This is a genomic window from Bacillus horti (assembly GCF_030813115.1).
GTDB classification, from domain to species: domain Bacteria; phylum Bacillota; class Bacilli; order Caldalkalibacillales; family JCM-10596; genus Bacillus_CH; species Bacillus_CH horti.
The window spans coordinates 1-57,671 of sequence record NZ_JAUSTY010000017.1; the positions used below are offsets into that span (position 1 = coordinate 1).

Here is a 57,671-nt window from a genome sequence, read left to right on the forward strand (position 1 = left end):
ACACGCGTTCCCATACCGAACACGACCGTTAAGCCTTCCAGCGCCGATGGTACTTGGGGTTTTACCCCTGGGAGAGTAGGACGTTGCCGGGCAAGAAGCGTCTCTAGGAGTTTACCCTAGGGGCTTTTTTTATGGGGAAAAACGTCCACTCTCGACTTCCACTGGGAGAGTATGCGGAACCTGAATCGCAGCCAACTCGGAGAAGGGCATCCACGATTAGAGGAATCCTCTCGTTGGATCTAAACCTCTAGAAAATGCTTCTAGAGGCTTTTTTCATTGAAGAAAACATTCACTTTGGTCATTTGCTCGGAAAAGTATGCAGTACTATATAAAAATGGAGCTTATTCAGCTTTCAGAGTGCCTACACTTGCTGGCGGGTTATGGCTTCCCATAGATTTTCCAAGAAAGTGTAGCCCAACTATAGACAGTAAAGCAACAAATCCTGTACACCACCACAACAAGCTTGGAAAATTATTCTGTACTCCTATTTGCAAAATTCCTCCTCCAAGGCCTTGACTAAGACCTCCACCTAAAGCCATACCAAGACTAGCAAAGCCATAATAGCTGGCCATGAGTGCTGGCTTGGCAAAACGGGAGATAAGGTCGAAAGTGGTCGGTTCTGAAATCATGACCCCGAAAGAAAAAAGCAGCATTCCACAAATGAATAGAGACAAGAAATTTGTTGAGCCTAAGAGAACTAACCCTATGCCCATTAGACCAAACCCTAGCTTTAATGTGAAGATCAATTCAAAACGAGTCATCCATTTACTGATGAAGTATTGGCACAAAATGATAGTGAAAGAAAACAAAAGCAATACCAGAGAAACCGCCTGAGGATGGTTAGTGATTTGAACAGCGTGAATCGGAATAGTTAGAAAGAGCTGCATATACATAAAGTAATAACCTATGGTAATTAGTGTAAAGGTAACAAAATGGCGATCTTTAATTACTGTTCTCCACATGCTTTCAAATGGGATATGCTGGGTCTGAACGTAAATCTCAGGTAATCTTATATACGATAAAATACTAATGAAAATAAATATTGCAGCACTGGCTAAAGAAATATATATAAAGTCAAAATGAATTAATATCGCTCCTAATATAGAAGCCAAGGCGATACCAACGTTAGCTAGTATTTTTCGGATGGCAAACATCCTGCTTCTTTCTTGGATTGGAGTTAGGGTACTGAGTGCAGCGTGACTAGTAGAGTCAAATGCAGCCCCACCTAAACCGGTACGCTAGAAATAAACTAAATACATGGTCTGATAACGCAAACAGACCAAATCCCATTCCTCTGACGAACATACCAGAAACAATCATCATTTTATAGCCAATGCGATCTGCTACTAATCCTGCAAGGAAACCAAAGCCCTGCTGGGTGAACTGGCGCAGCATTAATAAGAGCCCTGCAAGGAATGGTGTCCAAAGTAAGCTGCCAGTAAGATAGTAGGAGAGATAGGGAATAAGGGCAAAAAAGCCTAGAGACATCAATAGTGTATTTAGAAGTAATAAAGGTACTCCTAGTGGAAAGGAATGCTGCCATCGAATCATTTGTACACACTCTCCTAAAACATTCATTCAAAAACGATAAGATTATCATAGCTGTTTCCTCATGATTAATAAAATGAATTATTTAAATAGCTGTAATCAAAAAAATTGATTAGAAACACAACTAAGGTATACTAAGTTTGTGGTTTAAAAGTGGTATAAACGATGAATGTGAGGGATTTTTATGGAGATACAGGAACTGAAGGCCTTTGTAGAGTTAACAAAGTTCAAAAACTTCACTAGAGCAGCTGAAAAGCTACATATTTCTCAATCTACCGTAACGATGAGAATAAAATCATTAGAGCTTAGTTTAGGAAAAAAGCTATTAATTCGAGACAATAGATATGTGGAGCTGACAACGGCAGGGAAAAGATTTCTCTTGTATGCTCAACGGATATTAGAATTAGTGCAGGAAAGTGAAAGGATTGTAGCAGCAGACGAAGAGTTCGAAGATCAATTAGTTTTAGGCAGTCTTAATTCACTTTGGGAATATATGCTTTTCCCTGCTCTTGATCAATTTGCAGAGCGTTATCCTACAATTGCTTTACGAACGATTATAGGACATTCCGATGAAATTATAAATAAAATCATGGATGGAATTATTGATGTAGGTATCGTCTATATTCCGCCAAAAGGACTAGATATGGAGGTAGTTCCTCTTTTTTCTAACACATTAAAGCTGGTAGCCCATCAGAGCTTCGATATAGGGGAGCAACCAATCTCTATTCAGGAATTGTCTACGTATCCCTACGTTCATATGGACTGGGGAGATCCGTTCTCTTCCTGGTATCGGTCTGAGACTGGAAAAGGGAAAGTACACAGCTTACAGGTCGATCATGCTGCTTATTTACTCAAATTCATTCAGTCAGGGAAATACTATGGATTCTTATTAAACTCTGTTTGTGATCCTTTAATTGAAAAAGGTGAGCTCAAACAGATAGAGCTAAAGCTGGACAAACCTGTTCCGAAGCGTACGACTTATCTTATCTACCCAAAAAGAAAAGAACAGCAGCTTGGTGTTTCTACATGGATTGACTATATATTGAGTATAGACTTGGGAGCATCATAAAAGTCTCCCAAGTCAGGGGTGTTAGCTGTTTTAGACTGCCAAGTTAACTTATACTTCTAATAGGTTTATCTGGTCTTAAATTTTTTGAATCTGAATTTGACTAGCTGTTCCAATACGATTAGAAATTTCGTTCAAAATGTTTGGATACTGAGAGTAGGCCCCAACCTGAGTTCCATCAACGATGACGCGATAAATAGGGTTACTTCCTCCACCACCGTAGCCTGAAACCCTAAAGAATGTGTGGTTACCAAGCACTCTTTTTTCTACAACCTCTCTATACGTTAAACCGTTAAAGCTATATTCTTCTCTTCCATTCCTTATTCTTGATCGGTTGTTATATAGGGCATTCGTGTTAAACCATAGACAGCTACCAATAGGATTTGCTCCTCCATTTAATGCAACATCTAAAGAATCTGTCCACGCTTGAGTACTCCTGTTGGGCTCACGAGCAGAAAGAGTCGTCATACCTGTGAACTGATAAGGATGCAGAATTGTTCCGTTAATAGTGTTACCTCCAAACTCTGCTAGGTTGACAGCAATACGGTTTAGCACCACATGATAGCAACCTCTCTTGCCTTCTAGCGTCTCACCACGGGCCTCAGAATAAATCATACGTGCCATGTTATCAGCAGCTGGTAAGCTTCTAAAATGGTTTAAATTCCACGGGTTATTTGGATTGTGGTTTCTTATTGGATCTCCATAAGCCATGTATCAATCTCCCCTTAAAATTAGTTTTAAGGGCGAGGGAATTGAAAGACAGGTCGAGTACAATTCCCGATACTCTCCCATCTTTTCGCTCTTCTCTAATAAAAGGAAAGGAGAGATCGAAAATACAAGATTCATCCATCATTTCTTGCATAGAGATCAAAAATAGTGTAGACTTATTTTTAAGTTCGATCAAAATCGAACTAATTAAAGTCCAATTAATTGAGAACACAGGAACACAGGAACACAGGAACACAGGAACACAGGAACACAGGAACACAAGAACACAAGAACACAAGAACAACAAACATGTTGTAAATCAACCCAGCAATGGAGGTCCTGAATGAGCATAAAGCCAAAAGAAAACCTAGAAATAATCCTAGAATGTTCTCCTGTATATGAGCTTGTACTTAGCTTACGTGCTTATTTAAATAAGAAAGATAGAAAGATATTAGAGCTCGGTAAAGACAGGGTTAAGCAAATCGATGAGCAGTTATCTCCAGAAATTAAAGAAATAATGGAAAGCGAACGTGATTTTCTATTACAGCAGTGTGATATTATATCGCTTGTTTATCTTTGTCCCACTAAGGAAAGTGTTTCAGGATTTTTAGAGTGGTTAAGACAGGACAGTGAATGCTTCAAAAAACTGCATCAATTTATACTGGATGAAAGTGGACACTCTGCAGTACAAACATGTGATCTAAATGGACTAAAGGACCGTATAGTTACGATATGGGAAGGGTGGTATAAGCAATACTTTGCTAACGTTGAAGAGAAGATAACGGCAGAACTTAACCGTAGCTTGTCTGAAAAAAAAGAATGGATGGGGAAGCTTTCGGCGATAGAAATCATTGAAAGATTAACAAATGGTATGTACCTAGAGGATACGAATGCAGATCAAATTATATTGATCCCACAAGTACACTTTAGCCCCTTTAACATCTATACTCAGCTAAACGTCGGTGAGCAACTGAAGCAATTCTATTGCTATCCGATTGATCTTCAAGCTAGCGCCGATGAACCCGCACCTAGGTTGCTAAGGATCGTAAAATGCATATCTGATCCTAATAGACTGAAAACGCTTCGTTTTTTGTACCAAACAGAAAAAAGCTTTACCGAAATTGTACAGCACCTTGGGCTGGCCAAAAGTACCGTCCACCACCATGTTGTCATGCTTCGGGCAGCAGGGCTTGTTCGGTATCATATATCGGATACAAAAGGAACAAGGTATAGTCTTAGAGAGACGAGGATAAGGGAAATTTCCGATGTTATACATGAATATGTTACTAGATAATCTATCGTTTATTTTAATAGATGGAATAAATGAGGGAGAGTGACAGGGTGAGAACGTTAATGCAGAACAGGTCATTTATGTTTATCTGGCTAGGTCAGTCTGCGTCTGCTTTAGGGGGAACGTTTACTACGTTTCTAATGTCATGGTTAGCGTATGAATTTACAGGATCTATGGTAGCTATGGGGAGTGTGTGGGTTTTTTATATGGTGCCTAGTATTATCGTTCAGTTGATTTCGGGACCATATTTGGATCGCTGGGATCGTAGAGCTGTGATGGTTTTTTCTGAGTGGGTTCGTGCGGGAACCTTTTTAATCGCTTTAATTCTCTTTTTTACAGGGCAGCTTGGTCTAGTTTATCTCTATATTATTGCTCTTGTCATGGGGATAGCAGAGCCCCTCTTTCGGCCTTCAAGTATGGCTTATGTAGCCCAGATCCTACCCAAGGATAAGCTGGTCCAAGGAAATTCCTCTTTAGAAGGAACGATGCAGCTTATGATGCTTATTGGACCCGCCTTAGCTGGTCTGCTATTGCAGCTGATAGGAGTACAAATCATAATAGGGATGCTGGTCATTGTATTGGGATTAGCGGGCTTTTTTCTATTCCTTTTACCGAAATCCAATCATACCTATGTTCAAAAGGAAGGCTGGTTCACTCAATTTAAGGAGGGTCTTTCCTTTTATAAAATATACCCAGTACTGCTAGGTGTAGGAATCCTCCTCATGCTCATGAATTTTTGCGTTGGTGCTGTTAGTCCAATGTATCTCCCATATGTAACGGAAGTGTTGAGCGGCTCAACGTTTCAATATGGCTTGTTTATGTCTGCATTCTCTTTAGGTATGGTTTTGGGCTCAGTGCTGATTGGAGCAGCTAAGGAACCTAAGGATAGACGTAAGTTGATGCTAGGGGCAGCCTTCTTAGAAGGAGTAGGATTTTTGGTCTTGGGAGTAAGCTCAGTATACGTTCTTTCTCTTCTTGTAGCGGTGATTCAGGGCATATTCATCATGAGCTTTAACATACATAACACAACCCTGTACCAAAGGCGTGTGCCAGAGCATTTACGAGGACGAGTGTTTTCCATTAGAATTTTACTTGCTCAAGCTGGTGTGCCAGTTGGTGCTTTATTAGGTGGAATTGTTGCTGACGCATGGGGTGTTTCAATCTTATTTTTAGCTATAGGTAGCTTGATTACATTGGTAGCTATCATCGCTTTTCTGACACCTATTTTTAAGCAGTTAAATGATCATGTGCCAGAGGTACAGGGAGAAACATCTGCCTAAGAAGAAAATGCTGCTGTCTGAGATGAAAAACAGCTAGGCAAAAACACATGCTTGTTTTCATAAGCTAGGGGATAAAAATCAGGTTTTGCTGGTAGATCTGATTCAAAACAAGGTTAGGAAATTTCCTTAGTATAAGCTGCAGGATTTCTTCAATTAAGTAGGTGTCGCTTGAACTAAAGGAAAAAACCAATTCACCCCAAAGCTCTGTATCATAACGACAAAGCATACCTAAAAGATAAGATAGCATATTAATCACGACTAGTTCATCGGAAATCCGTAAAGTCCCCTTCGTATAAAAGAAAAATGATCCATCACTATTCCGACAGATCTGGGGATGCTGAAGAGGTGTAAAAAGTGGATTTTTGCTCTCAAAATGAAGAGAAAACGTACGTTGGTCCGAGTGAAGTAAAGACTCATGTTCAGATAACCCCACTACAAAGAGGTCTGTCAAGCTTTCAAATTCCGTTTGAGTTATACCCTCTTTCTTATCAGGTATAAAACGAAGCTCCCACATATTAGCCGTAGCAGCCTGTCTATCCTCCAGTATTAGTGATGCTGTAGTAGTAACAGGCAAAGGTTGTTCTGTAATGTGCACAGGAAGGAGTGTTTGTTCTCCTGTTTTCCTAGTATAGATATCCTGTAGCTCAGGGACCATACTAAGTAGCTCTCTCACCTTAAACTTGCTGTGCACCTTTAAAGATGACGTAAGGGTCATTTCGGCAAATAAGGGCAGTAGCCCGTCACGTTGTACCTTGATCTCATCTAAAAGGAACTGGTAATGTAATTTTTTCTTCTTGCGTGTAGTAATTCCATGCTGCAGGACAGCCGTTGTTCGAGGATAAAAAGGGTCATTGATTAAAATCACCGCCTTCATCAAACTGGTTACGCCATAATAGAGCAGAAGTGGACGGACAATAAACTCACTCTCCTTAGCCGACTTGAAATAGGCTACCCCTTGCTTTAAAAAATAAATTAATTTATGCGTATTTTCATAGGCTAGTCGTAGAGCTTGCTTCTCTTCTTGAATATCGGGGAAGGCCTTATAGCGCTCTAATAATAATGCCTTCACATTTGGCTCATTTTGATAATAGTGAAAAAAGCTCCATATTTTCTGCATAGGATCTTCCGTTTTTATATATGAATCGATCATTAGATATCCCCACCTTTTTTATTCGGCTCACAAGTATAGAATGTGCAAAAGAGTCTGACTTATTTCCCCTATCTTGACGTAAATTTTGGCTTCTGATAAACTTTCAATAATATTTTTTAGTATTATTCGGAAATGACGCAAAAAAAGGAAAGGGTCAGGTGTTATGTGGGAGAATAAATTTGCTAAAGAAGGACTTACATTTGATGATGTATTGCTTGTTCCAGCCAAATCGGAGGTCTTGCCCCGAGATGTTCATTTATCTGTACAGCTTAGTGAAACATTAAAGCTGAATATTCCTGTTATTAGTGCAGGTATGGATACTGTTACAGAGGCAGAAATGGCGATTGCTATGGCTAGGCAGGGAGGCCTAGGCATTATTCACAAGAACATGTCTATTGAAGAACAAGCGGAGCAGGTAGATCGAGTTAAACGCTCTGAAAGTGGTGTCATCACAAACCCTTTTTCTTTAACGGCACAGCACAAGGTCTATGATGCTGAGCATCTGATGAGCAAGTATCGGATTTCTGGTGTTCCGATCGTGGACGAGCAGCAAAAGCTTGTAGGTATTTTAACGAACCGTGATCTACGCTTCATTCACGATTACTCCATTGAAATCAATGATGTCATGACCCGAGATAACCTGATTACAGCACCTGTAGGAACCACATTAGAGCAAGCAGAAGAGATTCTGCAAAAGCACAAAATTGAAAAGCTCCCACTCGTCGATGATCAATATTTGCTACGTGGCTTAATTACCATTAAGGATATTGAAAAAGCGATTGAATTCCCTCATGCAGCAAAGGATCATAAAGGTCGTCTTATCGTTGGTGGAGCGATTGGTGTGTCCAAGGATATCGATGAGCGTGTGTCCGCTTTAGTAGAAGCTGGGGTAGACGTTATTGTTATTGATACGGCCCATGGTCACTCTAAGGGTGTGCTAGACACCATTAAGCGTGTTCGTGAGCAGTATCCTGACCTGAACATTATTGCTGGTAACGTAGCTACTGGTGAAGGAACAAGATCCCTTATAGAAGCTGGAGCGAACATTGTAAAAGTTGGAATTGGACCAGGCTCCATCTGTACGACACGTGTTGTAGCTGGAATCGGGGTTCCACAAATAACAGCGGTATATGACTGTGCTACTGTGGCTCGTGAGTATAACGTACCGATTATTGCTGATGGAGGTATTAAATACTCTGGAGATATTACCAAGGCAATTGCTGCTGGAGCTAGTGTTGTTATGCTAGGAAGTCTCCTAGCAGGAGTATCTGAAAGTCCTGGAGAGTTTGAAATCTTCCAAGGCCGTCGCTTTAAGGTATACCGTGGAATGGGCTCTATTGGAGCAATGAAAACGGGGAGTAAGGATCGCTACTTTCAAGAGGGAGAGCAGAAGCTTGTTCCTGAAGGGATTGAAGGAAGAGTTCCTTATAAAGGGCCATTAGCTGATTCCATCCATCAGCTTGTCGGAGGGCTGCGTGCAGGAATGGGCTATTGTGGGACGAAAACCGTAACAGATTTGATTCAGAATGGACAATTCGTGCGTATTACAAACGCTGGTCTTAGGGAATCCCACCCACATGATGTACAAATTACGAAGGAAGCACCAAACTATTCCATCAGCTAGATAGCTGTAAGGAAAGATTAATGATGTCCGTAAGCCAAATGTTACGCAATGTTCATATTTGATGGCGGATAGACGTACTAAAAACAAGAGCAGGGACGAATCTAAAGGCAGGAAATAATTCCTGTCTTTTTTTGCATGGTCAGCTATGATAAAATATTTGTTAGTTTGGCTTATTATTATGGGGGTGCGAGGATTGAAATTAATGAAAAAAATCGGATGGCTTGGGCTCATTGTTATGCTAGCTTTTACAACGATTACTGGTGGGTTGGGAACGCTATCTGTGGCGGCAAATACACCTTTTGATCTTGATGCAGAATCTGCCTTATTAGTTGAGGTAGAAACAGGTAAAATTGTATTTAGTAAAAATGCGGACGTAGCACTTCCCCCTGCAAGTATGAGTAAGATGATGACCGAATATCTTGTTTTAGAAGCGATACATAACGGAGATTTTGATTGGGATACAGTTGTGACAACAAGTCCTTTTGCCCATTTCATTGCTTCATTGGATGGGACATCCAGGGTGTGGCTGGCACAAGGAGAACAAAGAACAGTAGAAGAACTGTATACGGCTATGGCGGTATACTCTGGGAATGATGCAACGGTTGCTCTAGCAGAGCAGGTGGCCGGCTCAGAGCAGCTTTTTGTTCAGCTAATGAATGAAAAGGCAAGAGAGCTAGGCATGACCAACTCTCATTTTGTAAATTCAACAGGGCTACCTAACAGTATGCTAGGTCAGCATATTCATACAGGAACAGAATCGGACGAGAACCTTATGTCTGCAAGAGATACGGCTATTCTAGCTCGTGCTTTAGTACGTGAGTACCCGGAGGTATTAGAATTTTCCTCCATTCCGGAAATTGAAGCAGGCTATTTTGATATTGAAATGATTAACTTTAACTGGATGCTAGAAGGACACCGTACAGGAACTCCGCTTGGTTTAACGTATCAAGGTCTTGATGGGCTGAAAACGGGCTATACGGACCTTGCAGGAAACTGTTTTACTGGTACAGCAGAGCGTGACGGTGTAAGACTGATTAGTGTCATTATGAAATCGGAAACTCAGCAGTCTCGTTTTGTCGAGACTCAAAAGCTGCTTGACTATGGTTTTAATAACTTTGAGTTAAATGAAGTTGTACAAGCTGGTGAAATCATTGAAGGCTATGAAACCATTCCTGTGGCAAAAGGGAAGCAAAAGGAGCTACCTGTTGCCATTGAACAAGCATTAACTACTTATATGTACGAGGGTGAAGAGGAACTCTACACCTTAGAGGTTGTCATGGATCCAGAGCTGGTCGATGAAGAGGGTCGCTTGATTGCACCGATTGAGCAAGGAACAGCTGTAGGAGAAGTTAGAGTTGTGTACACAGGGAATACAGAGTATAGTTTTATTCAACAGGATCAAACATCGGAATCACTAGAACTGATTGCCCAAGAGGATATCGAAAAAGCAGGCTGGCTACGTCTCTTTATGCGTTCGATTTTGGAGTTTTTCTCGAATGTGTGGGTGAGTATTGTAGAAGGAATCCAAGGCTGGTTTTCGTAAATACTAGAAGGTAAGCTATAACGGTCATTTCGATCAGAAGTCTGAATAAATTCTTAAATTCTAATTCCGATAGGAGGAATACACATGCAAGAAGCAGGAACGTCTAGAGTTAAAAGAGGGATGGCAGAAATGCAAAAAGGTGGCGTAATCATGGATGTGGTTAACGCTGAACAGGCAAAAATCGCTGAAGCTGCAGGAGCCGTTGCCGTTATGGCCTTAGAGCGAGTACCATCAGATATTCGAGCGGCTGGTGGAGTTGCCCGTATGGCAGATCCAACGATCGTAGAACAGGTTGTAGGAGCCGTTTCCATTCCCGTTATGGCTAAAGCACGTATCGGACATTTTGTTGAAGCCAAGGTGCTAGAAGCTCTTGGAGTCGATTATATTGATGAAAGTGAAGTGCTGACTCCAGCGGATGAGGTGTTCCACATCAATAAGCATGACTTTACTGTCCCTTTTGTTTGTGGTGCGCGTGATTTAGGTGAAGCTCTGCGCCGTGTAGGTGAAGGAGCATCGATGCTGCGTACGAAGGGTGAGCCAGGAACAGGGAACATCGTAGAGGCTGTACGTCATATGAGGATGGTTCAATCTCAAATTCGTAAAGTGAAGAGCTTGTCTAAGGATGAGCTAATGACAGAAGCGAAGAATTTAGGAGCTCCGTACGAGCTATTGCTAGAGATTCATGAAACAGGCAAGCTTCCTGTTGTTAACTTTGCAGCTGGAGGAATTGCTACACCTGCTGATGCGGCTCTAATGGTTCATTTAGGAGCAGATGGAGTGTTTGTAGGCTCTGGTATCTTTAAATCAGATAACCCTGAGAAGTTCGCTAGAGCGATCGTTGAAGCGACAACACATTATGAGGATTATGAGCTAATCGGAAAAATATCTAAGGATCTAGGTACACCGATGAAGGGTATTGAGATTTCCAATATTGCCCCTTCTGAACGGATGCAGGATCGCGGCTGGTAGGAGAAGGATGAAAATAGGTGTATTAGCCTTGCAGGGTGCTGTGGCCGAGCATGTTCGTATGCTACAGAAGGCTGGAGCAGAGGCGTTCCCAATTAAGAAGGTCGAACAGCTGGAGGATATATCAGGCTTAGTCATTCCAGGCGGAGAAAGCACAACAATTGGTAGGCTTATGAGGATGTATGGCTTTATGGAGAGGCTACAGCAGTTAGCCTCCTCAGGATTCCCTTTGTTCGGCACCTGTGCAGGTTTAATTATTTTAGCTAAACGTATTGCTGAGCAAGAAACCTCTCATCTAGGAGTTATGGACATAGATGTGCAACGAAACGCTTTTGGCCGTCAGCGGGAAAGCTTTGAAACAAACCTAGTTCTTGAAGGAATAGCTGATGACTTTAGAGCGGTATTTATTCGAGCTCCCCTTATTTTAGAGGTCGGTTCAGATGTCCAAATTCTAGCGAAGCACAAGGACAGTATTGTAGCGGCTAGGCAAGGCCATTATCTAGCAGCAAGCTTTCATCCAGAACTTACGGAGGACGAGCGCTTACACGCTTATTTCGTTCAAATGGTTCAGTCCTACGCTTGGGGCAACACAGAAGGTAAGAAGCAAGAGATTCAGCGTGAGCAAGAGATATAGAGCCTTAGGTTAACTCTCTTCCCTTATTGGGGTGAGGGTTTTTCTCTCTGGCTGCTCCTTGAGCCTAGGCTCCCCATAGTATCTGCATGGATTGATTTTACCCATATTGCCCATTTTAACTGTATTCGTGATATTATAGGGGAAGCAAAAATAATATCTGTAAATGATTGTATAAAAGGAGTGCTTTTATGCTTGATGCGAAACGATTACGTACTGATTTTGAAGAGGTGAAAGAAAAGCTCCAGCACCGTGGTGAGGATATTACAGAGCTGGACAAGTTTCCTGAGCTAGATACGAAACGCAGAGCTTTAATTCAACAAGTTGAGGAGCTAAAGAGCCGTAGAAATAGCGTTTCTCAACAGGTGGCCCTGCTTAAAAGAGAAAAACAGGATGCGGAGCATCTGATTCAAGAAATGAAAAGTGTGAATGATCAAATCAAACAACAGGATGAAGAGCTAAACGCTCTTGATGCACAAATTAATGATATCCTGCTAACCATACCTAATGTTCCACATGAGAGTGTGCCGATTGGGGCAACTGAGGATGATAACGTGCTTCACCGTACATGGGGAGAAACTCCTCAATTTGATTTTGAACCACAGCCCCACTGGGACATTGCCAGCAAGCTAGGCATTTTAGATTTTGAAGCAGCGGCCAAGGTAACGGGTGCACGCTTTGTCTTTTTGAAGAAGATCGGAGCTCGTTTAGAGCGTGCGTTAATTAACTTTATGTTGGATCAGCATATTGATCAGCATGGCTATGAGGAAATTGTGCCTCCGTATATCGTTAATCGTGAGAGCATGACAGGGACAGGGCAGCTTCCTAAATTTGAAGAGGACGCTTTTAAATTGCAGGATACAGACTTTTTCCTGATCCCTACATCAGAGGTTCCTGTAACGAACTATTATCGTGATCATGTATTGGACGTGGAGCAGCTTCCAGTTGCTTTTGCGGCGTATAGTGCTTGCTTCAGATCTGAAGCGGGGTCTGCCGGAAGAGATACAAGAGGGCTGATTCGTCAGCATCAATTTAATAAGGTTGAGCTTGTTCGTTTTGTAAAGCCAGAGGACTCCTATGAGGAGCTAGAAAAGCTAACGGCTCACGCTGAACGAATTCTACAGCTGCTAGAGCTTCCTTATCGAGTGCTTAATATGTGTACAGCAGATCTAGGCTTTACTGCCGCTAAAAAGTACGACATAGAGGTCTGGCTTCCAAGCTATTCTACCTACCGTGAGATTTCCTCCTGTAGTAACTTTGAAGATTTCCAGGCAAGAAGAGCCAATATTCGCTTTAGAAGAGACAAAAAAGGTAAGCCAGAATTTGTTCATACACTCAACGGCTCTGGCCTAGCTATTGGAAGAACGGTTGCAGCGATTTTGGAGAACTATCAGGCGCAGGACGGTAGAGTAAGAGTCCCTGCCGTTTTACAGCCTTACTTAGGCAATCGTACACATTTAGAATAGCCATTCTGTAAACAGCAAGACTAAATTTACAAACGATGACTCTGCACGGTCATTGATAGATAGACTAGGAAAGAAATGGAGGGGGATAAGTCTTAAAAGAGACGATTCCCCCATTTTATTTTACAGTCTAAGAATTTATAAAATTTGATACAATGGTTTCTTCAAGTTTTATAATTTATAAATTCTGACTGCAGGACATAGGACGACTTGCAACTTTAGTTGCTTAGCGTCACTTGCGCACTATGTGGTGAAAGCTTCCTCTAATGATGGACTAGGCAACCTCTTCGAGAGGGCTTCAATAGAAGCTTTTCTAACAGAACTCCTGTACATATGACGTCAAATATGACAAAATTTAGAGTATAGACCAAAACAGTAATGTATATAAAGGTAGATTTTGTATTTTATTTTCTAAAAATTCGCTCAAATTATCTGCTTCGTTTAGTCAGAAATGAATGACATTATTTTGGTAAACAAGGGGTGTTACTGTGAGTAAAGAAAAAGTACTTGAAGTTAGTGATCTCAAGACCTACTTTTTTGGCGATGATGGCCGTGTATCAAAAGCTGTAGATGGAGTGAGCCTAGACGTCTATGCTGGAGAAACATTAGCTATTGTAGGCGAATCGGGCTCTGGAAAGAGTGTTAGCTCTCTTTCTATCATGGGTCTTATTCCTGAGCAAATAGGAGAAGTGGTAGAAGGGAAAATATTGTTCGAGGGACAGGATCTCCTTAAGCTTTCTGAGAAGCAATTAACACGCATACGAGGGAATCAAATAGCGATGATCTTCCAAGAGCCGATGGTCTCCTTAAATCCTATTTTTACGGTAGGGTACCAAATAGCAGAAGCTCTAAGGAAGCATAAAGGTTTAAAGAAAGCGGCTGCATACGAGAAGGCAATCCATCTGTTAAAGCTAGTAGGTTTTCCAAGGGCTGAGGAGACGGTACATGAGTATCCTCATCAGCTCTCAGGGGGAATGAGACAAAGAGCAGTAATCGCTATGGCTATGTGCTGTGAGCCTAGGCTGCTTATTGCTGATGAGCCGACTACAGCTTTAGATGTGACCGTACAAGCACAAATTCTTGAGTTAATGAAGGATGTGAAGGAAAAGTATGATTCCTCCATTCTGCTCATTACCCATGATTTAGGTGTTGTCGCAGAAATGGCTGATCGAGTGATCGTCATGTATGCAGGTCAAGTAGTAGAAGAAGCATCGGTCCACGATATATTTGACCGGTCTCTTCATCCGTATACGGAAGGCTTGATGTCTAGTATGCCAAGACTAGAGGATGAGGAGACACGTTTAGAACAAATCCCTGGAGCGATTCCTCCTTCTCATAGCTTTCCACAGGGATGTCGCTTTGCCCCTAGGTGTAGTAAAGTAATGGCCCGTTGTATGGAAGAGGATCCGGAGCTCATCGAGCATGAAATTCGTCATCGTGTGCGTTGTTTTCTGTATGATGATTCCGAATCAATTGTAATAAATGATGACAGAACAGTAGAGAGAAAGAAAGACAAGGAGGTATTACTAGAAGTAAAAGGATTAAAAAAATACTTCCCGCTTCGAAAAGGATTATTCGGCAAACCGATAAAGGAAATCAAAGCGGTCGATCACGTTTCTTTTACTATCTATAAAGGAGAAACTTTAGGGATTGTGGGAGAATCCGGTTCAGGGAAATCAACGCTGGGGAGGACACTGCTCCGTTTGCTCGAGCCTACTGCTGGTCAAATCCTATTTAATGGTCAAAGCCTCTCTGAGTTAAGAGCATCAGAATTAAGGAAGCAGCGCAGGGAAATGCAAATGATTTTTCAGGATCCTTTTGCTACGTTAAATCAACGGATGACCATAGGACAATTAATGATGGAGCCAATGATTATTCATAACCTTTATCCCCCTATGGAGAGGGAAGCAAAGGTGATAGAGTGGTTAGAACGAGTCGGATTATCTGCAGCAGCGTTATCGAAATATCCTCATGAGTTTTCGGGTGGACAGCGTCAAAGAATAGGAATCGCTAGAGCTGTTGCTATGCATCCCCAGCTAGTGGTTGCGGATGAGCCGGTTTCGGCGCTAGATGTATCCATACAGGCTCAGGTTTTGAATCTACTGGCCGATTTACAGGAAGAGCTAAACCTAACATACTTATTTATCTCTCATGATTTAAGTGTAATTAAGCATTTCTGTGATCGAGTCGGTGTGATGTATTTAGGACGTATGATGGAAATTGCTCCTAAGAGAAACTTTTATCAAAAACCTTTACACCCTTATAGTCAAGCGTTGCTTTCAGCTATTCCCGTACCGAATCCCAAAGCAACTGGAGAGAAAATCATATTACAAGGAGATCCACCTAGTCCGGCAAATCCTCCATCCGGCTGCGTATTTCGTACGCGCTGTACCCAAGCACATGAGCGCTGTGAGAAGGAAATTCCTCAGCTTACCCACCAAGGGGATGGTCAATATGTGGCCTGTCATTTGTACACTTCTGATTCAACAGATCTTTCTAGTTCTATAAGGGAAGAGGTTGCCGTTGGTGTTGATTAGATGATGTACTAGTAAAAGTTGGCTTAATGAAAAGCATGAGTACGTTTTAAAACCGTACTCATGCTTTTTATGCTGTATAAAAGAATGGATAGGATAATTTCTATCTCTGTGGTAAAGCATAATTTAACTTTTTGCCGATGCGCTCTAAGATAGGGTAGATTGATTCAGGGTTTTTAACAAGATCATACTCATTGATATTTAGCCTTAAAATCGGACAAGCGTTAAACTGATTAATCCAATTCTCATAGCGCTCATGAAGCTCTTTCCAATAGGCTAAAGGCGTTTCCTGCTCCATAGGGCGTCCTCGCTCTTGTACACGCTGCACAATATCATCGAAGGTTCCCTCTAAGTAGATAATCATGTTCGGATGAGGGAAATAAGGAGTCATCACCATCGCTTCAAACAAGGACGTGTACGTTTCAAAATCTGTTTCGTTCATATTGCCTTGCTGGTACAGCATTTTAGCAAAAATCCCTGTATCCTCATAAATAGAGCGATCCTGAATAAACCCGCCGCCATATTCAAAGATTCTTTTTTGTTCCTTAAATCTTTCCGCTAAAAAATAAATTTGGAGATGAAAGCTCCAGCGTGAAAAATTTTGATAGTACAAATCTAAGTATGGATTTCCTTCTACTTTTTCTAAAGATGTACGAAAACCTAACGCTTCCGCCAGACGGTGAGTCATAGTCGATTTTCCTACTCCTACCGTTCCAGCTACAGTAAGGATTGCATCCTTAGGGATATTATATTGTTCGGCTACATTCATACTGATTCTCCTTCTCCAATAATGTGCTAACCTGCTGAATGATGTCATTTAAATCCTTCTTCGACGCTACAAAATCAAGCTCATCTCCGTTAAACTCCAGCACAGGGATATCAGGGTGACTGCGCTTAAATTCATACATAAAATCTCGGTAATCGGTCGATAATTGTTGTAGGTACGCTTGATCAATGCTCTTTTCCATTTCTCTTCCACGCATTTGAATGCGCTCAATCAGCGTTTCAAGGCTGGCATTTAAATAAATGATCAAATTGGGCTTAGGCATGTCCTGAACTAAAATATCATAAATTTGTATGTATTTCTGCCACTCGCTAGGCTGTAAAGTTCGGCGAGCGAAAATCGTATTTTTAAAAATATGATAATCAGCCACTACAGGCTTGTTTTGGGCTAAAAAACTTGATTGGATGTCAAATAGCTGTTTATAGCGATTACACAGGAAGAACATTTCCATTTGGAAGCTCCACTCATCCATATTTTGATAAAATTTATCTAAAAAAGGATTTTCTTCTACAATCTCCTGCAATAAATGAAATTGAAACGTTTTACTGATTTCCTTCGACAAAGAGGTTTTACCCACACCGATGGGTCCTTCAATGCTAATAAAAGGGATTTTCACACCGCTCTCCTCCTAATTAAGAAGCCTGTCTCTTGTATGGTTAGGCATATCATGTCGTGTTTGTGTAGACAGTCAAAGGGCTACAATTGTATGATATAAACACATCTTTGAAGCTTGTACAACGTTTGAGCGTCCGACAGGATACACCATAATAAGATATTAGTACCTTGTCGATATTATAGCAAAAAACATAGAAGTGCAACCAGTAGAGTAAATAATTTATAGCGTTTAAAAGGTTAACTTAACCGTCGGATAAATTCCCATTTTTGCCGCTATGGAGGAGGGTAGGAGATGGACAATAATTCATCGAAAGCATCGGAGATACAAAGCGATCTACAGCCATATGTTGATTATATGGAGGAAGCCATTCGATTGGCTAAGCAAGCCGAAGATTTAGGTGAGGTTCCCATTGGAGCTGTTGTTGTTCGAGATGGTGAGATTATTGGTCGTGGATATAACAGAAGAGAAATCGACGGCAATCCGTTAGGTCATGCTGAGCTTATGGCCATTTCGGAGGCAGCAGAAAAACTAGGGGGCTGGAGACTAGAGCAGTGTCAATTGATAGTGACATTAGAGCCTTGTCCGATGTGTGCGGGGGCCATTATACAGGCTAGAATTCAGCTGCTCATTTATGGAGCGAAGGATCCCAAGGCAGGTTATGCTGGATCTTTGTACAACACCTTGCAGGATCAGCGTTTAAATCATCAGACAGAAATTATTCACGGTGTATGCCAAGAGGAGTGTCAGGAGCTGCTACAATCCTTTTTTCGCCGGTTAAGAGCACAGAAAAAAGAACACAAGGCTCAAATGTCCTCTCAGTATAGGGAAAGTGGCACAGGAAGCGATAGTCCCATAGAATCCTAACTTTTGGAAGAAGGAATATCTTGTGTTCCGAGTCAGAATTATATATAATGATAGATGCACCATTTATCAGGTGCCTAAAATCATATATAAAGTTTGCTGTGCTAGATGGGGAGGTAGCGGTGCCCTGTAACCTGCAATCCGCTATAGCAGGGTTGAATTCCTAATCGAGGTTTGTATGATGTAAGGTCTGGCTATTGCAAGTGGTGTTGATGAATGGGTCCTACGCAACGGAAGCCCATGAACCCCGTCAGGTCCGGAAGGAAGCAGCGGTAAGTGGTGTCTAACGTGTGCCGCAGGGTCGCCTGTTCTGAGCTAACTACAATAGTACGCTTGGGTGATACTTATCGAGCTTAGGTGCACAGCATTTCATATAAAACACACTAAGTTATCTAACAAAGTAGTGTTTTTTTTATTCCTTTTTTAACTTGCAGATGTTGCATTTTTGAACATTTCCTAAAAATTTTGATTTGAGCTAGGCAGGAACTTTTGATCGCCATGTAGAATATAAAACAATAATTTCCAATAAAAACAGATGTTTAGAAGGGGGAGTATCGTGTTTGTTACTATTCATGTACGTAACCACAAAGAACAACAACTGCTACATAATTTAACTTACATTGATGCCCCTTGTATCCTTTTTCATCATCATTCAGGTCGCTTGCTAGGATGTAATGATCAGTTTTTACGTGTATCTCACTATCGTCCCGAGCAGCTTAAAGATATATACATATATGAAGGTTTGTTCCAAAATATAAGAAATATTCATGAATTGCAGCAAATTATTGTACAGAATAATAAGGCGAACATAGAGTGGAAAGGTGCAAATCAGTTATGGCGAAGCCAAATCCGCCCCTTTTGTATTCCTTTCGAACAGCTGGATCAGCAGCAGGATTATCCCGAATACTTGTGTCTTCAATTTATGGAGGGTCAAGAACAACAGGGTCAAGAATATCAACGTGAATTCCTTTCTCTATTTTCTGAGCAGCTACTCAGCCAATCCCATTTAGCCTTACTTCTTGTAGATTGTGAGGGAGAAGTGCTGACAATGACGAAAGCGGCTACAGAGATCATGGGTGGAGAAATAGAGGATTATATCGGTCAAAACATCTTAGAGTATTATGCCTCCCTACCCTTTAACCGCAGATTAATCCACAAATCCCTTTTCAGAGAGATCAGCATCCGTAACAAAGTATTGATGTGGGACGATGGTCAAGCGGAAAGAGAGCTTTTGCTTGATAGCTTTCCGATTTATGATCTGGATCGCAATTGGATAGGTATGTCTATATTTATCAAGGATGTTACAAATGTACGCTTACTAGAGGATCAGATCCGCCGAAAAGATCGATTGGCTATGATTGGACAAGTAGCGGCTGGAACAGCTCATGAAATAAGAAATCCACTCACTTCTATTAAAGGCTTCTTACAGGTCATGAAAAAGACATTAGAGGACCACAGCCTGACGAAGGAAGTTCATTACACCGACATCATGCTCGAAGAAATCGAAAGAATTAATCATCTTTTAGGAGAGTTCCTATTATTAAGTCGATCAAAGGAAACAAAGTTTGAAATTATCCACATGGTAGAGCTAATGACACAGTTCTTACCGGTTATAGGAAATGAGGCATCCTTGCAGGGGGTAGCCATTGAGCATCAGGAACAGGAGAACTTACCTAAAGTAATCGGTAATCGGGATCTATTGAAACAGGTTTTTTTGAATATTTGTAAAAATGCGATTGAAGCCATTCAAGGATCAGGCAAGATTAAAATTTCTTATCAAATTGATCCTAGAAATAAAGTCATGCACATTCATTTTGCTGATAATGGTCCAGGAATTCCCTCCTATATTAGGGAAAAGATCTTTGATCCCTTCTTTACAACTAAGGAAAACGGAACAGGTCTTGGGCTTTCTGTGTGTCATCGCATTATTCATGATATGGGTGGGGAGATTAATGTTTCATCGACGGAACGAGAAACGTTATTTACCGTTCAGATCCCCTATATAGAGACGTAAATTAGGCGTAACTTCTGCTAATGATTAAAGGATGAAAGCAGCTATCATAAAGCAGATTTGCGCCTCTTTAGCTTTTTTGGGGCTTTTTCTTAGTTGGAAGCCTCTTTTGTCTGCTTATTAGTGTCAGAAGCCTAAGCATGATATAATAAAAAGATGAGACTCTCTATGGAACATAGAGCTTAGCGAAACGTTCGAATCGTAAGGAATGGAGCTGGATCTTGATGAAGCACCAAGCGTTATATCGAGCATGGCGACCACAGGGATTTGCTGACGTTGTGGATCAGGTGCATATCACCAAAACTTTACAAAACGCTCTGATTGAAAATAACTGCTCTCACGCCTACTTATTTAATGGACCTAGGGGAACAGGAAAGACATCAACAGCCAAAATTTTAGCTAAGGCCGTTAACTGTGAAAAAGCACCTGTTGCTGAACCTTGCAATGAATGTGCTAGCTGTTTGGGTATTACACGAGGCAGTGTTGTTGATGTCGTAGAAATCGATGCCGCCTCCAATAACGGTGTGGATGAAATTCGAGATATTCGTGATAAAGTAAGATTCTCTCCTACAGAGGTGAGAATGAAAGTATACATTATTGATGAGGTTCATATGCTAACGCAGGGTGCGTTTAACGCTTTACTTAAAACACTTGAGGAACCACCTGCCCATGTTATGTTTATCCTAGCTACTACAGAACCGCATAAAATTCCGCTCACGATTATCTCACGCTGTCAGCGCTTTGATTTCCGACGGATTTCAAAATCGGCCATTGCCCATCACCTTCAGCGTGTTTGTGAGCAGGAGAAGATAGAGATTGAGACTGCTGCCCTGCAACTATTGGCTCAGGTTGCTGAAGGGGGAATGAGGGATGCTCTCAGTCTTCTTGATCAAGCTTCCTCCTTCGCGGAAGCTGGGGTTACATTAGATGATGTATTAATGGTTACTGGAGCTGTTTCTCAAGAGGCTCTTGCCACTTTAGCCGATGCGATGCTTGGAGGACGAGTCGACGAAGCCATACGAAGCATTCACGTCTTGCTAGAGCAAGGAAAGGAGCCGACAAGACTGGTGGAGGATCTTATCCTATACTTCCGGGATATGCTACTCTATCAAACGTCTGCTGACCTAGAGAACCTGCTAGAGCGTGTCCAGCTGACAGAGGACTTTAAGCATAAGGCAAAGCAGTATTCTAAGGATCAGCTTGTTCGCTCTGTAGAAAGATTAAGCTATGTCCAGCAGGAAATGAAGTGGACGAATCATCCACGTGTATTTTTAGAGATTGCCAGCATTCAGAGCGTGGAAGTCTCGGCTTCTCCTCTTGTTGTAGAGAATGAAAAGGGTGCTGCTGGTCCAAACAGCATGCAGGAGAATTTACAAGGGGCGGGATCACCAGAGACCCTTCAACGCTTGGAAGCCAAAGTGAATGAATTAGAAAAACGTCTACAGCAAGTCCAACAAACAGGTGGATCACCGAATAGCGGTTCTGATTCAGGTACTATAGATTTGAAAGCGAAGAAAAGGGCAAAGCCGATCCAGCTCTCTACAGATAAGCTAGTAGACATGCTGAAAAAAGCAAGTAAACCCACTCTCATACAACTGACAGAGCAGTGGCAGATTATCCTTGAGGAAGTCAAAAAGAAAAAAATAGTACTCAAAGCACTGTTAAGTGATTGCGAGCCTGTAGCTTGCTCAGAGGACTTTTTCATTCTAGCCTTTAAAAATGAATTTCATCGCAATACTTCAGAGGAAGAACAGCACCGAGAAATGATTGAAGAAGTGATTCATAGGCAGATGAAATCAACTGCGAAAATGATCACAATTATGTATAATGAATGGGATGAAGTCAAACAACAGTTTATCAAGGAGCAGCGAGGAGAAGGTCGACCTCAGGAGAAGAGTGAGCAACAAGAGCAGGACGATGTTGTTGTAGAGGAAGCGGTTAAGCTTGTGGGTGAGGATCTAGTTGAAATTATTTCCTCAGAGGAAGAGTGATGTTCATCTACTGATGATGTGGCTTAATCTAGATCTTAAGAAATAAACAATAGCTTAGGAGGAAATGAACGATGAAAAATATGGGAAATATGATGAAGCAGGTTCAAAAAATGCAAAAGCAAATGCAGCAGGCTCAGGAGGAGCTAAAGGAAAAAACAGTAACCGGAACAGCTGGAGGAGGCATGGTGACGATTACTGCTACTGGTCATAAAGAAATTTTAGATATTACGATTAAGCCAGAGGCTGTTGATCCTGACGATGTAGAAATGCTGCAAGACCTAGTGCTCGCTGCTCTAAACGATGCCCTTAAGCAGGTTGATGACCTAGTTGCTAAGGACATGGGTAAATTTACAGGGGGCATGAATATCCCTGGATTATTCTAACCCGTGAACAAAGGGGGCCACATCCGTGTATTACCCAGAACCAATATCAAAATTAATTGAAGGCTTTATGAAATTGCCAGGCATCGGTCCGAAAACGGCAGGTCGTCTGGCGTTTTTCGTCCTAAGTATGAAGGAAGATGACGTGTTAGATTTAGGAAAGGCTCTCGTCAACGCAAAGCGTAATCTAACGTATTGTACCGTTTGCTGCAATATTACGGATATAGATCCTTGTCGAATCTGTATGGATAAGCACCGTGACCAATCTGTTATTTGTGTTGTCCAGGATCCTAAGGATGTCATTGCTATGGAACGGACAAAGGAATTTCAAGGCTTGTATCATGTGTTAAATGGAGCCATTTCCCCTATGGAGGGGATCGGTCCAGAGGATATTAAAATACCTGAGCTCCTCAAACGCTTAGAAAATGAAGAGGTTCAGGAAATTATTCTTGCTACAAACCCAACCATTGAGGGAGAAGCTACTTCTATGTATATTTCCAAGCTTATTAAGCCATTCGGTTTAAAGGTGACGAGGATCGCCCATGGTCTTCCTGTTGGTGGAGATTTAGAATATGCTGATGAAGTAACCCTTATGAAAGCGTTAGAGGGTAGAAGAGAGATTTAAATGATCTCTTTCCCTAAGCTCAAAGATTCCATCATGTTTTGTCCTACTCTTACATACACTAGGGAATGTAAGGGGGAGGTCGTATGTTTTGGAGGAGGAAAAATATCGCAGATAATGAGCAGTATCGGTTGATTGCAAGCATAGAAGAAGCACGTAAGAAATGGTCGGAGATTCAAGCTTGGAGAATCTGTGATGAGGATAGCTTTGAAGCGCAGATTCCAAAGCTATTAGCTGAGATCAGATACAGTTATTTACTTAGGCAGGCCCGCCAGAGAGAGTATGTGAATCGGTGGTACTTTGAGTTTCAGGAATTAAGTCACAAACGAAAGCTAGAGACTCAAACTTTGTATTCTCAACAATGAGGAGAATAATAAGTTAAGCTGAAGGAGCACAGCTATGTGCTTCTTTTTTGTGTTTGAAGGAAAATCCAAAAAATAATAAAATCCCATATTATTTGAAACTTTCCCCATATTTTAAAGTCGTTATATATAACGAGTCCCCATTTAGTGAATCAGATCATGATAATTGAATAGGAGAAGGTGAACAATTAAACGAAGTAATAAAAATGTGGATGTGAGAATATTGAAGAAAAAAATACTTATTATATCAGGGTCTGTATTGATCAGTGCTGTGTTAGGAGTAGTTATAGTCTTTGGAAATAGTGCCATGAATATTGAGGAAGATCATTACTCTTATGATTCTGAGAGAAAAAAGCAACATGTTAATCATAGTGATGGCGGATTTACAATTCCTCTAGAAAGCTTAGAAGAAGAAATGTGGTTTGTTGATGCCGTCATTTATGGTACGGTATTAGAACAAGAGGAATCGTACGAACAAAATACAAATATCACCCCCAAAATTGATTTTAATTTTCCAGTCACTCCATCTACAGTTATGGTTAATGAAGTTATGTATGGTGATATTGGAAAAGATAAGATTACCTTTTTACAGCATGGTTCAATTTTGGAGCAAATTGGTGCTAGTAAGTTAGTAAACGAAGGAGAAGAATATATTTTATTATTAATGAAAACGACATGGGGCGACTATTGGCCCTATCATGATGAAAAAGGGATATGGAAAGTGGAAGAAGGACGAGTTTCGTATGTAGGGACAGACGAACATTTAGCACATTTGCAGAACCTTACAGTTGAAGAGTTTAGTAAGGTTGTCAGAGATGCAGGACAAAATAAAAAGAAACCAGCTTCTGTTGTTGAATAGCTTCAATGAATCATAGACCTGGAATCGTTGAAGAAGTCTACTGGAAGGGATTTATTCCCGTTAAGTAGGCTTCTTTTCTTGTTCTAGCCCTTAGCTCCCCAGCATAGATATAGAAGCAAATAAGAGCAGACAAGCCGTGCTGTGAAGGAGGACAAGCGAATGAACATATGGCAAATGGTGTTGATTGGAGTAGGAGCTTTCATTATGGTGATGATGACACAGGTTAAAGCCGGCCCTATACGCTGGATAGGCAGACGCATGATTGAGATTACTCTTGGGGCTCTTGCTTTGTTTGTCATTAACCTTTTTGCTGGAGGGTACGGTTTTCAGATCCCGCTTAATCTAATCACCGTGGCCATGGCAGGGCTATTAGGGGTACCTGGAATTTTGGGACTCGTTTGCATCAAGCTATTTATCCTTTGATTGGTTCTTGACCAAGCCTCCTTATTCTTGTAATCTTAAGTCAAAAATGTGAAAAAATTGACCAGGAATATAGTGGCGTAAAGGAGGAAGGACGGATGCTCCCCAAAAAAATTCTTCATGCTCTTGAACAAAGAGAAGACATTGGCCAAAGAGTATTATCTCAGGTGGCTGGTGTCAATGAATCAACCATTTCTAGATACCTGCATGGGTATGAAGAGTTAAATTTTGAATCAGCTCTAAAAATCGTCAAGCTACTATTTCCTGACCAAGAAAAAGAGCTGATGCAGGAGTATGTACTCACTCAAAAATCCAGAAATGCAAGATATGCTCTCGAATATTGTACCATGAATCGCCTACCGGCACATTGTGAGCAAATCATAGACATATTGGCCAGCTCAAGTAACCCGATCGATAAAGAGTGGGCCACCTTATATCGTTTTACACGTATACAAAATCAGCAGCAGCTTCATCCTCTAGAGCTTCTAAAGCAAATTGAGATCTTTAATCCTAAGCAGCTAGAGGTACAAATTCTAAAAACGATTATTAAAGCGTATATTTTTGTTGAGCTTAACGATTATCAGAGCTTAAAGCTATACATGAAAGACATTGAAATAAGCATTGCTAACGTTAAAAGCTCCTTTATGCAAAACTGCTTGAACATTCGCGTAGGCTTAATTATGAATTATGCTACTCTTTATGGGAATGATATACCTAAGGCAAGACACTACAGTCACTTAGTGATCAACCAACATTATTTTCCACATGTGAAAGCTTTAGCGTTTCATCATTTAGGTCATTCCTACCTATTTGAGGATTATAAGAAGGCTAATCAGTATCTTAGCTTAGCGTACAAATCCTTCATCGAAAATAACAATGAGACACTTGCCTACTCCTCTCAGCTCACCCTTTCCTTTATTCAGTCCTATTGGAGAATCGAGAGAGATTTCCCTTTTGAGCTTAAAGGACATAAGGAAAAGACAGAATATATTTATTATTTAATTCAGCTTAGGGAAACAGACCAGGCCAAACAAGTCATGGACGAGATAGATGTCAAAGATTTGTCTAACTGGAGCAAAGGCTTCTATTACTACTTTCAAGGGTTGTTAAGTGGAGAAAAGGATGCTTTCTACCATTCCGTTGATTATTTTAGAAGGGCTGGTGACGCGTTCCATAGAAGGCTACCGATTGATGAGCTTAAGCGAATGAATGAAAATGCCATTCTTATTAAAATTTTTTCAAACTAGGAGTAGATCATGTGAAGCAATCAGTGAAAAAATGGATAGCGGGCTACACGGTACTAGCAGGAATATGTTTATTTGCTGGAACGGTATCAGCTGAGCCTAACTCTGTCGTTAATCCTACCATCATGAACAATTTACAACAGTTAGCCTATCAACAAAATAATGATTTTGTATAATCCTTAAAGAAAGAATCGTAGCTTTTCCTATTATAAGGAGCGTAGCAGCCTATGAAAAAGCACAATAAAAGCTCTTTATTTAATCAGTATGTGCGAGATCTATACGGAAAGCTTTCCACAGCCTCCTTGCGAGCTGCTTCCACTTCTGCCAATCAACAGTCTGTAGCTCATTCCTTCGTAGCGGATTTGAAGGACGAAGATAAGAGACTTGTGCAACAGATTAAAGATCAAACGAGCTTGCATAATGTCAATAACGTGTCTAGGACAAAAGCTTATTTGAGCGTATATCTCCAATACCCTGAAATTCATTGGTCTCTTCTAGCTCATGCTGTTTCTAGAAATGCAGGCTGGAATATGACTGACCTGAAAGGGGAAATGCTCCCCAGGCTACTGACCCAAAAGGATAGTCTATTTTATTTCCAACTATTAGAGCGCTGTAACTGGCTTATATTTCAGGATGCATATCCTCAGCTTTTACTTTATGAGGAAAGCAAACGAAGAAATCAAGCATTGTTTCACCTTCTCCCCCATTTCCATGTTTCTTCCTTCATGCAGATTGTCTGGCCCTGGTTTTGGAAGCTATCCAGACAATCTGCCAGCGCCTACCTTTCCAAGCTATTAGCGTTTGCACTCATCCATAATGAGCAGAATTATATTGAACATCGAGTGGTCCAAGATTCTTTTTATCAATCTCATGTCCTACACAAATTTACTTTTCTGCTCCAATCCTTTCTTCATTTTAATCACGTTTATTTTCCCTGTGCGTCAAAACAACCTTCAAGTGTTGAACATCCTTCAGCTGGTCATCAGGGAATAAGGGTGCAATCTGCTCCGCATAGATTAGCAGGAGCCATCCTAAGGGACTTCACACAGATCAAAGAGCGAATAGCTGTAGGCAAAACATTATATACAATCCTTTTTGAACGAGTTGATGTTAGCAAAGACATTCAATCTTGGCTGCGACAAACAAATCATACGGGTTCACGCTCTGATTACTGGCCACATCTTTTTACAGCTACCCAGCTGGATGCAATTGCTTATGCCCCCTATCATTTTCACTTAAAAAAGAACAAATTACATGCTCATATGCCCCTTATATTCAGCCCTAAACTCGAACAGGTATGGAAGGATCAAACACATAATCCAGCAGAAAGAGGAGATTGGTATAAGGGTGATGTTAAAAAATCTTGGTTTGCCTCGAAAAAAGACCAACCCTTTGATATGACCAATGAGTGTTTTTTTGCATTAAATAGAATAGAAGCTGCTATCGTTGTAAAAGAAAAGCTAACTCCTTCGTCCAAGATACAGTGGGTAGGTATGAAAAAGCGCAAAGAAGCTAATACTTTTAGCAACAAGAGAGTAAAAGGAGGACGTCAAGAGCGATGAAACAGGTAAAAAGAGCCGCACATTCAGGTCATATACCCCCTACCGATCCGTTGGTATCATGTATCGTGTGCTCTACACCAAGTGAATTAGGCATCCATATCGGAGATCAATTTATCTGTCAGCGCTGTGAAGCTGAGATGGTTCTTACAGATGTTACAGATGAAAAATATCCGTTTTTTATCAAACAAATGAAGAAGATATGGTTAAAAGAAAATGCGTAAGCGAAGAGTAGAAGGACCATGGTAAAATAAACAGAGAGCAGCTACATTGCCTCTGTTTTTTGTTTGTACTATCAGAATTTATAAGCTTAAAGGTAGATAGTATATATGATACATAGTGAGGTGCCAAAGCGATGAAAGTAAATAGAGCTCCCATCATGGAAGGACTTTTAGAATTTAACCAGCAAGACCCTGTTCGATTTCATGTACCTGGGCATAAGGGTCAGGCTATTCTATCAGCAGAACATAAACCCTATTTTGCTCCGATGCTTCGCTTAGATGTGACAGAAGTAGGAGAGCTGGATGATCTTCATCACCCGCAGGGAATGATTGCCGAAGCACAGCGTTTAGCGGCAGAAGCCTTCTTTGCTGATCAGAGCTACTTTTTAGTGAATGGAAGTACTGTAGGAAATATGGCGATGCTGTTTGCCGTGCTAGAGCGTGGCGATCAGGTGCTTGTCCAGAGAAATAGTCATAAATCTGTTTTTAATTCCCTAGCTCTACTAGAAGTAGAGGCTGTTTTAATAGAGCCCACAATCTGTCCTACTTTTCATGTACCTATAGGCTTAACGAAGCTAGAGGTGAAAGCTGCTTTGGAGCTATACCCCCAAGCAAAAGCCATCATGCTAACCTCGCCTAATTATTATGGCATGATCCCACCAGAGCTGTCCCCTATCATCCAGCTTTGCCAGGAGCATGATTGCATCGTTCTAGTGGATGAGGCACACGGTGCCCATTTCGGTCAACACCCTTCTCTTCCCCCTTCTGGAATGCAGCTAGGAGCGGATGCTAGTGTGCAGTCTACACACAAGATGCTTAGCTCGATGACGATGACCTCCATGCTTCATATTCAAGGGAACCGCGTGGAGCGGGAGGATGTGGAGTACTATTTGGCCAGCCTACAATCTAGTAGCCCTTCCTATCCGTTATTAGCGTCTCTTGATTTAGCCCGAAATTTCGTTCAAAACCTGTCTTCGTCCGACTGGGAGAACATGCTACAGAACATACTTGAATTACGGCAGAAGCTAAGTGAAATTCCTGGTGTCATCCTATCCCCAGTAGAGCGAAAGGACGGGCAGTATACGTCTGATCCTTTTAAATTGACTATTCAGCTCGAACAGAGTCTCTCTGGTTATGGATTGCGGGATCTGTTAGAGGAAGAGCAAATTTACGTAGAGCTAGCCGATTCACATAACATATTACTCACCCTCCCCCTACAATCGGAGGAAGAGTGGAAGACAAGACTGGTGCAAGCATTGAAGCGGATCGTCCAAGAGAATAGATATAATAAAGAAAGTAGACATAAGCTAACTAAAGAAATCGAGGGAACGAAGGAAAAGAGCTCAAAGAAAGAGAGTTTACAACTAGAAGGGGAGCTTGTTTACGGTAAGAAAAAGATTAAAACCCTACAAATAAGGAAATATAAAAAGAAAGATGTAGAAATCATTTCCTTAGACCGCGCCGTAGATAGACGAGCAGCTGAGATGCTGATTCCTTATCCACCAGGGATTCCGATCTGTTTACCAAATGAGCTGATCACGGAGGAGCTGCTTGAGGACATTTATCGCCTGCAGCAGCAGGGAGCTTATTTTCAAGGAAAACCAGTAGATTTCAACAGCCTACTAGTCGTTAAGCAGGGAATCCAGTATAATGAATGAACAGAGTAAAACAGATTAATGATCGTGTGCTAAAACTTAGGCAGAGAGGATTTTGAACGTTGCGTGGATTGTTTATTACCTTTGAAGGACCTGATGGCTCAGGAAAATCAACTCAGCTTCAACGAATGGCTAGCTACCTTAACGCTCAGCTGTATGATGTGTTAACGACCCGTGAACCAGGTGGAACAGCCATCAGTGATCAGATTCGTCGGATCGTGCTAGACCCTGAACACCCAGAAATGGCTGAACAGACAGAGGTTTTGCTTTATGCCGCCTCACGCGCTCAGCACGTACAGGAGAAGATTAAGCCAGCCCTGGAACAAGGGAAGATGGTTCTTTGTGACAGGTTTGTCGATGCCAGCATCGCTTACCAAGGCTTTGGACTAGGCTTCGGAGAGCAGACTGTTCAGCAGATTAATGATTTTGCCACAGGCGGTTTAACACCAGATCGGACATACATGATTGATGTAGCCCCGGAGCTGAGCCGAGAGAGAATGAATACTAGAACGACCCAAGAGTTTACTCAGGAGCTCGATCGAATCGAGCAGAAGGAGCTGGAGTACCACGCCAGAGTACGCCAAGGCTTTCAAACGTTAGCAAAGCAGCATCAACGAATCATGCTTATTGACGGAAATCAATCGATTGAAAGCATCCATCAGCTCATTGTCCAGGATTTACTAAACCTTATAAAAGCAAGGACAGACTCACATTCATAATATGATATTAATCTAACATTTTAGGAGGTGCGTGTTTTATGAAATTGATCATCGCTGTTGTTCAGGATAAGGATAGCAACCGTTTATCTAACGCTTTAGTGAAGGCTGAATTTCGCGCTACAAAGCTAGCTAGTACAGGAGGATTTTTAAAGGCGGGGAACTCTACCTTTTTAATTGGAGTAGATGATGATAAGACGGATGCCGTTTTGGAAATTATTAAACTAAATTGTCAATCGCGCGAGCAATTAGTTGCTCCTGTTTCACCAATGGGAGGAAATGCGGACTCCTATGTACCATATCCCGTTGAGATTCAGGTAGGGGGGGCCACTGTTTTTATTGTCCCTGTCGAACAGTTTGAACAATTTTAAGGGTGATATCATGTCTTTACCAACGGAAATAATAAATGAACAGCATGACAGACTGAAGCAATGGGTCAGTCGTATCCTACGGAAGGATCGGCTGGCTCATGCGTATCTTTTTGTTGGAAGAAGTGGGTCAGGGAAGAAGGAGCTAGCTTTGTATATGACACAGGCTCTTTTCTGCCCTTCAGCAACGGCTCAAACAGAATTTACTCCATGTAGACATTGTGTGGAATGTAAACGGATTGAGCATGGTAATCATCCAGATATTCATTGGCTTGCTCCAGACGGGTCAAGCCTAAAGATCGAACAGATACGTGAGCTCCAAAGGGAATTCTCCTATCGTGGTGTAGAAACACAAAAAAAAGTGTACATTATTGAGCATATTGATCGAATGACAACCCAAGCGGCGAACAGTCTGCTAAAATTTTTAGAAGAGCCCTATTCCGGGACGTTAGCTTTGCTGCTAACGGAGCAAAAGCAGCGCCTACTGCCAACTATTATTTCTCGATGCCAGGAGCTGAAATTCCCTCCTCCTTCTCCAAAACAGCTCATTCATCGGCTACATGAAACCTACCCTCTACCTTTAGCAAGCTGTGCGGCCCATATCACGGCTGATTTGGAAAAAGCTTCTCATTTGTGTGAAGCCGAATGGTTTGCAGAGATAAGAAGCTTAATGATACAATTATTGCAGGAAGAGACTGGCTTCTCCTTACACCAAGGTTTTGCTCTTATCCAGGATAGATGGTTACCTTTAACTAAGGAAAGAGATCAGCTGGATATAAGCTTAGAGCTACTACTCCTATGGTACCAAGATTTATTGTACAGCAAGGTTGGTCTAGAGGATCAATTCGTATATATTGATCAGACAGAACGTCTGAAGAAGCGAGCCATGTATCTGTCCAAAGAAAAAATAGCTGAGGGGATCGAGCATATTTTAGGGGCGAAAAAGCGCCTCCATGCTCATGTGAATCCACAGCTGCTTCTGGAGCAGTTACTGATTCGTTTACAGGAGGGATAGAATAAGATGTTTCAAGTGGTGGGGGTCCGCTTTAAAAAAGCGGGGAAGATTTATTACTTTGACCCTGAGCTTTTGCCTATACAGAAGGATCAGTTTGTGATCGTGGAAACGTCTAGAGGTATAGAATACGGTAGAGCCGTAACAGAAGTAAAGCAGGTAGACGACGGGGACGTTGTTCTGCCTTTGAAGAAAGTGCTACGTATGGCCAATGAAAAGGATAAGCTGCAGGTAGACGAAAATAAATTTGCGGCGAAGGAAGCGTTTCAGGTTTGCCTAGAGAAGATCCATAATCATGAACTGGATATGAAGCTGGTAGACGTTGAATACACATTTGATCGAAACAAAGTCATTTTTTATTTTACAGCAGAAGGACGTGTTGATTTCCGAGAGCTAGTGAAGGATTTGGCCTCCATCTTCCGTACGAGAATTGAGCTGAGGCAGATCGGGGTTCGTGATGAAGCGAAGATGCTTGGTGGAATCGGGCCCTGTGGGCGAGTTCTGTGCTGCTCTTCCTTTTTGGGGGATTTTGAGCCCGTTTCAATTAAAATGGCTAAGGATCAAAACCTATCCTTAAACCCGGCAAAAATCTCAGGTCTATGTGGACGCTTAATGTGTTGCTTGAAATATGAAAATGATCAATATGAATCGGCGATTCGAGATCTTCCAGACCTAGGTGAACAAGCAGAAACTTCCTTAGGACGAGGGAAGGTAGTCGGACTAAATCTTCTCGAACGGATGGTTCAGATTGAACTGACAAACCCAGATCGTGTTGTTGAGTTTACCGTTGATGAGCTCATCGTTGGTCACCAGAATGCAGAAACGCTTGAGGAGACAAGCTATATAGAAGAATAGATCTCCTGACGGGAGTGGACAGTATGGACAAAAAAGCATTGTTTGAACACGTCTCTCACCTAGAGAATCAAATTGGCGAATTGTATAAGGAATTAGGCACATTAAAGCAGCATATCACCCAGCTTCTAGAGGAAAACCACGAATTGCTGGTTGAGAATGGTCATTTGCGCACACGCTTAGAGGAGGAGATTATTCCTCAGCAAATGGACAGCCCAGCAGAAGTAAAAGGGAATCCTTCGCCAGAGAAGGACGCTCAGGCGCTCCGAGTTGGAGAGGGCTACGATAACCTAGCTAGGTTGTATCAGGAGGGTTTCCATATCTGCAATTTACATTACGGAAGTATACGTAAAGAAGGAGACTGCTTGTTTTGTCTCTCCTTCTTAAATAAGTAGAGAGAGTCTGTTTTACAGGCTCTTTTTTGCACTTTAAATGATGAATGGAAACCTGAATGGAAACCAAAATGAATATAACACAGGATTATACCGCCAAACTATACATAAAGAAAGTAAGGGATTAGAAGTATGTCTGATGAAAAATGGTTACAGCCCAAGGAGCGTATAGACTTTTTACATGAAGAAGCACTGAAGATTATCCAGAGTAAGGATGTTTTTTCCTTTTCCATGGACGCGGTCCTACTAGCTAAGTTTGCTTACGTACCGATTCAAAAGGGAAGGTTAATTGATCTATGCTCTGGAAATGGTGTGATTCCCCTGTTCCTAAGCCAGCGAACAAAAGGTCAGATTGAGGCTGTGGAAATTCAAGAACGCTTGTATGATATGGCTAGTCGAAGTGTTCAAATGAACGGGCTAGAGGATCGTATCAAGCTCCACCATATGGATCTAAAGGAAGCTCCAACACGTTTAGGTTATGGTCAATTTGATGTAGTCACATGCAACCCTCCTTACATGCCCGTACAAACGGGGAAGCAACACGACAACCTGCACTATGCCATTGCTCGACATGAACTGATGTGCACGTTAGAGGATGTAATCCGTGTCTCTAGCCAGTTAGTAAGACAAGGAGGGCGAGTGGCTTTGGTTCACAGGCCAAATCGATTAGTGGATATCCTAACTTTGATGCGCCAATATCGAATAGAGCCTAAGCGCTTACGATTTATTCATCCAAAGGCAGATAAGGAAGCGAATATGCTACTGATTGAAGGTATGAAGGATGGTCAGCCTGATTTAAAGCTTATGCCAGCGCTTGTAGCCTATACAGAAAACAATACGTATACCCCGGAAATGGAACGTTTATATAGTGGTGAACTAATGGAGATGATGGGATGAAGCACTATGTTTATATGCTAAGGTGTAAGGATCATAGCTTGTACACCGGATATACAACAGATGTGCAGAGACGTCTTAAAAGGCATGAGGAAGGCAAGGGTGCCAAATATACTAGAGGCAGAGGACCTTTTGAGATTGTCTACGTAGAGGAGTGTGGAGACAAATCCTATGCCCTTCAAAGAGAGGCAGCTATTAAAAAGCTTTCAACCAATCACAAGAAAAAGTTAATCGAGCAAACCCTGCAGGATGAGCATAACGAGCTTCCGGAACAACGTGAGCAAAGGAAACAGCAGGAACTCTCGGAATCTACGCTATTTACGTCGCTTCGAACGAGAAGGGAGGAGGGGTAAGCATGTGGTCTCAGTCAAGCTATAAGAAGAAAGCGAACGATGAAAAACAAGACTCTATGACAGAGCAAGGAACGCTCTTTTTGGTACCAACACCCATAGGGAACCTAGAGGACATCACCTATAGAGCCCTAGAAATATTAAAAAATGTTGATTACATAGCGGCAGAGGATACCCGTCATACGAAAAAGCTGTTGCATTACTTTGAGATATCCAAACCAATGATAAGCTATCATGAACATAACAAACTACAAAGTGGCGAGAAAATTCTGCGTGATTTGGAGAACGGTCAAAAGGTTGCTCTTGTGACAGATGCGGGGATGCCAGGTATTTCTGACCCAGGGGCAGATATCGTAAAAGAAGCTGTTAGACAGCAGATCAACGTTGTTTCACTCCCTGGAGCTAATGCGGCTTTGACAGCGTTAGTAGCGTCAGGAGTAGAAACAGATCAGTTTTTGTTTATCGGATTCCTTGATCGACATAAAAAAAGGAAAATAGAACAGCTAGAGCTCATCAAGACAGAGCCCTACACCTTAATTTTTTATGAAGCTCCCCATCGCATCAAGGAAACTGTAGCTGCTATACATCATGTTTTTGGTGATCGACAAGTGGCCTTAGCACGGGAATTAAGCAAAAAGCATGAGGAGTATGTACGGGGAACAACGACCGAATTAGCCGAGTATGTTCAGCATCACGAGCTAAAAGGAGAGATCTGCCTCATCGTGACGGGAGCTGACCCAGCAGCCATAGAAGCAGAAAAAGAAGCCCTATGGTGGGAGAGTTTAAGTGTAAAACAGCATGTTGAATCCTATATCGAGAAAGGGCAATCCTCCAAGGAAGCAATCAAACAAGTTGCTCAGGAACGCAATGTACCCAAACGAGACGTTTACCAAAGCTACCATGTAGAAGAATAATTTTTTTGAATGAAATCCTACACCTATTAAATAGGCGCAAGTAAAAGCAAAAAACCCTTAAGAGTTACGGATGAAACAAAGCGATAAGCTTTAGAAGCATCGTACCTTGAGGGTTATACTTGGTTCTTCTCCATTTAACCGGTTAAACAAGCTGAGGATAAACCAATATATTTGCTTTCTAGAAATTAAGATGAATGCTTTTTAGCGTAGCTTTCAATCGTAGGTAATAAAGACTGAACAGCTTCAGGGCTAAGGATTAGCTTACCATCGTTAAGAACAAGATTGTCTTCGCTAATATGTCCAGTAACCATGCATGCCATTCTAGGCTCGTATTTTCTTAAGATGATTTTTTCTCCGTCAACATAAATTTCTAAAGCATCTTTTTCTGCAATGCCAAGTGTACGACGAAGCTCGATAGGGATAACTACTCTTCCTAACTCGTCAACCTTACGTACAATACCAGTACTTTTTAACATAATTTCATTTCTCCTCTCAAAGTGTTCATATTTGTACCTTTTTTGATTTTCTAGATCGCCAAATTTCGACATCTTGCTACCCACATAATACCAACAAATAGTCTAACTAGTCAATCACTTTTTTTACAGAAAAAGGTCATCGACAACAAAATAGTATAAAATTCGACAAATTTCTTTCTCATATTACTCGGAAACTATTTCGAAAAACAAAAGGTTTTAATGGGGGAGGTATTTATTTTTGGTACAAATTAACTATATGGTTGAAGATAAAGTAGACTGTAGCTCCTAACTAAAGTCTCCCTAAGCTTGACAAAACCCTTGATACTTAGGTATATTTTCCTTTAAGAAAGAGCAAACCTATGGTAAAGGTCCTTTTATTTTATACATTTGCATACTCAATGAACAGATAAGTACATGATAGCCATTTAACACAGAGAGCCGGGGGAGCTGAAAACCGGTGTAAATGAATCAGGGAAAATGGTCTGGGAGAGTTAGTTGTCGAGACGAGCTATCGTTAAGGCTTCTACGTTACTCTGCGTTAAGGAGACAGTCTATGACTGAATGAGCCTGCTTTTGTGAAAAAGCAGGGAATTTGGGTGGTAACACGAGTCAACTCTCGTCCCAGTAGGGATGAGAGTTTTTTTGTGCTTGGCGATTATCTTCTAAGTGCTAGACTAGGTTACTTCTTCTGAAGCGATTCAAATGAGGCTTTTCTTAAATTTTATGAAAACTAGGGGGATGTTAGGATGGAACAGAACAAAACGTTTTATGTCACTACACCAATCTATTATCCAAGCGGTAATTTACACATTGGTCATGCGTACACTACCGTAGCTGGAGATGCCATTAGCCGTTATAAAAGAATGCGTGGCTATGATGTAAGGTATTTAACAGGAACTGATGAGCATGGACAAAAAATCGAACAGGCGGCAGCTAAAGCAGGTAAGCCTCCACAGCAATACGTTGACGAGATTGCTTCAGGTATCAAGGAGCTGTGGAAGAGATTAGAGATCACAAATGATGATTTTATCCGTACAACAGAGGAGCGTCATAAAACGGTCGTACAGGATATTTTCCAGCGGCTTGTGGATCAAGGGGACATTTATTTAGGCGAATACGAAGGCTGGTATAGTGTACCTGATGAAACCTACTATACGGAAACTCAATTAGTAGATGTAGAAAAGGATGCAGGTGGTCAGATTATATCCGCTAAAAGCCCTGACAGTGGTCACCCTGTTGAACTGGTCAAGGAGGAGTCTTATTTCTTTAGGATGAGTAAATATGCGGATCGTTTATTAAAATATTATGAGGAAAATCCTGATTTTATCAAGCCAGAATCACGTAAAAATGAAATGATCAACAACTTCATTAAACCTGGCTTAGAGGATTTAGCCGTTTCCCGCACAACGTTCGATTGGGGCGTTAAAGTACCTGGAAATCCAAAGCATGTCGTCTACGTATGGATTGACGCATTGTCCAACTATATTACCGCGCTAGGCTACGGAAGCAAGGATGATTCCCATTTCCAAACCTACTGGCCGGCGAATGTACACCTTATGAGTAAGGAAATTGTACGCTTCCACACAATCTATTGGCCGATCATGTTAATGGCCTTAGATTTGCCCTTGCCTAAGCAAGTATTTGCTCATGGCTGGCTGCTCATGAAGGACGGAAAAATGTCCAAATCCAAAGGAAATGTTGTCGATCCCGTTACTTTAATTGAGCGTTACGGTCTGGATTCATTGCGTTATTACTTATTACGCGAAGTTCCTTTCGGTTCAGATGGGGTTTTTACACCAGAGGGCTTTGTGGAGCGCATTAACTTTGATTTAGCAAATGACTTAGGAAACCTTCTAAATCGTACAATCGCTATGATCGAAAAATACTTTGATGGGGTTATTCCTACCTATACAGACTCAGAAGGAGAGTTTGAAAAGGCCCTGGTTCAAGCCCATGAGAGTACGGTGAAGGCGTATGAAGAGGCTATGGAGAAACTAGAGTTTTCTGTTGCCTTAAGTACGCTGTGGCAGCTTATTAGCCGAACAAATAAATACATTGATGAAACACAGCCTTGGGCGCTAGCCAAAGACCCAGCTCATCAAAAGCAGCTCGGTGCCGTTATGTTTCACTTGGCTGAATCCTTAAGACGAATTGCTATTCTATTACAGCCTTTTCTTTCTCAATCACCAGCCAAGATTTTTGCCCAGCTAAACGTTCAGGAGGAAGCTCTTAAGACATGGACTAGCTTAGAATCATTCGGACAAATTCCAGCAGGCACAAAAGTAGTCAAGGGAGAGCCAATTTTCCCACGCCTAGACCTTAAAGAAGAGGTGGAGTTTATTAAAGCTAAGATGCAAGGCTCAGCTCCTGTTAAAGACGAGACTACGAACGAGGCAACGCAAAAGGATAACTCCGAAAAACAAGAGCATCAGAGTGAAGAAATTACTATTGATGATTTCATGAAAGTGGATTTACGAGTAGCTGAAATTATTCAAGCAGAGCCTATAAAAAAAGCAGATAAGCTTCTCAAGCTACAGGTTGATTTAGGCTATGAACAGCGTCAGGTTGTCTCAGGGATTGCCGAATACTATAAGCCAGAGGAGCTAGTGGGACGAAAGGTTATTGTTGTAACTAATCTTAAGCCCGTCAAGCTTCGTGGAGAGCTATCACAAGGCATGATTTTAGCAGCTAAAGCGGATGGCAAGCTGTCCTTAGCGACAATAGATCAAAATTTGGCTAATGGCTCTAGTGTAAAATAATGGGCTTCATGTAAATATCATATTTTCTTGTGTTCTATAATCGAACACGATGTTATCAAGGTAACATTCATACTCGAATACTAGAAAGGAGCCTAACATGCTATTTGATACTCATACCCATTTGAACGACAAAGCGTTTGATGAGGATCGCCAGCAGGTGATGCAGCGAGCACAGGAGGAAGGTGTTTCCTTGCTTGTGAACGTAGGCTTTAATCGTGAAACGATTCCCCCAACCCTACAGCTAGCGGAGACTTATGACTTTGTCTATGCTGCTGTTGGTTGGCATCCCCAAGATGCGAGTGATTTCACGCAGGAGCATTTATCTTGGATAGAGGAGTTGGCTTGTACGCATCCGAAGGTCGTAGCTATCGGGGAAATGGGCTTGGATTATTACTGGGACAATGCCCCTCGAGATGTGCAGAAGGACGTATTCAGGCAGCAGATTGCCTTAGCAAAAAGAGTGAAGAAGCCGATCATTATCCATGATCGTGACGCTCATCGAGATGTGGTCGATATCCTTAAAGAAGAAGGGGCGGATCAGGTCGGAGGGATTATGCATTGTTTTGGAGGAAGTGTAGAGATTGCTCAGGAGTGTTTGGACTTAGGCTTCTACATTTCCTTTGGTGGCCCTCTTACGTTTAAAAATGCAAAAAAACCAAAAGAGGTAGCCAAGTACATCCCGTTAGATCGCTTGCTGATTGAAACGGATAGTCCCTATTTAACACCACATCCTTACCGGGGCAAACGTAATGAGTCAAGCTATGTCAAGCACGTAGCCCAAAGCATGGCAGAAATTAAAGAAGTTTCCTATGAAGAGATTTGTCGGATCACTTTAGAGAATGGAAAAAGGGTGTTTGGTCTCAGCTAGTTTTTTGCCCTGTCATACTCTGTCATGATCCCACATAACAGTAAGAGGAATCCCGATGTCGATTCTCCCCGTCGATAAAAGCTTTTTGACAGCTTGCTCCCCATTAGGTTAGAATGGGCAACAGGAAAGGGAGGAGATAAATTCATGATAGGTTCGAGCTTGAAGAAGCTGTGGGGTAAGGTGAGTCAGCCTTATACCAAAAAGCTTCTCATCGTAGCTTGCTTCATCGTGGCCTGTCTTACACTGGTAGCGTTCAGTATCAACGAGGAGTATGATGTCCAAGTGAATCTGAACGGACACGAGATGCAAGTAACGACCCAAGCAAAAACAGTCCAGGAATTGCTCCAGAAACTAGGGATTGCCTACACGTATCAAGATCAAATAGATCCAGAATTAAACACAGAACTTGAATCAGATATGACTATCACGTGGAAACAAGCAAAACAATTATCAGTGATCCGCTATGGAACACTGGAATCCGTTTGGACAACAGCCCAGACGGTTGGAGAATTCATCGAGGAACAAGGAATAGAGCTTGAGGATGAAAATATTGAAGTCAAACCAGATCCTCATCATAGGCTGTATTCAAATCAATGGGTCGAAATAGCAGAAGTCTACGAAACAACCGAGGAGGAGGAATTTACGGTTCCTTATCAAACGGTTCGCAGAGACGACCCAAACATGCTACAGGGTCAAGAGAAGAAGGTTGCAGATGGAAAAGATGGGCTAGGGAAAAATGTTTATCAGGTTTCCTACAGAAATGGCTTTCAAACACAGCGGGAGAAAGTAGAGACGCATGTGATTGAAGAGAAAAAGGATGAAATTGTGGCTGTAGGCACGATGGCTTCCGTTTCTAGGGGAGGATACGTATTTGCACCGAGATCTGTCTTAGAAGATGTAACGTTAACCGCCTACTCTGCAGGGGAGGCACATACGGGAAAAACGGCTGACCATCCTCAGTATGGGATTACTCGCTCAGGAGCACGAGTGGAGGAAGGACGAACGATTGCCGTAGATCCGAATGTAATCCCTTTAGGGACATGGGTATACATTGAAGATATAGGATTGCGTAAAGCCGAGGATACCGGCGGTGCTATAAAGGGGAATAAGATCGACGTTTATTACGATAGTGATAGCACAGCCAGAAATTTTGGTGTAAAAAGGAATTACAAGGTGTACATCATCGGGAAGAACAAGCCGGCAGCTTTAGAGTAAAATATAGGCTAAGTTGTCTCCTGAGGTAAAGGATTAAGCTCATATGAACATAAAAGAGATGATTGTCGTTGAGGGAAGAGACGATACCGCCAATATTCAACGTGCTGTCGTAGCTGATACGATAGAGACGGGTGGATCTGCCATCAATGAAGAGGTGCTCAAACGAATCGAATTAGCTCAGCAGCGTAGAGGGGTTATTATTTTTACCGACCCCGACTACCCTGGCAATCGTATTCGTACGATTATTTCAAAAGCAGTGCCAGGCTGTAAGCACGCCTTCTTGCCTCGAGAGAAAGCATTATCTAAAAAGGGTAAAATAGGTGTCGAGCACGCAACACCGGAAGCGATTAGGCAGGCGTTGTATGACGTGCGCACAGAGCTGATAAACACAGAGAAGCTGGAAACCACCATGGCGTGGTTCCAGCTTTCAAAATATGGTTTGGTGGGTCAGCCTAGCTCACAGCAGCTTAGAGCAAAGCTAGGTGATCGATTGGGGATCGGCTACTGTAACGCCAAACAATTTGAAAAGCGCCTGCAGGCGTTTCGTATCACTCAGGATGAGTTTGAAAAAAAGTATGAAGAAGTGAAACAGGAGATCAGTGATCATGAAGAAGAATGACATAGCTACCCCAAGTCGAACCAAAGAAATTTTGGCTCAGCATGGCTTTATGTTCAAAAAAAGCCTAGGACAAAACTTTATAGTGGAGCGTCAAATTTTAGAGCAAATCGTTTCGGCTGCAGAGCTTTCCGATGATGTGGGCGTCATAGAAATTGGACCTGGAATTGGTGCTTTAACTGAGCAGTTAGCCAAGCGCGCTGGTAAGGTTTTAGCCTTTGAAATTGATCAAAGACTTGTTCCTGTTTTAGCTCAAACCCTAGCTCCCTACCCCAACATCCAAATTATTCATCAAGATATTCTGAAGGCTGACTTACAACAGCTAGTTGAGGAGCATCTAGGCCAGTTCTCTCGTAAAAGCGTGGTGGCCAACCTGCCGTATTACATTACTACGCCTATTCTCATGCATCTTCTAGAAGCTAAGCTAGACCTTGAACAAATTGTTGTAATGATTCAAAAAGAAGTGGCAGAGCGCCTCGCTGCAGAGCCGGGAACCAAGGATTACGGTTCTCTTTCAATCGCTGTGCAGTACTTTGCGGAAGCGCGTATTGAGCGTATTGTTCCTAAGTCTGTTTTTGTACCTCAGCCTAATGTCGATTCAGCGGTCATTAGTCTCCGACTTAGAGATAAACCACTTGTAGAAGTACAGGATGAGGACTACTTTTTCAGACTTATCAGAGCGAGCTTTGCTCAGCGTAGAAAAACCCTTCTGAACAACCTTCATACGTTTATTGAAGGAAGAATGTCTAAGGAAGAGCTGCAGGCTGTCTTAGAACGTATAGACATCGATGGAAAACGTAGGGGAGAGACACTGTCTATTCAAGAGTTTGCTAAGCTGAGCGATGTATTAAGGGCTTTAAAGGCTTAGCATGTGGAAGGCTCAATCCGTCTAGCCATACCCAGCAACTTTTGTTGCTGGGCTTTATTTCGTGATAAAATAATGAAAACTAGGTAAGCGGAGGATGGTGGAGCATGAACAAGCATAGAATTTATACAACAAGTGTCGCAGGTGTCTATCCCCATTATGTTACGAAAGCGGAGAAAAAAGGCCGGACGAAGACAGAAGTCGATGAAATCATCCGTTGGCTGACAGGATATAGTCAGGAGGAGTTTGAAGCCCAACTGGAAAAACAAACAGATTTTGAAACCTTCTTTGCGGAAGCGCCAGGGATGAATCCATCACGGAATTTGATCAAGGGTGTGATCTGTGGTGTCCGAATAGAAGAGATCGAAGAAACAACTATGCGAGAAATCCGCTACCTCGATAAGCTGGTCGATGAGCTAGCAAAAGGAAAAGCGATGGAGAAGATTTTGCGAAAGCAATAGTTATAAGAGAGATGCTATAGAGATAAAACAATGACATACACCTAACCTTCATCATTTGCATACGGTAGTAGCAGAGGAGGTTGGAGTATGTCTTTTAAGGTTGGAGATATTGTAGGGAGAAAATCGTATCAAGTCGATATTCATTTTCGGATCATTGCCATAGATCATAAGACACAGGAGGCAGAGCTTAAAGGCATTGATATGAGACTGTTTGCCGATGCTCCTCTCGAGGATTTGGTGCGCATCGATGACGACACACGAGATAAGCTACGCGAGCTCGACGAGCAAAGAACTTCAAGCTCAGTGGAGCAGATCAAACAGGACAGGGAGAGCTCGGAAGGTGAGGGTGACGGCTTCTTCGAGCTCCCGGGCCGTGTGTTGCATATGGATGGGGATGCGAATTATCTTAAGAAGTGTATGGAGGTCTACCGGGAGCTAAACATTCCTGTTTATGGGATTCATATGCCGGAAAAGGAAATGCCAGATCGTGTCACAGAGCTTCTGAACCAGCTCCGTCCAGAGATTTTAATTATGACTGGACATGATGCCTACAGCAAAACAAAAGGGGAGAGAAATGATCTCAAAGCGTATCGCCATTCTAGCTACTTTTGCGAGGCTGTAAAGCTAGCTAGAGAATATGAGCGTCATCGGGATAATCTGATTATCTTTGCAGGAGCCTGTCAATCGCATTTTGAGGCCCTTATTTCCTCCGGAGCCAACTTTGCTAGTTCTCCTGAGCGAGTGAATATTCATGCCTTAGATCCCGTTTTTATTGTGGAAAAGGCTTGTTATACATCGATTGATCAAATCATTAATGTCAAACAGATTCTGCATTATTCTGTCACTGGTAGCTCAGGCTTAGGTGGCATTGATACAAGAGGAACATACAGAATGGGGAAGCCCAAGTTGAAATAGGGACAATTCATGACCCGCATATGCACCACCTTACAAGCACTTTCACAAAAAATTGTGGGGTGTTTTTTGTTGTTTGTCCACATATTTTGTCAAATTTACGGAAATCATAAAAAAGTAATTGACAACTAAATTGTCCTCTTGCTATAATGTATAATTTGCTTGACTTTTTGGGCGGGACATGGTACAATCATTTCGAGTGAGGTGGTAGTAGGATGGGAAGAAATGCGTTAGTAGATATCAAACGCAGTTTGGATGAGCACATCGGCTCGCGAATTTTACTAAAGGCGAACGGCGGTCGCCGGAAAACCGTTGAAAGAACAGGGGTGTTAGAAGAAACATATCCTTCTGTTTTTATCATCAAGCTAGATGAAGAACAGCATGCTTTTAAACGAGTTTCTTACAGCTACGCAGATATACTCACAGAGACGGTTGAACTAACCGTATATCAAGACAACCAAGAACAAATTCGAATCACATATGTGAAACAGTAGACTTCCTTTGGGGTCTACTTTCTTTATGTTCAGAGCATACTATAGATATCGTTTCTATAAAGGGGGCTAGAATCATGGGTAGAAGACGTGGGATCATGTCAGAAGCGTTGAAATATGAATTAGCCAAAGAGCTAGGATTTTATGATACCGTCCAGCAAGAGGGATGGGGAGGAATTCGAGCACAGGATGCCGGGAACATGGTCAAACGCGCGATTGAAATAGCTCAGCAAAGTCTTGTACAGCAGAACCATAAACAAGAATAGAAACGATACGGGGCTAAACCAGCCCCGTTTTTTTGTACTTTCAGAATTTATATGTTTTGCAGGTAGATAGTATAAGAAAAACTAAGGCTTTCGCCAGGACTTGGCGATAAGCCAAGTTTTTCTAATAGGAGTATGATTAGCCATTTATTAGTTTTCTAATGCATAAGGATTTTTCCCCTAGCTATGGTCAACTTTCTTAAGGAATGGTAAAATGTTAGGGCAATCTGGGGAAATGTGGTGACAAGACATGAACGTATCCTATAAGGCTCCGGCTAAAATAAACTTAACACTAGATGTTTTACATAAAAGAGATGACGGTTATCATGAAGTAGAAATGGTCATGACGACTATTGATTTAGCAGATCAGTTACATTTTACTTTACGAGAGGATAAAAAAATTATATTGGACTGCTCAGCAAGCTATGTCCCAACGGATCAGAGGAATCTTGTATATCAGGTAGCTAAACTGCTTCAGGAGCGCTTTGGTGTGGAACAAGGGGTGTCCGTCTACATTGAGAAGAATATTCCTGTTGCTGCGGGGCTAGCAGGTGGATCAAGTGATGCAGCGATGGCCATCAAAGGATTAAATGAACTGTGGAAGCTTAATCTATCGATAGAGCAAATGGCTGAAATTGGAGCAGAGATTGGCTCAGATGTTCCTTTTTGCATTTATGGGGGGACAGCTTTAGCTACTGGTCGAGGAGAGATTATTCATCCTCTACCTTCTCCGCCTCCTTTTTGGGTGATCCTAGCCAAGCCACCTATCGGGGTGTCTACAGGGAACATCTATCGAAAGCTTAAGGCAAGTGAAATAACGGAGCATCCGAACACGGAACGGATGATTGAAGCCATTAAGGAGAAAGACTTTCCTACGATGGCAGCTACACTAGGTAATGTCCTAGAGGAAGTCACCTTGAAGGAGCACCCTCAGGTTCAGAGGATCAAGGAAAGAATGCAGAAGGATGGAGCGGATGGGGTGCTAATGTCAGGCAGTGGCCCTACCGTTTATGCCATTACACAGAAGGAATCCAAGGTACAACGCCTGTATAACGCTTTGAAGGGTTTCTGTCGGGATGTGTACGTCGTACGTTCTATCGGTGAGAGAAAATAGCTTGATAAAAAACGTATAAAAATGGTATAGTACCTTCATAATATTCGGGTTTAGGAGGTTATTGTACGTGAAAAAATTACGTCGCAGTGCTAGAATCGCAGATATGACCCAGTATCTGCTAGAGAAACCTCACCTCCTGATTCCTCTGACCTATTTTTCTGAACGCTATGGTTCAGCTAAATCCTCGATTAGTGAGGACTTACAAATTATTAAAGAAGTGTTTGAACTAGAGCAGCTTGGAGAACTTAAAACACTACCAGGAGCAGCTGGTGGTGTTAAATATATGCCGAAGGTAAGCATGGAACAAGCGAAAAAATGGGTAGAGGAGATTCGAGTTGGGTTAGAGGACTCATCGAGAATCCTACCAGGCGGCTATTTATACATGTCGGACTATTTACATCAGCCACAGATCGTGAATCAGCTGGGCAAAATCTTTTGCTCTGCCTATCATGGACTGGATGTGGACTATGTAATGACTGTTGAAACGAAAGGGATTCCCTTAGCGTACGCAACGGCACAGTACTTAAATGTCCCGATTATTATTGTTCGTCGTGATAATCGGGTAACAGAGGGTTCAGTTGTAAGTATTAATTATGTGTCAGGGTCTAGCAAGCGTATACAAACGATGTCCCTTTCACGTAGAGCGCTTCCGGCCAACGCTAAAGTCCTCATTATGGACGATTTTATGAAGGCGGGAGGCACCATACGCGGTATGATGGATCTCCTGCTTGAGTTCCAAGCTGAGGTCGTAGGGACATGTGTTTTTGTAGAAGCGGAGCACAAAGAAGAAAGGCTAGTGGATCAAGTTCGTTCTTTGATTCGAATTAAGCATATTGACTCAACAAACAAGCAAATTACGATGGAGACAGGAAGTCTCTTTGACAACCTAGAGTAGAGTCTTTAGGAGTTCGAAAATAAATACTATGAACCAACTAATGAAGGTGCAGGTTAAGGTTTTCTTTTGAAAAAAGAGAGCCAAACCTGCACCTTTAATATAGAATAGGCTTTAGGAAGGAATGTTGGATAAACTCCTCTTTCTAAAAAGATATTCCCTTTGACAAGGATTTTTTTACCATTCAAAAAGACGTAATCAAATAAAAAATGGAGGTATGTACACATGACAGTAAAAAAAGTAGTACAAACAAACGAAGCCCCGCAAGCTATTGGACCATATTCTCAAGCGATGCAAGTAGGGGAGTTCCTATTTACATCAGGCCAAATTCCATTGAATAAGGAAGGAGAGCTTGTAGAGGGTGGTATTCAAGAACAGACCAAACAAGTCATCGAAAACCTAATTGCTGTCCTAGCGGCAGCTGGTTATAGCTTGTCCGATGTTGTCAAAACCACCGTATTTATTAAGGACATGAACGAGTTTGTAGCCCTTAATGAAACGTATGAATCCTACTTTGGATCAACAAAACCAGCTCGTTCTACTGTCGAGGTGGCTAGACTTCCTAAGGACGTAAAAGTCGAGATAGAATGCATAGCTGTGAAAAGTTGACGCATAAATGTGAAAAAAATGTGAAATGTGCGAAATTTTTTTGATTTGGAAGAAGGAGTTTTTCCCACCTTTGTTGAATTTTATTCTCAAGACTTTTATTTTGGTAAAAGGTGGTGAAAAGCATGGAAATTACCGACGTTAGACTTCGCCGTGTAAATACGGACGGAAGAATGCGAGCAATTGCTTCTATCACTATTGACAACGAGTTTGTCGTACATGACATTCGCGTCATTGATGGGAACAACGGAATGTTCGTAGCGATGCCTTCAAAACGCACTCCAGATGGAGAGTTTCGAGATATTGCACATCCAATATCTTCTACGACACGTGAGAAGATTCAAGACGCTGTTTTAGCTGAGTATGACGCAGCAGGCGAACATGCAGAGGAATTACAGGTGGAAGAAGCTGGGGCATAATTCAATACGGCAAAGAGGGGGATTCAACCAAAGTTGAGTCTTCTTTTTTTATTTTAAGCAGAAAAATTAAGGCTTACGCTCAAGGGCTTGACGATAAGCCAAGTTTTTCTAAGGTATGATCCGTCTAAGGCTGTATTCATAGGGTTGGATGAAGAGCCTTAGTTTTTATAATGGGCGTTCGATTCTTGAAAAATGAGAGAGATTAAGATATAGTCAGAAAGAATAAATCGTTTCGTGGAGGTTTATATGAACGATAGATATGCACTGATCTTAGCAGCAGGTAAAGGGACAAGAATGAAATCCAAGAAGTATAAGGTGCTTCATCCTGTTTGCGGTAAACCAATGGTTCAGCATGTGGTTGATGCCGCCAAGCGAATGAATCCACAGAAAACTATTTTGGTTGTGGGTCATGGAGCAGAGGATGTTCGCCAGCAGCTAGGTCCTGACGTAACCTACGTGCTTCAAGAGCAACAGCTAGGAACGGGGCACGCTGTCAAGGTAGCTAAGGATCAGCTAGAAGGAAAGCAGGGACATACCCTCATTTTGTATGGAGACACCCCTTTAATTACAGCAGAAGTACTAGAGGAGCTTATTCAATTTCATGAAGAGGAGCAAGCAATTGTCACCATTTTAACAGCCAATATGGATAATCCTACTGGCTATGGTAGAATTGTTCGTGATCGGCATGGAAATGTGCTCAAGATTGTAGAGCACAAGGATGCCTCTACTCAGGAAAAGGAAATCCAAGAGATTAATACAGGGATTTATTGCTTTAGTAATGAGCATCTAGTAAACACCTTAGACAAATTAACGAATCAAAATGCCCAGGGAGAGTATTACATCACCGATTGTATTGAGATTTTAAAGAAACAAAATCATAAAGTGGCTGCTTTTCTAACAGAGGATACGGATGTCACACACGGCGTAAATGATAGAATCGCTTTAGCGGAAGCAGAAAAGCTGATGCGTTTGCGCATTAATAAGCAGCATATGCTCCAAGGAGTTACGATTATAGATCCTGAAAATACGTATATCGGACCCGATGTTACGATCGGCATGGACACGACCATCTTGCCCGGCACTATTTTATCGGGACACACGGTCATTGGAGAGGACTGCGTGATTGGACCTTACGCAGAGCTTCGTCATGTACACATTGGTGACGGTGTTGCGATTGAGTATGCTGTTTTAGTAGAGAGTGAAGTGGGTGATACCACTACAGTTGGTCCTTACGCTTATATTCGCCCAGGTTCTAGCATAGGAAAAGGAAGTAAAATCGGCGATTTTGTAGAGATTAAAAATTCGACGATTGGAGATGGAGCAAAAATTCCACATCTCAGCTATGTAGGAGACGCAGATATAGGAGCGAAGGTTAATATGGGCTGTGGCTCACTCACCGTTAACTATGACGGTTCACAAAAGCACCGTACTGTTGTGGAGGAAGGAAGCTTTGTAGGCTGTAATGTGAATCTTGTGGCTCCTGTACAGATTGGTCCTGGAGCGTATATTGCAGCAGGATCGACCATTACCGACTCTATGCCTGGAGATAGCTTTGCCATCGCACGTCAACGTCAAGTAACAAAGGAAAACTACGCACAAAAGCTAAAGGAAAAAAAGAAGACTAAATAAGGCTTATCATATTCGTACATGCTTTAGTAGCTCGTACACATCCTGATCAAGTCTACTAGATCGAAACAACAAACTCGGAGGTTAGTAGGAATCATGGCCAATTATCGCGACCCAAAGTTGAAAGTTTTCACCTGTAATTCAAACCCAGCACTTGCCTTACAAATATGCGAGCATATCGGTGTTACCTTAGGGAAAGCCAATGTCAATCATTTTAGTGATGGAGAAATTGCTGTTCATATTAATGAAAGTGTTCGGGGGGCAGACGTCTTTGTAATTCAATCCACCTGTGCTCCAGTAAATGATAATATCATGGAGCTTCTTGTGATGGTGGACGCTCTGCGCCGAGCATCAGCTAAAAGTATTAATGTAATGATTCCATACTATGGCTACGCAAGACAGGATAGAAAAGCACGAGCAAGAGATCCAATCACAGCAAAACTAGTGGCCAACTTAATTCAAGTGGCTGGTGTAAATCGTGTAATTACCATGGACTTGCACGCCACACAGATCCAAGGTTTCTTCGATATCCCTGTGGATCATCTTTTAGGAGTTCCGATTTTAGCTGAATACTTTCTAGAAAAAGATTTGAAGGATGTCGTAGTGGTATCCCCTGATCATGGTGGTGTGACACGTGCTCGAAAGCTAGCTGAGCGTTTGAAGGCTCCGATTGCTATTATTGATAAGCGTAGACCACAACCAAACGTAGCTGAAATTATGAACATTGTTGGTCATATTGAAGGAAAAACGGCTATCCTTATTGATGACATCATCGATACAGCAGGAACCATCTCGCTAGCAGCGAATGCGTTAGCAGAAAGTGGTGCTAAAGAAGTGTACGCTTGCTGTACACATCCTGTGCTGTCTGGCCCAGCGATGGAACGTATCAGTGCATCTAAAATTAAAGAGCTTATAGTCACAAATACCATCCCACTCTCTGAAGAAAAACAAAACGATCAGATTACGGTGCTTTCCGTTGCCTCTTTATTAGGGGAAGCGATAATTCGTGTCCATGAGGAGCTTTCTGTAAGTAAGCTTTTTGATTGAACATAAACCTCGAGTTCTTAACCTATAACGATAGTAAGTCTTTGTCCGGTTCTCTCAAGGTTTGTTCCTCCTCCTTCAGGGGAATAGTATTAGATAACGATGAAAAGGAAGGGTGAGGTGTCATGCAAACGTTACAGGCAGAGCAACGGGAAAGCCTTCAAAAGTCATACATGAACGAGCAGCGTAGTTTAGGAAAGGTTCCCGCTGTAGTATATGGGAGAAATATAGACAGTACCTCTATATTCGTAGAAGAGGCAGAGCTAATTAAACTCATACGGGATCACGGCAGTAATGTGTTGGTTCAACTAAAATGGGGTAGTGGTTCATCCACAGTAATGATTGTAGATGTTCAGAAAAACCCACTGAAGGAACAGGTGGTTCATGTAGACTTTCAGGAAATTAATCTGAAGCAAAAAACCATTGTAGAAGTCCCTATAGAGTGGGTAGGAGAAGAAGCAGTCATGAAGGATAAAGCCGTGCTCCAGAAGCAGGCGCATGTGCTTGAAGTAGAGACTCTTCCAGCAGATATTCCTGAACGTATCCAAATAGATGTGAGCAAAATGGAAATCGGTGACCAACTAACGATTGCTGATGTACAAGTGGAGGGTAACTTCGAGCTTGTAGCCGATCAAGAAACGGTCATAGTTTCTGTGCTTCCACCTACTCTAGAAACGGATCCTGAAGAGCCGCAAATTGATGAAGAAGCAGAGCCAGCTCTGGTTGAAGGTGAAGAGGAGAGCACTGATAAAGCAGAGGAGAAGGAAGAAAACGAATAAATTGTCCTTCCCTAGTTCCCCTTTTGCCTCAAAAAGTATACAATAGGAAATAAATAAGCAAGGCGTAACCATTTCGGTTGCGCCTTAAATGTATGTTTGCGACAACGCCCTACTACTTAAACAGTCACACTAGGGTGAGGATTAACATGTGACCGATAGATGATAACATACATGGAAATTTGGCGCTGAGGAAGCGCTTTAGTCAGATGTAGGAATGGTAAGGGGTTGAAAATATGAAGCTAATCGTAGGATTGGGAAATCCAGGTCCCAAATATGAGCTAACACGTCATAATATTGGTTTTTTATCCATTGACTATATCGCTGATGAACTAGGTCTGGATTTAAATAAAAGCAAGTGGAAGGGATTATACGCAGAGGGTGTTTATCAAGGGGAAAAAATTATTTTGCTGAAGCCCATGACCTTTATGAATCTATCAGGTGAGTCCATTCAAGAGGTCATGAACTTTTACAAAATTCCAGTAGAGAATATTCTCATCATCTTTGATGATTTGGATCTGCCGTTTGGGAAAATTAAGCTGCGGTATAAAGGGAGCTCAGGTGGACATAATGGGCTAAAATCGATTATTGCTCACTTAGGTACAGATCAATTTAAGCGCATAAAGATGGGTATTGGTCGACCTGAATTCGGGGATACCGTTTCCTATGTCCTAGGTCAGTTTCCTTTGGAGCAACAGGATACGCTAGAAGAAATGCTGGCCCATGCCTCTAAAGCTAGTACCGCTTTTATAGGGGAAGATGATTTTACTAAAGTGATGAATAAGTACAATGGGTAGACACGTATAGTATAGATGTAGCGAATGAGATGCCCCTTTTTGAGACATACTAGAGAATGACTTAAAAATGGATGAGGGGTTGTTCCATCATGTCCTATCGGTATGTCTGCCGTTACTGTAATCAACAGCTTGGATTGCTGACAAATAACCAACTAAATGAACAAGAGCTAGGGTTTCATACCCTATCTCCTGAGGAGAAAGAGAATATTTTGAAGAAACAAGAGAATGGTGACACTCATGTCCACATCGTTTGTGAACATTGTCAGGATACGATTCAACGTCATCCTGAATTATTACTACATCCTAACATCCTACAATAGCATGCGGATCAGCCTTAGGTTTTCTAAGGCTTCTTTGTAGTTAAAGAGATGGAGTTACAGCAGAGAGGAGGATATTATGCAACAAATCCTACAGCATTTTTCCAAAGGGGAGGACTTCCAGCACGTACTAACAGCTCATCAAAAAGGCATTCAAGAGCAATTAGTGTCCGGCCTAAGTGGTTCTTCTAAGTCCTTATTTATTAGTTCTTTTCTACAAGAGCAGGATCATTCTATCTTAGTGGTCACTCACAATTTATTTCATGCTCAAAAACTATATGAAGATTTAATAGAGTGGTTGGACGAAGACGACATACAGCTTTATCCTGTTAACGACCTTATCTCATCCGACATTGCTACCGCCAGCCCTGAGCTTAAGGGACAGCGTATTCAGGTTCTGAATCAATTGTTGAAGGGAAGAAAAAGTGTAGTCATTGTCCCTTTAGCTGGAGTACGACGCTTTCTTCCTCCTGTAGCTGATTGGAAAAATGCGAGTGTAACGTTACAGTGGGGACAAGACTTAGATCTTGAAGCCTTTCAACAGCATCTTTTGTATCTAGGATATGAAAGAGTAGGAATGGTCGAAAGGCAAGGGGAGTATAGTATCAGGGGAGGAATCCTAGATCTTTATCCAGCATCTGAAGCGGCTCCTATTCGTATTGAGCTTTTTGATACGGAAATTGATTCTATTCGTACCTTTGATTTGTCTACCCAGCGCTCTCTGGAAACGATGAAGCAGGTAGCCATTGGTCCAACGGTAGAGCTTCTAGTTCGTCCGGAGCATTTTGCTTACGCAAAAGCAAACATTGAAAAAGCGCTACAGGTGCAGCTACAGAAAACGGCTGATCAGCAGGTTCAGGATAAGCTTGTAGAGAATATTGGTTGGGAATTGGAGCAGCTACAACAAAACAGTGTATTTCAGAGTCTATATAAGTACGTGTCTTGCTTGTATCCAAAGCCAAGTACAATTATTGATTATCTACCCTCCAAAGCGGTGGTGCTATTTGACGAGCCTGCTAGAATTATAGAGTCAGAGGAATACTACAAAAAAGAAGAATTAGATTGGAAAATGTCTCTCGTTCAAACAGGGGAGTATTTGTCAGACCTAAGTATGGCCTATCCTTTTGAAGAATGGAGAGCGAATTTGAAGCGTCCTGTTCTGCATGTCTCCTTATTTTTGCGACAGTTAGCTCAGATTCAGCCTCAAAATATCGTCAACTTCACCTCGAAATCCATGCAAAATTTTCATGGACAGATTCCAATCATTAAAGGAGAGGTATCTAGGTGGCAAAAAAGCAGGCAGGCGGTCATTTTCTTAGCTAGTGATGAGGAAAGAGCGAAGCGCATGGTGCGAGTCTTAGAAGACTTTGATATTAATGTGAATATTCATGTTCCTGACAGGATCCAGGTGGGTGTAGAGCCTCTTATTATGATTGGTCGACTACATGCTGGCTTTGAGCTGCCCCTTCATCAGCTTGTTGTGGTTACAGAATCTGAAATTTTCACGAAGCAGCAAAAAAAGAAAAGCAGAATGCAAAAGCAGTTATCCAATGCGGAAAGAATCAAAAACTACTCCGAATTAAATGTGGGCGATCATGTGGTCCACATCAACCATGGAATCGGAAAATATTTAGGGATTGTTACCCTGGAGATTGATGGAGTTCATAAGGATTACTTACATCTTAAATACTCTGGAAACGACAAGCTGTATGTTCCTGTAGAGCAAATTGATCAGGTGCAGAAGTACGTAGGTGGCGATGACCACGAGCCAAAGGTATATTCACTTGGGGGAAGTGACTGGAAGAAGGTTAAGAGTAAGGTCGAATCCTCTGTTAAGGATATTGCTGCCGATTTAATCAAGCTTTACGCTAAACGAGAAGCAACAGAAGGCTTTCCCTTCGCCAAAGACTCTGATATGCATCAGGAATTCGATTCTCTTTTCCCTTATCAGGAAACAGAGGATCAATTAAGAGCGATCGAGGAAATCAAAAAGGATATGGAAAAAAGCAGACCGATGGATCGTTTGCTGTGCGGGGACGTGGGCTACGGCAAGACTGAAGTAGCCATACGAGCTGCGTTTAAAGCGGTCATGGATGGTAAGCAGGTGGCCATTCTAGTACCAACTACGATTCTTGCCCAGCAGCATTATGAAACGATGCGTGAGCGCTTTATCGACTATCCGATTGGAATAGAGGTGCTGAGTCGCTTCCGTTCAAGAAAAGAACAGAACCAAACGATTAAAAAGCTTAAAACTGGTCTGGTTGATATTGTCATAGGAACACATCGTCTGCTGTCCAAGGATTTAGAGTTTAAGGATTTAGGATTATTAATCGTGGACGAGGAACAGCGTTTTGGAGTGTCTCATAAAGAAAAGATCAAGCAATTAAAAGAGAATATTGACGTATTAACGCTGACCGCCACACCGATTCCTAGAACCTTACACATGTCCATGCTAGGGGTTCGTGATCTATCTGTTATTGAAACACCACCTGAAAATCGTTTTCCGGTTCAGACGTATGTGGTGGAATACAACGGAGCCTTAGTTCGAGAAGCGATCGAAAGAGAGCTATCGAGAGGAGGGCAGGTCTACTTTCTATTTAATCAGGTACAGGGGATTGAGCAAATGGCAGAACAAATTCGCATGCTTGTCCCTGATGCAAGAGTAGCGATCGCCCATGGTCAAATGAAGGAATCTGAGCTAGAAGGGGTTATGATCGATTTTCTAGAGGGAGAATTTGATGTTCTTGTAAGTACTACGATTATTGAAACGGGCGTAGATATTCCAAATGTAAATACGCTTTTGATTTACAATGCGGATAAAATGGGCTTATCCCAGCTTTACCAGCTTCGTGGACGTGTGGGGCGTTCTAATCGTATGGCGTATGCCTACTTTACGTATCAAAGAGACAAGGTTCTTACAGAGGTAGCTGAAAAACGATTGCAGGCTATCAAGGAATTTACAGAGCTAGGCTCAGGCTTTAAAATCGCTATGCGGGACCTGTCCATACGTGGCGCAGGAAATTTACTAGGAGCCGAGCAGCACGGTTTTATTACATCCGTAGGTTTTGATCTGTACTCTCAATTATTGAAGGAAGCTATTGATGAACTTAAAGGCGAAAAGCCCCAGCAGCAAAAGCCTCAGCTTGAGGTTGACTTGCATGTAGATGCGTATATTCCAGAAACGTATGTTAAGGATGGAAAGCAAAAAATCGAAATGTATAAAAAGGTACACGCTGTACAAACGCTTGAAGATGTGCAAGAATTGGAAGAGGAATTCCTGGATCGCTTTGGCCATCCACCAGAGCCTGTAGCTCGTCTTTTCATTGTTGCCCGATTAAAAGGCTATGCGATGAAACTAGGGATGGAATCTCTTATTCTCAAAAATGACACATTAAAAATGATGTTTCACGCAAGCCAAAATGATAAGATAGACGGGGGTCGTTTATTTCATATTGCCAATCAGTACGGTCGGAGAGTGGGGCTTATCTCAGATCGTCAAATCGGGATATCATTTAAAACAAAAGGTCTACCAGAGGGTGAATGGCTGACTTTAGTTGAACAGTTTGTTACCCAGCTAGATCAAGAAAACATCTTGAAAGGAGAAGAAAAGCATGCGTTATAAAAAAGGCTTACTTATACTCATGATGCTTGCCCTGGTATGGGTCATCGCAGCATGTAACAACAATACGGATGGTAATGGAGAAAACACGGAGGAAGGGGAGGGAAATCCAGAGCTTCCTGTCCAAGGAGAGGAAGTTGCGTTTCCTGAGCTTGACCTAACAAACCTTGGAGCAGACGCACTTGTAGCTGAGTATGAAGGTGGAGAGGTCAATGGAGAAGAAATGGCTCGCTTTTTAGCGCTTCAGGGCTTCATTAACCCAGCACAGGCTCAAATTAATAACGATGAGTTTCGTCAAGAAGCAGTTAATTTTGTGGTGATGCAAAGCATTCTTGCTCCTCAAGTGGAGAACGACGAATGGTCATCCGAGCAAATGGAACAGTTTTGGAGCAATTTTGAGCAACAATACGGAGAAGAGAAGCTAGAGGAAGCGTATTCGAATCTCCAAAGCAGTGAAGAGCAGCTGAAGGACAGCCTATTTCATTACTTCCTAACGATTGATTACTTTAGACAGCAGGCTACTGAAGAGGATGCCCAAGCGATGTATGATGAGTATATTATGGACTTAACCATGGTCGATGTCCGTCATATTCTAATCAATATTGAGGATCGTACTGAGGAAGAAGCTAAGGAAATCGCTGACGACCTATATGCTCAGCTTCAAGCTGGCGCTGATTTTGCTGAATTAGCTACTGAGCATTCAGATGATACAGGAAGTGCAGCTAATGGTGGACTAATTGAAGGCTTCCCTGTGACTCAATTTGTTCCAGAGTTTGCTGATGCGTCCTATAATCAAGAAATCGATGAGATTGGTGAGCCTGTTCAGACTCAATTTGGCTACCATATTATTCGTGTAGAGGATCGTCAAACTCAGTCCTTTGAAGAGCTTAGCGAATTTTTATATAGCCAGTTGGCCGAGGAAAAGTTAAATCAATATTACATCGAAACATTACCTGATCAAATTATTGAGGTTCATCTATAATAGGACAAGCTAAGAGAAGTTGTCTGCCTAACATGGAAGAAGCAGTCCTGTGAGCACAGCTCACAGACTGCTTCCTTGCATTTGTATAGCTTTTTTCCTAAATCATGTATCTGCTGAATGTTTATATGATGGAATACAAGCAAATGAGCATAAAGAGAAATTTTTACACCCTCGATGCTTAAAAATAGGGAATATGGGAAAAGTAAGAAAAGCCACTTATATCGAACCCACAGCAACGAGACAGGTTCTGATGTAAACGGATTTAACTTTTTCTCAGCAAGGACCAATTACATCTTAGAAAGAGGGTTTTAATGAGTATGAAAGCTACAGGAATTGTTCGTCGTATTGATGATCTTGGGAGAGTGGTGATTCCTAAGGAAATTCGACGCACATTACGCATAAGAGAAGGAGATCCCCTAGAAATTTTTGTGGATCGTGAAGGAGAAGTGATTCTAAAGAAATATTCCCCAATTGGAGAGCTAGGGGATTTTGCCAAAGAATATGCCGATGCACTTTATGAAAGCTTAGGACATGTAACTTTAATCTCTGATCGTGATGCCATTATTGCTGTATCTGGAGTTTCTAAAAAGGAATATCAAGACAAAACGGTAGGTCAAGTGATTGAAACCAGTATGGAAGAAAGAAAAACCATAGTCGAAGATACAAAAGGCACATACGAAATTTGTAAGGAAGTGCAGGATGAATACACATCGCTTTGTGTCGCTCCTATCGTTTCGGGTGGAGATCCGATTGGTGCCGTCGTTTTATTGAGTAAAAAAGATGGGGTCAAAATGGGGGATATTGAAACAAAGCTAACCGAAACTGCAGCAGGATTTCTAGGGAAACAAATGGAGCAATAAGACATTCGCTAAATCCCTACTGACCCCGTGCCATGAAGTGGTACGGGGTTACCTATTGTTTAACTGACTATACAGAGTTCATAAAGTGTTTTTACGCCTTATCACGCTTGTATGTGATTGTATGATATAATGTTTGCAGTTTGGCAGGAGAGGAGAAAATCAAAACATGTCGGGGCAGGATAAAACAAAACTATTACTTAAAGGAACGGCTATACTGGCTATCGCGGCATTGCTTTCTAAGATGCTAGGAGTCGTATACCGAATTCCTTATCAAAATATTACAGGGAATCTAGGCTTCTATGTGTACCAGCAGGTATATCCTCTATACAGTCTGCTTCTCATTTTAGCTACAGCAGGTTTCCCTATAGCCGTTTCTAAGCTTGTGGCAGAGCGCTTAGCTTTAGGAGACCAAGAGGGAGCAAAACGAGTTTTTAGAGTATCGACCGTCGTTTTATCTCTCACAGGTGTATTTTTCTTTTTACTTCTCTACTTCACTGCTCCTGTAATTGCAGGATATATGGAGGATGAGCGCCTCATTATGCCGATTAGAAGTGTGTCCTATGCCCTTTTAGTAGTTCCGGTCATGGCCGCTATTCGAGGCTATTTTCAAGGGCATCAAAATATGATTCCAACGGCTGTGTCTCAAATCGTGGAGCAAATCATTCGAGTAGTGACGATCCTTGCGTTAAGCTACTGGTTTATACAAAATTCTTATGATGAATATTATGCAGGAGCGGGAGCTGTCTTTGGCGCCTTTACAGGGGCTGTAGCCGCCTTGCTTGTCCTTTTATTATTCTGGAAGAGAG

General features: G+C 41.9%; 57 protein-coding genes, 1 rRNA gene, 1 other RNA gene, 1 pseudogene and 1 other annotated feature (1 of these 61 running past the window's edge). Of the genes and pseudogenes, 54 read left to right on the plus strand and 6 right to left on the minus strand.

The window, feature by feature from the left end:
• Positions 1-92, plus strand: a 5S ribosomal RNA gene (rrf, locus tag J2S11_RS16880); the annotation flags it as partial.
• A 249-nt stretch (positions 93-341) separates the two neighbouring features.
• Here rrf and J2S11_RS16885 read toward each other — a convergent pair.
• A pseudogene (locus J2S11_RS16885) lies at positions 342-1,578 on the minus strand (MFS transporter).
• 154 nt (positions 1,579-1,732) lie between these two features.
• Between J2S11_RS16885 and J2S11_RS16895 the strand changes: the two are divergent.
• Positions 1,733-2,617 carry a LysR family transcriptional regulator gene (locus tag J2S11_RS16895; RefSeq protein WP_307396516.1) on the plus strand — a complete coding sequence of 295 codons (885 nt, stop codon included), beginning with the start codon at positions 1,733-1,735 and terminating at the stop codon, positions 2,615-2,617.
• Between the two features lie 75 nt (positions 2,618-2,692).
• On the opposite strand, the gene J2S11_RS16900 is transcribed toward J2S11_RS16895, so the two are convergent.
• Entirely contained in the window at positions 2,693-3,325 is a 633-nt protein-coding gene (locus J2S11_RS16900) for a cell wall hydrolase (RefSeq protein ID WP_307396517.1), read from the minus strand.
• 340 nt (positions 3,326-3,665) lie between these two features.
• On the opposite strand from J2S11_RS16900, the gene J2S11_RS16905 reads away from it, so the two are divergent.
• On the plus strand, positions 3,666-4,616 hold the full coding sequence (locus J2S11_RS16905) for an ArsR/SmtB family transcription factor (protein ID WP_307396519.1): 951 nt from the start codon (positions 3,666-3,668) through the stop codon (positions 4,614-4,616).
• 47 nt (positions 4,617-4,663) lie between these two features.
• Positions 4,664-5,893, plus strand: a complete 1,230-nt coding sequence (locus tag J2S11_RS16910; protein ID WP_307396521.1) for an MFS transporter — start codon at positions 4,664-4,666, stop codon at positions 5,891-5,893.
• A 64-nt stretch (positions 5,894-5,957) separates the two neighbouring features.
• Here the strand turns inward: J2S11_RS16910 and J2S11_RS16915 are convergent, their stop codons facing one another.
• On the minus strand, positions 5,958-7,043 hold the full coding sequence (locus tag J2S11_RS16915; RefSeq protein ID WP_307396524.1) for a YaaC family protein: 1,086 nt from the start codon (positions 7,041-7,043) through the stop codon (positions 5,958-5,960).
• 163 nt (positions 7,044-7,206) lie between these two features.
• Here J2S11_RS16915 and guaB point away from each other — a divergent pair, with 163 nt between their 5' ends.
• The 6 genes from guaB to J2S11_RS16945 all read left to right on the plus strand — a co-directional run bounded on the left by guaB (position 7,207) and on the right by J2S11_RS16945 (position 15,807).
• Positions 7,207-8,667: an IMP dehydrogenase gene (guaB, locus tag J2S11_RS16920; protein ID WP_307396525.1), complete on the plus strand. Its 1,461-nt coding sequence runs from the start codon at positions 7,207-7,209 to the stop codon at positions 8,665-8,667.
• Between the two features lie 202 nt (positions 8,668-8,869).
• Positions 8,870-10,210 (plus strand): D-alanyl-D-alanine carboxypeptidase family protein, encoded by a 1,341-nt coding sequence (locus J2S11_RS16925; protein WP_307396679.1) that lies wholly within the window; start codon positions 8,870-8,872, stop codon positions 10,208-10,210.
• 84 nt (positions 10,211-10,294) lie between these two features.
• Complete coding sequence (gene pdxS / locus J2S11_RS16930) at positions 10,295-11,179, plus strand: pyridoxal 5'-phosphate synthase lyase subunit PdxS (RefSeq protein WP_307396527.1); 885 nt, start codon at positions 10,295-10,297, stop codon at positions 11,177-11,179.
• Between the two features lie 7 nt (positions 11,180-11,186).
• Positions 11,187-11,810 carry a pyridoxal 5'-phosphate synthase glutaminase subunit PdxT gene (gene pdxT / locus J2S11_RS16935; RefSeq protein WP_307396529.1) on the plus strand — a complete coding sequence of 208 codons (624 nt, stop codon included), beginning with the start codon at positions 11,187-11,189 and terminating at the stop codon, positions 11,808-11,810.
• Positions 11,811-11,998: 188 nt separating this feature from the next.
• Complete coding sequence (serS, locus tag J2S11_RS16940) at positions 11,999-13,273, plus strand: serine--tRNA ligase (protein ID WP_307396531.1); 1,275 nt, start codon at positions 11,999-12,001, stop codon at positions 13,271-13,273.
• Between the two features lie 485 nt (positions 13,274-13,758).
• Positions 13,759-15,807: an ABC transporter ATP-binding protein gene (locus tag J2S11_RS16945; RefSeq protein ID WP_307396533.1), complete on the plus strand. Its 2,049-nt coding sequence runs from the start codon at positions 13,759-13,761 to the stop codon at positions 15,805-15,807.
• A 100-nt stretch (positions 15,808-15,907) separates the two neighbouring features.
• Here the strand turns inward: J2S11_RS16945 and J2S11_RS16950 are convergent, their stop codons facing one another.
• Positions 15,908-16,573, minus strand: a complete 666-nt coding sequence (locus tag J2S11_RS16950; protein WP_307396535.1) for a deoxynucleoside kinase — start codon at positions 16,571-16,573, stop codon at positions 15,908-15,910.
• A complete protein-coding gene (locus J2S11_RS16955; protein ID WP_307396537.1) occupies positions 16,551-17,204 on the minus strand; it encodes a deoxynucleoside kinase in 654 nt (217 codons plus the stop codon). Before J2S11_RS16955 ends, J2S11_RS16950 begins: the two co-directional genes overlap by 23 nt.
• Positions 17,205-17,495: 291 nt before the next feature.
• On the opposite strand from J2S11_RS16955, the gene tadA reads away from it, so the two are divergent.
• The 22 genes from tadA to rsmI all read left to right on the plus strand — a co-directional run bounded on the left by tadA (position 17,496) and on the right by rsmI (position 34,887).
• Positions 17,496-18,068, plus strand: coding sequence for a tRNA adenosine(34) deaminase TadA (tadA, locus tag J2S11_RS16960; RefSeq protein ID WP_307396539.1), 573 nt, complete (start codon positions 17,496-17,498; stop codon positions 18,066-18,068).
• A gap of 96 nt (positions 18,069-18,164) precedes the next feature.
• An RNA gene (gene ffs / locus J2S11_RS16965) (signal recognition particle sRNA large type) lies at positions 18,165-18,430 on the plus strand.
• Between the two features lie 191 nt (positions 18,431-18,621).
• Complete coding sequence (locus J2S11_RS16970; RefSeq protein WP_307396541.1) at positions 18,622-20,079, plus strand: ATP-binding protein; 1,458 nt, start codon at positions 18,622-18,624, stop codon at positions 20,077-20,079.
• 221 nt (positions 20,080-20,300) lie between these two features.
• The gene (gene dnaX, locus J2S11_RS16975; RefSeq protein WP_307396680.1) at positions 20,301-22,067 is read left to right on the plus strand and encodes a DNA polymerase III subunit gamma/tau; all 1,767 of its coding nucleotides are present in this window, start codon (positions 20,301-20,303) and stop codon (positions 22,065-22,067) included.
• 71 nt (positions 22,068-22,138) lie between these two features.
• On the plus strand, positions 22,139-22,450 hold the full coding sequence (locus tag J2S11_RS16980) for a YbaB/EbfC family nucleoid-associated protein (protein WP_307396543.1): 312 nt from the start codon (positions 22,139-22,141) through the stop codon (positions 22,448-22,450).
• A 25-nt stretch (positions 22,451-22,475) separates the two neighbouring features.
• Positions 22,476-23,072: a recombination mediator RecR gene (gene recR / locus J2S11_RS16985; RefSeq protein WP_307396545.1), complete on the plus strand. Its 597-nt coding sequence runs from the start codon at positions 22,476-22,478 to the stop codon at positions 23,070-23,072.
• Between the two features lie 83 nt (positions 23,073-23,155).
• Positions 23,156-23,434 carry a DUF2508 family protein gene (locus J2S11_RS16990; protein ID WP_307396547.1) on the plus strand — a complete coding sequence of 93 codons (279 nt, stop codon included), beginning with the start codon at positions 23,156-23,158 and terminating at the stop codon, positions 23,432-23,434.
• Between the two features lie 220 nt (positions 23,435-23,654).
• A complete protein-coding gene (locus J2S11_RS16995) occupies positions 23,655-24,290 on the plus strand; it encodes a hypothetical protein (protein ID WP_307396549.1) in 636 nt (211 codons plus the stop codon).
• 159 nt (positions 24,291-24,449) lie between these two features.
• On the plus strand, positions 24,450-24,713 hold the full coding sequence (locus tag J2S11_RS17000; RefSeq protein ID WP_307396551.1) for a pro-sigmaK processing inhibitor BofA family protein: 264 nt from the start codon (positions 24,450-24,452) through the stop codon (positions 24,711-24,713).
• 95 nt (positions 24,714-24,808) lie between these two features.
• Positions 24,809-25,957, plus strand: coding sequence for an AimR family lysis-lysogeny pheromone receptor (locus J2S11_RS17005; RefSeq protein WP_307396553.1), 1,149 nt, complete (start codon positions 24,809-24,811; stop codon positions 25,955-25,957).
• Positions 25,958-25,968: 11 nt separating this feature from the next.
• Positions 25,969-26,130 carry a hypothetical protein gene (locus J2S11_RS17010; RefSeq protein ID WP_307396555.1) on the plus strand — a complete coding sequence of 54 codons (162 nt, stop codon included), beginning with the start codon at positions 25,969-25,971 and terminating at the stop codon, positions 26,128-26,130.
• A 51-nt stretch (positions 26,131-26,181) separates the two neighbouring features.
• The gene (locus J2S11_RS17015; RefSeq protein WP_307396557.1) at positions 26,182-27,516 is read left to right on the plus strand and encodes a DUF2515 family protein; all 1,335 of its coding nucleotides are present in this window, start codon (positions 26,182-26,184) and stop codon (positions 27,514-27,516) included.
• Positions 27,513-27,737 carry a sigma factor G inhibitor Gin gene (locus J2S11_RS17020; protein ID WP_307396559.1) on the plus strand — a complete coding sequence of 75 codons (225 nt, stop codon included), beginning with the start codon at positions 27,513-27,515 and terminating at the stop codon, positions 27,735-27,737. The genes J2S11_RS17015 and J2S11_RS17020 overlap by 4 nt, the downstream gene beginning before the upstream one ends.
• Before the next feature lie 131 nt (positions 27,738-27,868).
• Positions 27,869-29,392 carry an aminotransferase class I/II-fold pyridoxal phosphate-dependent enzyme gene (locus tag J2S11_RS17025; protein ID WP_307396561.1) on the plus strand — a complete coding sequence of 508 codons (1,524 nt, stop codon included), beginning with the start codon at positions 27,869-27,871 and terminating at the stop codon, positions 29,390-29,392.
• A 59-nt stretch (positions 29,393-29,451) separates the two neighbouring features.
• On the plus strand, positions 29,452-30,108 hold the full coding sequence (gene tmk, locus J2S11_RS17030; RefSeq protein WP_307396563.1) for a dTMP kinase: 657 nt from the start codon (positions 29,452-29,454) through the stop codon (positions 30,106-30,108).
• A 38-nt stretch (positions 30,109-30,146) separates the two neighbouring features.
• On the plus strand, positions 30,147-30,476 hold the full coding sequence (locus tag J2S11_RS17035; RefSeq protein WP_307396565.1) for a cyclic-di-AMP receptor: 330 nt from the start codon (positions 30,147-30,149) through the stop codon (positions 30,474-30,476).
• Between the two features lie 10 nt (positions 30,477-30,486).
• Positions 30,487-31,488 carry a DNA polymerase III subunit delta' gene (gene holB / locus J2S11_RS17040; RefSeq protein ID WP_307396567.1) on the plus strand — a complete coding sequence of 334 codons (1,002 nt, stop codon included), beginning with the start codon at positions 30,487-30,489 and terminating at the stop codon, positions 31,486-31,488.
• Between the two features lie 6 nt (positions 31,489-31,494).
• A complete protein-coding gene (locus J2S11_RS17045) occupies positions 31,495-32,340 on the plus strand; it encodes a PSP1 domain-containing protein (protein ID WP_307396569.1) in 846 nt (281 codons plus the stop codon).
• 23 nt (positions 32,341-32,363) lie between these two features.
• Entirely contained in the window at positions 32,364-32,732 is a 369-nt protein-coding gene (gene yabA, locus J2S11_RS17050; RefSeq protein WP_307396571.1) for a DNA replication initiation control protein YabA, read from the plus strand.
• A 129-nt stretch (positions 32,733-32,861) separates the two neighbouring features.
• Positions 32,862-33,626, plus strand: a complete 765-nt coding sequence (locus J2S11_RS17055; RefSeq protein ID WP_307396573.1) for a tRNA1(Val) (adenine(37)-N6)-methyltransferase — start codon at positions 32,862-32,864, stop codon at positions 33,624-33,626.
• On the plus strand, positions 33,623-33,976 hold the full coding sequence (locus J2S11_RS17060; RefSeq protein ID WP_307396575.1) for a GIY-YIG nuclease family protein: 354 nt from the start codon (positions 33,623-33,625) through the stop codon (positions 33,974-33,976). The genes J2S11_RS17055 and J2S11_RS17060 overlap by 4 nt, the downstream gene beginning before the upstream one ends.
• Before the next feature lie 2 nt (positions 33,977-33,978).
• Positions 33,979-34,887, plus strand: coding sequence for a 16S rRNA (cytidine(1402)-2'-O)-methyltransferase (rsmI, locus tag J2S11_RS17065; RefSeq protein WP_370875557.1), 909 nt, complete (start codon positions 33,979-33,981; stop codon positions 34,885-34,887).
• A 185-nt stretch (positions 34,888-35,072) separates the two neighbouring features.
• On the opposite strand, the gene J2S11_RS17070 is transcribed toward rsmI, so the two are convergent.
• Complete coding sequence (locus tag J2S11_RS17070; protein WP_307396577.1) at positions 35,073-35,363, minus strand: AbrB/MazE/SpoVT family DNA-binding domain-containing protein; 291 nt, start codon at positions 35,361-35,363, stop codon at positions 35,073-35,075.
• 389 nt (positions 35,364-35,752) lie between these two features.
• Positions 35,753-35,990 (plus strand) — a binding site (T-box leader).
• 119 nt (positions 35,991-36,109) lie between these two features.
• Between J2S11_RS17070 and metG the strand changes: the two genes are divergently transcribed.
• The 22 genes from metG to J2S11_RS17180 form a co-directional block, all read left to right on the plus strand.
• Positions 36,110-38,122: a methionine--tRNA ligase gene (gene metG, locus J2S11_RS17075; RefSeq protein WP_307396579.1), complete on the plus strand. Its 2,013-nt coding sequence runs from the start codon at positions 36,110-36,112 to the stop codon at positions 38,120-38,122.
• Positions 38,123-38,219: 97 nt separating this feature from the next.
• Positions 38,220-38,990, plus strand: a complete 771-nt coding sequence (locus J2S11_RS17080; protein ID WP_307396581.1) for a TatD family hydrolase — start codon at positions 38,220-38,222, stop codon at positions 38,988-38,990.
• 144 nt (positions 38,991-39,134) lie between these two features.
• Positions 39,135-40,205, plus strand: a complete 1,071-nt coding sequence (locus J2S11_RS17085; protein WP_307396583.1) for a 3D domain-containing protein — start codon at positions 39,135-39,137, stop codon at positions 40,203-40,205.
• 43 nt (positions 40,206-40,248) lie between these two features.
• Positions 40,249-40,824, plus strand: coding sequence for a ribonuclease M5 (rnmV, locus tag J2S11_RS17090; protein ID WP_307396586.1), 576 nt, complete (start codon positions 40,249-40,251; stop codon positions 40,822-40,824).
• Positions 40,811-41,689, plus strand: coding sequence for a 16S rRNA (adenine(1518)-N(6)/adenine(1519)-N(6))-dimethyltransferase RsmA (gene rsmA, locus J2S11_RS17095; protein ID WP_307396589.1), 879 nt, complete (start codon positions 40,811-40,813; stop codon positions 41,687-41,689). Before rnmV ends, rsmA begins: the two co-directional genes overlap by 14 nt.
• 104 nt (positions 41,690-41,793) lie before the next feature.
• The gene (locus J2S11_RS17100; protein WP_307396591.1) at positions 41,794-42,147 is read left to right on the plus strand and encodes a DUF2200 domain-containing protein; all 354 of its coding nucleotides are present in this window, start codon (positions 41,794-41,796) and stop codon (positions 42,145-42,147) included.
• Between the two features lie 87 nt (positions 42,148-42,234).
• Positions 42,235-43,062, plus strand: a complete 828-nt coding sequence (yabG, locus tag J2S11_RS17105; RefSeq protein WP_307396593.1) for a sporulation peptidase YabG — start codon at positions 42,235-42,237, stop codon at positions 43,060-43,062.
• A 212-nt stretch (positions 43,063-43,274) separates the two neighbouring features.
• A complete protein-coding gene (veg, locus tag J2S11_RS17110; RefSeq protein WP_307396595.1) occupies positions 43,275-43,553 on the plus strand; it encodes a biofilm formation stimulator Veg in 279 nt (92 codons plus the stop codon).
• Positions 43,554-43,627: 74 nt separating this feature from the next.
• Positions 43,628-43,816, plus strand: coding sequence for a small, acid-soluble spore protein, alpha/beta type (locus tag J2S11_RS17115; protein ID WP_307396597.1), 189 nt, complete (start codon positions 43,628-43,630; stop codon positions 43,814-43,816).
• Positions 43,817-44,063: 247 nt separating this feature from the next.
• Positions 44,064-44,927: a 4-(cytidine 5'-diphospho)-2-C-methyl-D-erythritol kinase gene (gene ispE / locus J2S11_RS17120; protein ID WP_307396599.1), complete on the plus strand. Its 864-nt coding sequence runs from the start codon at positions 44,064-44,066 to the stop codon at positions 44,925-44,927.
• A 67-nt stretch (positions 44,928-44,994) separates the two neighbouring features.
• On the plus strand, positions 44,995-45,822 hold the full coding sequence (purR, locus tag J2S11_RS17125) for a pur operon repressor (protein WP_307396601.1): 828 nt from the start codon (positions 44,995-44,997) through the stop codon (positions 45,820-45,822).
• Positions 45,823-46,044: 222 nt separating this feature from the next.
• Positions 46,045-46,428 (plus strand): RidA family protein, encoded by a 384-nt coding sequence (locus J2S11_RS17130; RefSeq protein WP_307396603.1) that lies wholly within the window; start codon positions 46,045-46,047, stop codon positions 46,426-46,428.
• A gap of 122 nt (positions 46,429-46,550) precedes the next feature.
• The gene (gene spoVG, locus J2S11_RS17135) at positions 46,551-46,844 is read left to right on the plus strand and encodes a septation regulator SpoVG (RefSeq protein WP_307396605.1); all 294 of its coding nucleotides are present in this window, start codon (positions 46,551-46,553) and stop codon (positions 46,842-46,844) included.
• 246 nt (positions 46,845-47,090) lie between these two features.
• Positions 47,091-48,473, plus strand: a complete 1,383-nt coding sequence (glmU, locus tag J2S11_RS17140; RefSeq protein WP_307396607.1) for a bifunctional UDP-N-acetylglucosamine diphosphorylase/glucosamine-1-phosphate N-acetyltransferase GlmU — start codon at positions 47,091-47,093, stop codon at positions 48,471-48,473.
• A gap of 93 nt (positions 48,474-48,566) precedes the next feature.
• The gene (locus tag J2S11_RS17145; protein WP_307396610.1) at positions 48,567-49,517 is read left to right on the plus strand and encodes a ribose-phosphate diphosphokinase; all 951 of its coding nucleotides are present in this window, start codon (positions 48,567-48,569) and stop codon (positions 49,515-49,517) included.
• Between the two features lie 122 nt (positions 49,518-49,639).
• Positions 49,640-50,293, plus strand: coding sequence for a 50S ribosomal protein L25/general stress protein Ctc (locus J2S11_RS17150; protein ID WP_307396612.1), 654 nt, complete (start codon positions 49,640-49,642; stop codon positions 50,291-50,293).
• Between the two features lie 233 nt (positions 50,294-50,526).
• Positions 50,527-51,087, plus strand: coding sequence for an aminoacyl-tRNA hydrolase (pth, locus tag J2S11_RS17155; protein WP_307396615.1), 561 nt, complete (start codon positions 50,527-50,529; stop codon positions 51,085-51,087).
• An 89-nt stretch (positions 51,088-51,176) separates the two neighbouring features.
• Positions 51,177-51,407 (plus strand): anti-sigma-F factor Fin, encoded by a 231-nt coding sequence (locus J2S11_RS17160; protein WP_307396617.1) that lies wholly within the window; start codon positions 51,177-51,179, stop codon positions 51,405-51,407.
• A 76-nt stretch (positions 51,408-51,483) separates the two neighbouring features.
• Positions 51,484-55,026 (plus strand): transcription-repair coupling factor, encoded by a 3,543-nt coding sequence (gene mfd, locus J2S11_RS17165; RefSeq protein ID WP_307396618.1) that lies wholly within the window; start codon positions 51,484-51,486, stop codon positions 55,024-55,026.
• The gene (locus J2S11_RS17170; protein WP_307396620.1) at positions 55,016-56,005 is read left to right on the plus strand and encodes a peptidylprolyl isomerase; all 990 of its coding nucleotides are present in this window, start codon (positions 55,016-55,018) and stop codon (positions 56,003-56,005) included. The genes mfd and J2S11_RS17170 overlap by 11 nt, the downstream gene beginning before the upstream one ends.
• A gap of 317 nt (positions 56,006-56,322) precedes the next feature.
• The gene (gene spoVT / locus J2S11_RS17175) at positions 56,323-56,865 is read left to right on the plus strand and encodes a stage V sporulation protein T (RefSeq protein ID WP_307396682.1); all 543 of its coding nucleotides are present in this window, start codon (positions 56,323-56,325) and stop codon (positions 56,863-56,865) included.
• Positions 56,866-57,031: 166 nt separating this feature from the next.
• Positions 57,032-57,671 carry the beginning of a putative polysaccharide biosynthesis protein gene (locus tag J2S11_RS17180; protein WP_307396622.1) on the plus strand. 995 nt of this gene lie beyond the right edge of the window, so the window shows 640 of its 1,635 coding nt (coding positions 1-640); it begins with the start codon at positions 57,032-57,034; its stop codon lies off the right edge, out of view.

Coding starts and splice junctions, on each gene's coding strand:
- dnaX (WP_307396680.1), top strand. CDS start 20,301: ATGAAGCACCAAGCGTTATATCGAGCATGGCGACCACAGGGATTTGCT.
- J2S11_RS17085 (WP_307396583.1), top strand. CDS start 39,135: ATGATAGGTTCGAGCTTGAAGAAGCTGTGGGGTAAGGTGAGTCAGCCT.
- J2S11_RS17000 (WP_307396551.1), top strand. CDS start 24,450: ATGAACATATGGCAAATGGTGTTGATTGGAGTAGGAGCTTTCATTATG.
- J2S11_RS16905 (WP_307396519.1), top strand. CDS start 3,666: ATGAGCATAAAGCCAAAAGAAAACCTAGAAATAATCCTAGAATGTTCT.
- serS (WP_307396531.1), top strand. CDS start 11,999: ATGCTTGATGCGAAACGATTACGTACTGATTTTGAAGAGGTGAAAGAA.
- pdxT (WP_307396529.1), top strand. CDS start 11,187: ATGAAAATAGGTGTATTAGCCTTGCAGGGTGCTGTGGCCGAGCATGTT.
- rnmV (WP_307396586.1), top strand. CDS start 40,249: ATGAACATAAAAGAGATGATTGTCGTTGAGGGAAGAGACGATACCGCC.
- J2S11_RS17015 (WP_307396557.1), top strand. CDS start 26,182: ATGAAAAAGCACAATAAAAGCTCTTTATTTAATCAGTATGTGCGAGAT.
- spoVG (WP_307396605.1), top strand. CDS start 46,551: ATGGAAATTACCGACGTTAGACTTCGCCGTGTAAATACGGACGGAAGA.
- J2S11_RS17020 (WP_307396559.1), top strand. CDS start 27,513: ATGAAACAGGTAAAAAGAGCCGCACATTCAGGTCATATACCCCCTACC.
- J2S11_RS17160 (WP_307396617.1), top strand. CDS start 51,177: ATGTCCTATCGGTATGTCTGCCGTTACTGTAATCAACAGCTTGGATTG.
- J2S11_RS16915 (WP_307396524.1), bottom strand. CDS start 7,043: ATGATCGATTCATATATAAAAACGGAAGATCCTATGCAGAAAATATGG.
- ispE (WP_307396599.1), top strand. CDS start 44,064: ATGAACGTATCCTATAAGGCTCCGGCTAAAATAAACTTAACACTAGAT.
- rsmI (WP_370875557.1), top strand. CDS start 33,979: ATGTGGTCTCAGTCAAGCTATAAGAAGAAAGCGAACGATGAAAAACAA.
- J2S11_RS16900 (WP_307396517.1), bottom strand. CDS start 3,325: ATGGCTTATGGAGATCCAATAAGAAACCACAATCCAAATAACCCGTGG.
- J2S11_RS17100 (WP_307396591.1), top strand. CDS start 41,794: ATGAACAAGCATAGAATTTATACAACAAGTGTCGCAGGTGTCTATCCC.
- J2S11_RS17145 (WP_307396610.1), top strand. CDS start 48,567: ATGGCCAATTATCGCGACCCAAAGTTGAAAGTTTTCACCTGTAATTCA.
- J2S11_RS17025 (WP_307396561.1), top strand. CDS start 27,869: ATGAAAGTAAATAGAGCTCCCATCATGGAAGGACTTTTAGAATTTAAC.
- J2S11_RS16990 (WP_307396547.1), top strand. CDS start 23,156: ATGTTTTGGAGGAGGAAAAATATCGCAGATAATGAGCAGTATCGGTTG.
- glmU (WP_307396607.1), top strand. CDS start 47,091: ATGAACGATAGATATGCACTGATCTTAGCAGCAGGTAAAGGGACAAGA.
- metG (WP_307396579.1), top strand. CDS start 36,110: ATGGAACAGAACAAAACGTTTTATGTCACTACACCAATCTATTATCCA.
- J2S11_RS17070 (WP_307396577.1), bottom strand. CDS start 35,363: ATGTTAAAAAGTACTGGTATTGTACGTAAGGTTGACGAGTTAGGAAGA.
- veg (WP_307396595.1), top strand. CDS start 43,275: ATGGGAAGAAATGCGTTAGTAGATATCAAACGCAGTTTGGATGAGCAC.
- J2S11_RS17055 (WP_307396573.1), top strand. CDS start 32,862: ATGTCTGATGAAAAATGGTTACAGCCCAAGGAGCGTATAGACTTTTTA.
- yabG (WP_307396593.1), top strand. CDS start 42,235: ATGTCTTTTAAGGTTGGAGATATTGTAGGGAGAAAATCGTATCAAGTC.
- J2S11_RS17080 (WP_307396581.1), top strand. CDS start 38,220: ATGCTATTTGATACTCATACCCATTTGAACGACAAAGCGTTTGATGAG.
- J2S11_RS17130 (WP_307396603.1), top strand. CDS start 46,045: ATGACAGTAAAAAAAGTAGTACAAACAAACGAAGCCCCGCAAGCTATT.
- rsmA (WP_307396589.1), top strand. CDS start 40,811: ATGAAGAAGAATGACATAGCTACCCCAAGTCGAACCAAAGAAATTTTG.
- holB (WP_307396567.1), top strand. CDS start 30,487: ATGTCTTTACCAACGGAAATAATAAATGAACAGCATGACAGACTGAAG.
- J2S11_RS17115 (WP_307396597.1), top strand. CDS start 43,628: ATGGGTAGAAGACGTGGGATCATGTCAGAAGCGTTGAAATATGAATTA.
- J2S11_RS17035 (WP_307396565.1), top strand. CDS start 30,147: ATGAAATTGATCATCGCTGTTGTTCAGGATAAGGATAGCAACCGTTTA.
- guaB (WP_307396525.1), top strand. CDS start 7,207: ATGTGGGAGAATAAATTTGCTAAAGAAGGACTTACATTTGATGATGTA.
- mfd (WP_307396618.1), top strand. CDS start 51,484: ATGCAACAAATCCTACAGCATTTTTCCAAAGGGGAGGACTTCCAGCAC.
- yabA (WP_307396571.1), top strand. CDS start 32,364: ATGGACAAAAAAGCATTGTTTGAACACGTCTCTCACCTAGAGAATCAA.
- spoVT (WP_307396682.1), top strand. CDS start 56,323: ATGAAAGCTACAGGAATTGTTCGTCGTATTGATGATCTTGGGAGAGTG.
- tadA (WP_307396539.1), top strand. CDS start 17,496: ATGGACAATAATTCATCGAAAGCATCGGAGATACAAAGCGATCTACAG.
- J2S11_RS17045 (WP_307396569.1), top strand. CDS start 31,495: ATGTTTCAAGTGGTGGGGGTCCGCTTTAAAAAAGCGGGGAAGATTTAT.
- pth (WP_307396615.1), top strand. CDS start 50,527: ATGAAGCTAATCGTAGGATTGGGAAATCCAGGTCCCAAATATGAGCTA.
- pdxS (WP_307396527.1), top strand. CDS start 10,295: ATGCAAGAAGCAGGAACGTCTAGAGTTAAAAGAGGGATGGCAGAAATG.
- J2S11_RS17170 (WP_307396620.1), top strand. CDS start 55,016: ATGCGTTATAAAAAAGGCTTACTTATACTCATGATGCTTGCCCTGGTA.
- J2S11_RS17060 (WP_307396575.1), top strand. CDS start 33,623: ATGAAGCACTATGTTTATATGCTAAGGTGTAAGGATCATAGCTTGTAC.
- J2S11_RS16895 (WP_307396516.1), top strand. CDS start 1,733: ATGGAGATACAGGAACTGAAGGCCTTTGTAGAGTTAACAAAGTTCAAA.
- J2S11_RS16925 (WP_307396679.1), top strand. CDS start 8,870: ATGAAAAAAATCGGATGGCTTGGGCTCATTGTTATGCTAGCTTTTACA.
- J2S11_RS16950 (WP_307396535.1), bottom strand. CDS start 16,573: ATGAATGTAGCCGAACAATATAATATCCCTAAGGATGCAATCCTTACT.
- J2S11_RS16980 (WP_307396543.1), top strand. CDS start 22,139: ATGAAAAATATGGGAAATATGATGAAGCAGGTTCAAAAAATGCAAAAG.
- J2S11_RS17150 (WP_307396612.1), top strand. CDS start 49,640: ATGCAAACGTTACAGGCAGAGCAACGGGAAAGCCTTCAAAAGTCATAC.
- J2S11_RS17005 (WP_307396553.1), top strand. CDS start 24,809: ATGCTCCCCAAAAAAATTCTTCATGCTCTTGAACAAAGAGAAGACATT.